The following is a 54,507-nucleotide window of genomic DNA, read 5'->3' on the forward strand; positions in this document are numbered from 1 at the left end:
GCGGCACTATTCCGAGTCAAGGAATATGCCGAGACAGCCGTGTCGCTGTACTCGCGCAGCAAGCGACAGGGCGGGAAGAACACTCGGCATATTTTCTCTGGCCACGCTTCGTGGTGTGACTGGAGATGATCGTGACTCAGACATTCGAGGCTCAGCGGCCAGCGGCGGCAGAGGGCGCGTTCCTGGCGTTCGTGCCCGTGTTTTCCGAGCAAATGCGGTCCCGTGGGTACGCGCCTGCGTCTTTGAGCAGCGCAACACGACTGGCGCAAGATTTCTCGACTTGGCTCGACCAGCGCGAGGTCTGTGTTCGCGGTGTCGAGGCCAGTGTCATCGACGACTATCTCGGTGATCGATGGCTGCTTCGAAGGCGCAGACGTGGCGACGCCTTCACGCTGCGCGAGTTCATCAGACTTGTCTCGGTCAACGGCACCGCCGATGCTCAGAAGTCCACCGCGACAGCGCCGAGACTCCACACCCGCCAGAAGTTCGAGCACTACCTGCAGTGCGAGCGTGGGCTGGCCACCGCATCCATCCGTCTGTACGGTGACGCAGTCGGACGGTTTCTCGAACACGTCTTTGGCGATGGCGAAGTCCTCCTCGCCGAGATCACCGCAGCACAGGTTATCCGCTTCGTACAGTTCGATGCGCAGCGCCTGCAGCACTCGAAGCGGGCCAAGGTCATGACGTCGGCGTTGCGTTCGTTTCTGCAGTACGGCCGCTACCTTGGCGACATCCGCACCGACTTGCATGCCAGCGTGCCGACGGTGGCGAACTGGTCGATGTCGGGCATCCCAAGAGCGATATCGGCTTCCCAGGTGCACACCCTGCTTGTCCAGTGCGAGCGGCGAACCGCCACCGGTCGCCGGGACTACGCCGTGCTGCTGCTGCTCGCACGGCTGGGGCTTCGTGCGGGAGAGGTGGTCGATCTCACGCTGGATGACCTCGACTGGCATGACGGCTCCATCCGCATCCGTGGCCCGGCCCAGCGCTGTGACCGGCTGCCGATGCCGGCCGATGTCGGTGCTGCCTTGGCGGACTACCTGCGCGACGGGCGCCCCGCGTGCTGCGTGCGCAATGTCTTCATCCGATCGCGCGCACCGCGACAGGGACTGCGTGGCCCCAGCGCAGTCAGCTGCATCGTGTTCCGCGCCCTGCGACGCGCGGGTATCGATTCGCCATGCAAGGGGGCGCACCTGTTGCGCCACTCGCTGGCCACTCAGATGCTCGGCAACGGAGCGTCGCTGAACGAGATCGGCGAGATCCTTCGTCATCGCAATCCGCAGACCACAACGATATATGCCAAGGTCGACCTTGCCTCGCTGCATGCCTTGGCCATCGCGTGGCCGGGAGGTGTGCAATGAAGTCGCTGACCGAGGCTATCAAGGACTACCTCGCGCTGCGCCGAAGCTTGGGCTTCAAGCTTCACAGCGCGGGCGCGGCGCTGATGAACTTCGCATCGTTCATGGAGCGGCAGCAGGCCCAGAACATCACCACGCGACTTGCCTTGGAATGGGCGCAGCAGCCGCCAGACTCGCAGCCGGCTCATTGGGCGCAACGTCTGAGTTTTGTTCGCGGCTTCGCACGCCATCACGTCGCGACTGATCCCAGCACGGAAGTCCCGCCGGCAGGCCTGTTGCCGTATCGACCGGCGCGTGCCCGTCCGTACCTGTATTCGCATGACGAGGTTCGGCTGCTGCTCAAGCAGGCGCTGCAACTGCCTGATGGCGTCGCGGGCCTACGGCCCTGGACCTACTACGCGCTCTTGGGTTTGCTGAGCGTGACGGGTCTGCGCGTGGGCGAAGCCTTACGGCTGAGGCTGGACGACGTCGACCTCGCCACCGGTGTGCTCACTGTGCGCGGCACCAAGTTCGGCAAGTCGCGGTTGGTGCCGATCCATGCTTCGACCCGGGATGTCTTGGCCGACTATGCAGCGCGCCGCACCAAGCAACTGGGTGGCCGCGATGCTGCTCACCTCTTCGTCACCCGCACAGGCCACGCGCTTGACGGTGCCGACGTGAGACGTACCTTCTACAGCTTGTCGCGCCAGATCGGGCTGCGCGGACAGGAGGACAGCCACGGGCCGCGGTTGCACGACTTTCGCCATCGATTCGCCGTCGAGACGCTGATGGGCTGGTACCGGTCGGGCGTGGACGCTGAGCGGCGCTTGCCGGTGCTGTCCACCTATCTCGGGCACGTGCATGTCAGTGACACCTATTGGTACCTCAGCGCGCACCCACAGCTCATGGCGCTGGCGATGGCGCGCGTGGAGCGCCGCTGGGAGGATCGGTCATGACCGCGCCCAACTTTGCCGCGCTGCTGCAAGGCTTTTTCACCCAGCGGCTGATGCAGCAGCGCCAGTGCAGTCCCCACACGATTGCTTCTTACAGAGACTGCTTTCGGCAACTGCTGCGCTTTGCGCAGCAGCGACTCGGCGTGGCTCCCCAGCGCTTGAAGTTCGAGCAGATCGACGCACCTCTCGTCGCAGCGTTCTTGGAGGACTTGCAGCAGAGTCGAGGCATCGGCGCCAGCAGCCGCAATCTGCGGCTGACCGCCATTCGTTCGTTCTTCCGCTATGCGTCCTTCGAAATGCCTGACTGCGCAGCCCAGATTCAGCGGGTCCTGGCCATGCCCAGCAAGCGCTGCAGCCGGGCACAGATCGGCTTTCTCATGCGCGAGGAGATCGACGCGCTGCTTAGAGCGCCGGACCGTCGCAGCCTAGCCGGCCGACGTGATCACGCGCTCCTGCTCGTAGCCGTGCAGACCGGATTGCGTCTATCGGAGATCACCGGGCTCTGTCGCCGCGCCGTTTGTCTCGGTACCGGGGCGCACATCCGTGTACTCGGCAAGGGCCGCAAGGAGCGCTCGACGCCGCTGACCAAGACCACTGCCGAAGTGCTGGGCGCCTGGCTGCGTGAGGTCGCCGACGGCGATGACGCAATCGTCTTCCCCAGCGCGCGCGGGAACCGCCTAAGCCCAGACGGCGTGCAGTTCCTGCTGGCCAAGCATGTCGATCGAGCACGCCAGAGCTGCGAGTCCCTGCGAGACAAGCATGTGACGCCGCACGTGCTTCGCCACACGACTGCCATGGAACTGCTGCAGGCAGGCGCCGACCGCAGCGTGATCGCACTTTGGCTTGGCCACGAGTCGATCACGACAACGCAGATCTATCTCGATGCGAACCTCGACATCAAACAGGCCGCTCTCGACAAGGTCAATCCAGTGAAGGGTCGAGTCAATCGCTTCCGGCCTGACGACCAGCTGATGGCCTTCCTCAAGGATCTGTGAGTCCACCGAATATGCCGAGTTCAACCTGCGTGAGAAGCCTGCAATCCCCCCGATGACAGCGCCTTGCTCCCGCTACTCGGCATATTCCTTGACTCGGAATAGTGACGATCAGCAGNCGAGTCGCCGATGAGCACCGAATATGCCGAGTTCAACCTGCGTGAGAAGCCTGCAATCCCCCCGATGACAGCGCCTTGCTCCCGCTACTCGGCATATTCCTTGACTCGGAATAGTGACGCCTATGCCGATATCGGCATAGGCGGCACTGCTTCGCGACGCATCTGCTCCAAAGCGGTAGCGATATTCGCACCGTCCAGGAACTGCTGGGCCATGCCGACGTGGCCACCACCATGATCTACACCCACGTGCTGCGTTTGGGTGGCGGTGCCGTGCGAAGTCCGCTGGACGCATTGCCATCCACCGGGGCGCCATGAAGCGGGCACTGGCGAGCTTGCGCTCGTGGCCGAGACCAGGCGCCTAGGTGTCTTCAGACCCGATCCGGTGCGTTCAACGATCAGACCGCTCGACGATGACCTTGCCGAACTGGAGCACCGGCGCGATGTCGGTGTAGTTGGCGATGTCGCCTCGGATCTCCACCTCACCTTGAAAGGCTCCAAGGAGCCGCTGGACAGGTCTCGCGATGCAGCGTGCCCCGGTTTGAGGGGCACCGTCGTGAACCGGCTCTACCAGCGAAGTCCGCGTCGGGCCGCGGCGTCAAGGTGCTTTCGCGTAGGCCGCCATGAACACCCGCACCGCCTCGCGCAGCAGTGCTCTGTCTTCCCGCGCGTCGGGCATGTCGAGCATCAACAACCCGCGGATGTGGCCGTCGCCAAGGAACATGGACAGGAACAGATCCGCCGCCTGGCGCGGGTGCCGGATGTTCAGCGCGCCCTGCGCATCGGCGCGGCGCAGATAGGCCGCCAGGTCGCCGATCAGCCGGTCGGCCCCCTGCCTGTAAAAGGCCAGGCAGGCCTCGCGCTGCACCGCGGCGGCGCCATAGATCGAACGAAACTTGCCCAGCACTTCCTCCTCGCGCGCGAGCGCCAGGAACTGCTCTCCGACGGCCAGCAAAGCCTTCTGAGGCTGCGTCGGGTCCAGCGCTTCGACGCCAGCGACCCCGCCCATGACGCGGTCGGTGCGATCGCGAATCACCGCCTCGAACAGCCCCTCCTTCGAACCGAAGTGGCTGTAGATGGTCATCTTCGAGACACCGGCCTCGGCGGCGATGGCATCGACGCTGGCCCGCTCCAGACCGTGCGCGTTGAAGTGGCTGTGCGCCGCTTCCACGATGCGCCGCAAGCGCTCGGGGTCGCGCGGCCGGCCGCGACGCGGTGGGGACTCGACTGGCTTCTCGTTTTCGGGCATCGCCGTCTTTGTGTACTTGACAGTCCACTATATGCCAATATACTTATTGGACGCTCAAGTACAGTATATGAAGACCGTCACAACACCCGCCACGTACGGCGATCGCCACCCCGGCGCCCGACCGACCCGCCTCGTCTCGGCCGCCGCGGCGCTGACGATCCTGTCGGCCTGCTCGGCACCGCCCGTGCAACCGTCGACGCCTTCGGTGCCGCTATCCGCGGCATTCGCGCAGGCCGGGTCGGCCGCCGCCGCTGCCCAGGCCTTCGATGGCGCCTGGTGGGCCGGCTACGGCGATCCGGTGCTGACAGCGCTGGTCGAAGCGTCCTTGGCTGCCAACCAGGATGTGGCGATCGCGCTGCAACGCGTTGCCCAGGCCCGCGCCGGCCGCGATGCCGCGGCCTCTCGTCTGTGGCCCACGGTGGGCGTGCAGGCCTTCGCCTCGCACAGCGGCAGTGGGCTGCCTCAAGCCGTGAAGCAAGGCATGCCCGACACGCGTGCGCTGCGCGCCGGTGTCGACGTGGCCTGGGAGATCGATCTCGCCGGCGGTGTGCGTGCGGCACGCGACGCGGCGCAGGCTGATGCAGGCGCAGCAGCGGCGGGTGTCCAGGGCGCGCGGCTGCTGGTGGCCAGCGAGGTGGCGCGGCAGTACTTCGTGCTGCGTAGCGCCGAGGAGCGTCTGCGCATCGTGCAGGCTCTGGCGGCGGCCCAGCGCGAAACGGCGGCGCGCGTCGCCAGCCGCCTGCGCGAAGGCGAGGCCAGTGCCTTTGACCTGGATCGCGCGCGCGCCGAAGCCGGGGCGCTCGACGCGCAAGTGCCGCCGTTGCGGACGCTGGTGGGCACGTCGCAGACGCGGCTGGCCGTGCTGCTGGGCCGCAACCCGTCGGCCCGCGTCGTCGACGAGAACGCAGGCTTTGCCTGGCCTGCCGTGCGCGAGATCGGCGCCGGGCAGCCCAGCGAATTGCTGCGGCGCCGCCCCGACCTGATCGCTGCCGAGTCGCGCGTTGCCGCAGAGACGTTGCGCGGCGCCGAAGCGCGAGCCCAATACTGGCCCAAGCTTTTTCTGAGTGCCTTGTTCGGCCGCGAGGACCTGCGGCTGAATGCACTCGACCTCGCGCCGGTGCATTTTTCGAACGTCGCGCTGGCCTTTGCCATGCCGGTCTTCAACGCCGGCCGCATCGACGCGGGCATCCGCGCGCAGTCGGCACGGGCCGACGAGGCGCTGCTGGTGTGGCAGAAGGCGGTGCTGGTCGCCGTGCAGGAGGTCGAGGACAGCCTGCTCGTGCGCACCCAGGAGGCCGAGCGAGCGGCTGCGTTGAGCAGCACGGTCGATCACCGCCGCCGCTCGCTGCAGCGCGCGCAATCGCTGCAGCGTGAAGGACAGATCGACCTGCTGGTGCTGCTCGACGTGCAGCGATCGGTGCTGTCCAGCGAGCTCACCCTGGCGGACAGCCGCCTGCACCAGGTGCTGGCCGACGTGCAGCTCTACAAGGCCCTGGGTGGCGGTCTCGAGCCGACCCGTGCCGGCAGTGCCATGACTTACTTCGCCGAGAGGGCATCCCAGTGAACAGAATTTTCTTCGCCGTATCCCTCGTGGCCGTGGCCGGCTGCAGCGCCCCGCCCGCACCGGTCGCCGCCGCCAAGCCGGTCTTCGTCACCACCGTGAGCCCCGCCGTGTCGGCGCAGACCCGCAGCTTCACCGCCGTGGTCCGCGCCCGTGTCGAGACGGAGCTGGGTTTTCGCACCGGCGGCAAGGTGGTGGATAGGCTCGTCGAGGTGGGCGACACCGTGAAGGCCGGCCAGGCGCTGGCGCGGCTGGACCCGGCGGACTATCAACTGGCCGTGAGTGCCGCCGCCAATCAGGTCCAGGCCGCGTCGGTGGATGCGCAGCAGGCCGCGTCCGACGAAGCGCGCTTGCGCCGCCTGCTGGCCGACGGCTCCGTGGGCGCTGCCGACCACGAGCGCCAGAAAGCGCGTGCCGACGCGGCCGCCGCCCGGCTCGAACAGGCGCGCCGCCAGCTCGACCTGGCAGGCAATCGCGAGGGCTACGCGACGCTGGTGGCACCCTATGCCGGCGTGGTCACGGCGCTGCGCTTCGAGCGCGGCCAGGTGGTGGCCGAGGGCCAGCCAGTGCTGTCGCTGGCCCGCGACGGCGAACGCGAGATCGTTGCCGAACTGCCCGAGGCCTGGGTCGGCCGGGTGCGCGCGCTCACCGCCACGGCCACGCCCTGGCAGGACGCCAAGTCACCCTTGAGGCTGGTGCTGCGCGAGCTCTCGCCGCTGGCCAGTGCGCAGGGCCGGACTTTCCGCGTGCGCTACGCCGCGGCGCCGGAATCGCGCGCGCAGGTCGGCGCGCTGCCACTGGGCAGCACCATGCAGCTGAACCTGTCCGGGCAAGCGACCGGGCCGGCGACCACCGCCGTGCCGGTCACCGCGCTGGTGAAGGCCAGCGCGTCCGCAGGGGTCTGGGTGCTCAACGCCAAGGGCTCCGGGCTGGTGTTCACACCGGTGCAGGTGGTGGCCATGGAGGACGCCCGAGTGCACGTCACCGGCCTGGCCGGCGGCAGCCGGGTGGTCAGCGTCGGCGCGCAGAAGCTCGATGCCGGCATCACCGTGCGCGCCGTCGAGCGTGCGCCTGAAGCCGGCGCGGCTGTAGTCGCCAGGAGCGGGTCATGAGTCGCTTCAACCCATCGCAATGGGCCGTCACGCACCGGGCCATGGTGCTGTTCCTCATCATCGCCACGCTCATCGTCGGCGCCTTTTCGTTCAGCAAGCTGGGCCGCCTGGAGGACCCCAGCTTCGACGTGCCGACGATGACGGCCATCGTCGTGTGGCCGGGCGCCACCGCGCAGGAGGTGCAGGACGAGGTGCTCAACCGCATCGAGCGCCGGCTGCAGGAGCTGGACCATTTCGACTACGTGCGCAGCTTCGCGCGCCAGGGCTACGGCGGTATCACGCTGTGGATGAAGGGCGGCAGCAGCAAGGCGGAGCTGGAGAACGCCTGGTACCAGGTGCGCAAGAAGATCGGTGACGTGCGCCAGGAGTTCCCAGAAGGCGTGCGCGGGCCGTTCTTCAACGACGAGTACAACGACCGCTACAGCGTGCTCTACGCGGTGAGCGCGCCCGAGCTGGCCATGGCCGAGCTGTTGACGGTCACCGAAGACGTGAAGCGGCGCATCCAGAGTGTGGCCGGCGCCGCCAAGGTCGACGTGCTGGGCAAGCAGGCCGAGCGCGTGTTCGTTGAAATCTCGACGCGGCGGCTGGCCGCGATGGGCATCGCCCCGACGGCCGTGTTCGACGCGCTGGCGCGGCAGAACCTGGTGGCCCCGGCGGGCTCGGCCGATACCACCCACGACCGCGTGCAGGTGCGGGTGGACGGCGGCCTGCGCAACGCGGCCGACGTGGCCAACGTGACGCTGGAGGTGGGCGGCCAACTGCTGCGGCTGGCCGACATCGCGACCGTGCGCACCGGCTACGAAGATCCGCCGAGCATGACCATCCGCCACAACGGCGTGCCGGTGCTGGCCATCGGCGTAACCATGCAGGCCAACGGCAACGTGCTGGACTTCGGGCGCGCGCTCGACGAGCGGCTGGCGCAGCTGCGGCAGGAACTCCCGGCGGGCGTGCAGATCCAGCAGTACGCGGACCAGCCGCGCGTGGTGGCGGAGTCCGTCTGGGAGTTCGAGCGCTCGTTCCTGGAGGCGCTGGCCATCGTGCTGGCCGTGTCCTTCCTGTTCCTGGGCTGGCGCACCGGCATCGTGGTGGCCGCGTCGGTACCGCTGGTGCTCGGGCTGGTGGCGGCCGTCATGTACGCCGCCGGCTGGGCGCTGGACCGCATCTCGCTGGGCGCGTTGATCATCGCGCTGGGCCTGCTGGTCGACGACGCCATCATCGCGGTGGAGATGATGGTGGTGAAGCTGGAAGAAGGCTGGGACCGCATGCGCGCCGCCACCTACGCCTACACGTCCACCGCGTTTCCGATGCTGACCGGCACGCTGGTCACGGCAGCCGGCTTCATGCCGGTGGGCTTCGCGAAGTCGATCGCCGGCCAGTACGCGGGCGGCATCTTCTGGGTCGTCGGCGCGGCGCTGATCCTGTCGTGGGTGGTCGCCGTGGTGTTCACGCCCTACCTTGGCGTGCTGCTGCTGCCGAGGAATCTTGCAACCGGCACACACCACGACCCCTACGACCGGCCCGTGTACCGCCGGCTGCGCGGCATCGTCGACTGGGCCGTGCGGCGCCGGGCCTGGGTGCTGGGCATCACGGTGCTGCTGTTCGCCATCGCTGGTGCCGGCATGCTGGCGGTGCAGCAGCAGTTCTTCCCGACCGCGTCACGGCCCGAACTGCTGGTGGAACTGCGGCTGCGCGAAGGCGCGTCGTTCGCCGCCACCTCCGCCCAAGTCAAGCTGCTTGAGGCGCGCCTGGCGAAGGACCCGGACATCGAGTTCTTCACCGCCTACACCGGCGCCGGCACGCCGCGCTTCTATCTGTCCATCCAGCCGGAGCTGCCGAACCCGGGGTTTGCGCAGATCGTCGTCAGGACGGCGGGTACCGAACAGCGCGAACGCGTGCGCGCCCGTCTCATGGAGCTGTTCGCCAAGGATGAAGTCCTGCCCGACGTCAACGCCCGCGTGACGCGTCTGGAGTTCGGACCGCCGGTGGGCTTTCCGGTGCAGTTCCGCGTGATCGGCCCGGACAAGGCGCAGGTGCGCGAGATCGCCTACCGGGTGCGCGACGCGGTGCGCCAGAACCCGCTGGTGCGCGACACGCAACTGGACTGGAACGAGCAGGTCCGCTCGGTGCAGGTCCACGTCGATCAGGACAAGGCGCGGCTGCTGGGCCTGTCCAGCGCCGACATCCAGGGCCTGGTGCAGACCACGCTGGACGGCGCGCCGGTGACGCAAATCCGCCGCGGCGAGGAACTCGTCGACGTGGTCGTGCGGGCGACGCCCGAGGAGCGCAAGAACATTGGCCAGCTCGGCGACCTGCAACTGTTCACGCGCAGCGGCGTCAACGTGCCCCTGTCCCAGGTGGCGCGCGTCGAGCCGGGTTTCGAGGAGCCGGTGCTGTGGCGGCGCAACCGCGACATGGCGCTGACGGTGCGCAGCGACGTCGTCGACGGCGCGCAGGGCCCCTACGCCACGGCGCAGATCCGGCCGTCGCTGCAGCCCATCATCGACAGCCTGCCTGCGGGTTACCGCATCGAGGAAGGCGGCGCCATCGAGGAGAGCGACAAGGCGAACAAGGCGCTGTTCGCGGTGTTCCCGGCGATGTTCGCGGTGATGCTGACGCTGCTGATGATCCAGCTGCAAAGCTTCTCGCGGCTGTTCATGGTGTTCATGACAGCACCGCTGGCGCTGATCGGCGTGGTGCCGGCACTGCTGCTCTTCAATGCGCCGTTCGGCTTCGTCGCGCTGCTGGGCGTGATTGCGCTGGGCGGGATGATCATGCGCAACTCCATCATCCTCGTCGACCAGATCGACCAGGACATCGCACGCGGCGTGGCGCCCTGGGCCGCCATCGTCGATGCCACGGTGCGGCGCTCGCGCCCCGTCGTGCTGACGGCCGCAGCCGCGGTGCTGGCCATGATCCCGCTGACCCACAGCGTGTTCTGGGGGCCGATGGCCATCTCGATCATGGGCGGCCTGGTCGTGGCCACGGCGCTGACCCTCGTCTTCGTCCCGGCGCTGTACGCCACCTGGTTCCGCGTCCGGCGTGACAGCCCAGCGCGGGCGCCCGACCAGGCACTCATGGGAGCCAGCGCGTGACGGAGCTGCTCCCAGGGCACTGGACCCAGGGCCACTTCGCCGTGGCACGCGTGATGTCAGGCGGCGCGCATCGCCTGCTGAGCCAGCACCTCGTCCAAGCGCCGATGCGCCGCGCTTTCCCAGGCGATGGGCAGCTGGTTCTTGGCCTGGAGGTAGTGATGCGTGAAGACACCCAGGTACGCGTCAAGCGTCTTGCCGGCGACCTCGTCACCCGCCAGGCTCAGGCACTGCGCGGCCACCTCGCTGGTGCAGAAATGGTCGCTGCAACGTGAGCGGCGCAACCTGTATTGCGAGGCCTCGGCGGGCACCAGGCTGAGCACGGGCATGTGGTTCAGGTAGGGGCTTCGGCTGAACATCTTGCGTGCCTCGGACCAGGTGCCGTCCAGCAGGATGAACAACGGGCGCTTGGTCGCGCCGTCCCGGCCTGCTGTGCGCGGCTGAATGGCATGCACCACACGCTCCGGCGTGGCGTACTGGCCCGGGAAGACGACGTAGGGATCCCAGGCCGGCTCGCTCAACAGGGCGAGCAGCGCTGGGTCGGGTTCGGTTCGCGACCAGCCGAAGGCGAAGGTGTCCGCGACGGTATCCGCGATCAGCCAACCGGTGTTGGTGGGCTTCAGCGGCTCGATGTCGGCCATCAGCAGGCACACCGCTGCGCGCGTGTTCACCGACGGGCGCAAGGCGCACATGCAGTGCGTGGAGACCAGCCGGCAGCCTTCGCAGCGCTCGCGCTTGAAACCGCCGCGAGCCGAGAACGGCTTGGTGGCACTCGCCAGGCGCGCGGCGCGCAGAAGGGATACGGCATGAGACATGCGCGGATTGTCGGAGCACTGCTCATCCAAACGGATGCCCCCATCCCATCCGTCTGTCGGCTGTGCAACCAAGGTGGCGCTTCCTAGACTGCCCTGCAACGAGTGGATTGCGAGCTGGCCAAAGCCGTTGACGCGGCGGATGGGCGGCCAGCCCGATCCCAGTTGACAGGGAGATTTCCATGCTGACTTCCTCGATTTCGCGTATCGGGAGGCGCCTTGCCGCGCTGCTGGCGCTGACCGGGGCCGCGCTGTGCTGCCCCGCCCCCGCGCTGGCCCACAACGACGGCGCCTACTGGCACGACTCCGGGCCTGCGGCGCACAACCCCCAGTGGATGCTGACCCTCGGCGCCACGAAGAAGCTCACCGAGCTGTCCCTGCCGGGTACGCATGACAGCGGAACCTTCCACGGTGTGGGCGGCCCCATCGCGCAGACGCAGACCATGACCATCCGGGAGCAGCTGGATTCGGGCATCCGATACCTGGACATCCGGCTCAAGTACTACGACCTCCTTGCGCTTCAAGACTGCAACCAGTACTACCAATCGCCGAACTGCGCGCTGCTGGTGTTTCACGGCGGTGTCGACATGTTCCTACCTTTCAAAAGCGGCGTACTGCAGCCGACCGTCGCCTTCCTGAAAAGCAACCCGTCGGAACTGGTCATCATGAGCGTCGTCATGGAGACGGCCGACTGCAAATGCGACCCAGCGCCTGCGCTCGACGCATTGCTGGACCAACCCGCCGTCATCGATGGCGTGGCCACAGGTCAAAAGTATGCGGACTATCTGCTGCCCGCCACTTGCCCGGGTCCGGCCACATTGACCTTGGGCCCGGTGCCCCCGCTCAATTCGAAACCCGATCCGAACTCGTGTGACGCACGCGGCAAGGTCCTGCTGACCCACCAATACATGGGTCCGTTGTCCACCCGCCACTACTACCGGCCCATCGTTTCGATGGGATACACGGCCGTGCTGTTCGACAAACTCCGCAGCAATCTGGACCTCTATCACCGACTCTGGCTGCCCGTCAAAAGCCATCTGGCAGACGCAGCCAATATCACCGGCACGAACGCCCTCTACTACGTTGGCAGCGGTGGCTCTGACGGCGGGTTTCCCTATTTCTTCGCCAGCGGCCATTCCAGCGCCGAGACGGGTGCCCCGCGCCTGTCGACCGGGCTGGTGGACGGCGCCAGCGCCGACGCCTCCACCTTTCCCGACTTCCCGCGCACCGCCTGCGCCCTCGGCCTGTGCACCATTTCCTACGAGGGCATGAACACGCTGATCGCTGACTACGTGATGCGCCCGGAGTTCCACGTTGCCGGCCGCCGCATCGGCATCATCCGCGCGGACTTCCCAGGGTCGCGCTTCATCACGGCGGTAGCCAGCGTGAACGCAGGCGTCACCTTCAACCGCCCGACCTTCGGCTACACCCTGGTGACCTCGGACAGCCGGCCCTACACCCCCGGTACCTGGACCAACCGGCAGGTCGTCATCACGCCCCAGTGCGACGTCGTCTGCATCGGCAATCGAGCGGTCGTGTCGGAGGACACGCCCAACGGCTTCAGCTACACCCTGACGGGCGGTGGCTACAGCGTCAGCTTCACGACCAGCCCCGTCAGGGTCGACCTGAAGCCGCCGACCATCAAGGCAGCCGCGACGACGCAACCCGGCGCAGCGGGCTGGTACACCGGCGACGTGGTCGTGCGCTTCACTTGCGCCGACACGGGCGGCTCGGGCGTCGCGGTCTGCCCCGACGACCTGGTCCTGAGCAAGCAGGGCACCGTGTCCTCCGGCTCGAAGTACGCCGTCGATGTCGCGGGCAACAAGAGCGACAGCAGCAACATCGTCACGGTCAAGATCGACAAGACACCCCCCGCCGTCGTCTACCGCGGCAACCTGGGCTCGTACGCGCCGGGGCAGAGCGTCGATATCACGTGCGAGGCCATGGACAAGGAGTCCGGCGTGGCGTCGACCAACTGTGCCGACATTCGCGGCCTGGCGTCTTCCTTCGGCCCGGGCAGCCACCGCTACAGCGCCATCGCCACCGACGTCGCCGGCAACACGGGCATGGGTGCGGCCAGCTTCACCGTCGTGGCGTTGCCGGGCGACGTGAACTTCGATGGCGCCATCGACTGCCGCGACCAGGCCGTGGTGAAGACCGCGTTCGGCAAGCGCGCCGGCATGCCCGGATTCGACGCGAGAGCGGACGTGAACGGCGACGGCGTCGTCGACATCCGGGACCTGGCGTTCATCGCGCAAAAGCTCCCGGCGGGCACGACCTGCCCCTGAGCGACCGTCAACGAACTGCATTCCATCCAAGGAGAAAGAAATGACGAAACTGACTTGCCTGTGCGGGATGGTGCTGGCAATGCTGGCAGCGCCCGTGTCGGCGACGACCCTGTCCTTCGCTGCCCCCGCGCCTGCAGTGCAGGTGGGCGACACCTTCACGCTGGACGTACTCGTTGCGGATGCCCCGGACCTGTACGCCTTCCAGTTCGACATCGCCTTCGACCCGGCGATCGTCCAGGCCAACACGGTGCAGGAAGGGGACTTCCTATCCGCCGGCGGCCGGGCGACGTTCTTCCTGCCCGGCACCATCGACAACAGCGCCGGCACGGTGTCATTCACGGCCAACACCCTGGCCGGTCCCGGCCCGGGCGTCAGCGGCGACGGCCTCATCGTGCACCTGTCGTTCCACGCACTGGCAGCAGGGCAAAGCAGCCTGTCGTTCGGGAATGTCGTGCTGCTCGATTCGGCACTGATGGAGGTCGCCACGACGCACATGGCTGGGGCCATCAGCGTTGCCAGCGTGCCGGAGCCGGCGTCCGTTGCCCTGTTCGGCATCGGGCTGGCCGTCCTCACGGCGGGCGCTCGGCGGCGGGGGCGGCACACGTTGCCGAATCCAGACCGAACCTGACCCGAACGCCGCGTTTGACGGCATGATGGCGCGGCATGACCGCGCCATTGCACCTCCTTATCGTCGACGACCACCCTGTCGTTCGGGTCGGCATGGCGCAGCTGCTGCGCACGCAGCGCGAGGGCTGCGAGGTGAGCGAAGCCGACAGCCTGCCCGCCGCGCAAGCACTGCTGGCACGCCGGCCCGACGTGGCCCTCGTCGTGCTCGACGTGCACCTGCCTGGACTCGCGCCGTTGCAGGCCCTCCAGCAGCTGCGCGCCGAGTGGCCGCTGCTGCCGGTGCTGCTGATGTCGGCCGACAGCGACCCGCTGCTGGCCATGCGCGCCCTCGACGAGGGCGCCGCTGGCTGGCTTCCCAAGAGCGCCGACGTGGGTGTACTGTTCGGCGCGCTGGAGCTGGTGCTGGCCGGCGGCTGCTACCTGCCGCCCTTCCTGCTGCAGCGCAGCGCCGAGCTGCCTGAAGAGGCGCTCACGCAGCGTCAGGCCGAGGTGCTGGCGGAACTCGTGAAGGGCCGTAGCAACAAGGAGATCGCACGGGAGCTGGGCATGGGCGAGCCGACGGTCAAGGGTCATCTGGTGACGATCTTTCGCATCCTGCGCGTGCGCAACCGCGCCGAAGCCGCACTGGCCGGGCAGGCGCGGCTGGCGTCAATGCGCTTCTGAAGGCGGTTCCGAGGGCGCGCTGAGCCAGGCGCGCAGCGCCGCCGCCGGCAGTGGCTTGCGCGCCGGCTGCACGCGCAATGCACGCAGGGCCTTCGCGCTCATCGGCAGGGTCTCGCCGCTGATCAGCAGGGCGGGCAGCCTGTCGCCGAAGGCCTCGCGCAAGGCCTCGATGGCACTCAGCCCGTCGCCTTCCGCGAGCCGCCAGTCGCTGATGAGGCGCTGCGGCCGGGCACCGGCCGCGCGCAGGCGCGCCAGCAGCGGCGCCACCGCAGCTTCGGCCCAGACCTCGCAGCCCCAGGTGCGCAGCAACGTCACCGTGGCCTCGCGCACCGCTTCGTCGTCCTCCACCAGCGCCACGCAGCGGCCCTGCAGCGGCTGGCCCTGCGGTACGGTGCGAGGCTCGGTCAGCAGGCGGGGCTCATCCTCGGGCAGGCTCACGGCGAAGCAGCTGCCGTGCCCCAGGCGGCTGCGCAGGTCCACGGGGTGGTCCAGCAGCCGGGCCAGCCGCGCGACGATGGCCAGGCCCAGGCCGTGGCCCCGGCGCCGGTCGCGCCCCGGGTTGGCGAGCTGCACGAACTCCTGAAAGATGCGCTCGTGGTGCTCGGGCGCGATACCCGGGCCGGTGTCCCAGACGGCAATCTGCACACGGCCGCCGCGCCGCCGCGCCGCCAGCAGCACGCCGCCATGCAAGGTGTGCGTGAGCGCGTTGGACAGCAGGTTGCGCAGCAGGCGTTCGAGCTGCTGCGCGTCGCTGCGCACCCACAGCGGGGTCGGGCGCAGCCGCCACTGCAAGCCCTTGGCTTCGGCCAGCACGGCGTATTCGGTGGAGAGGCGCTCGAACAGGGGCTGCAGCGGCAGCGAGCGGCACTGCGGCTGCAGTGCGCCGCTGTCCAGGCGCGACACGTCGAGCAGGTTCTCCACCAGCCCGTCAAGCGCCTGCGCCATGGCCTGCAGCTGCTCCGCCGTCTGCGCTGCACGCCGGCCCTGCAGCTCGTGCGCGGCCTGTGCGGCCAGCAGGCCCAACGCATGCACGGGCTGGCGCAGATCATGGCTGGCGGCGGCCAGGAAGCGCGTCTGCGCTTCGCGCGCCGCCTGGGCCTGGGCCAGCAAGGCCTCGCGCTCGAAGCGCAGCGCGTGGCTCTCGCGCAGCAGCCGGGTGTGGCGCAGCGTCAAGGCCATCGCCAGGGCCACGGCCGACAGCACCAGCAAGGCGTTGTAGGCGCCGCCCCAGCTGCCGAGCGACAGGAAGAGCGCGATCAATGCCACGGCGACGGGCCCGAGCAGCATCACGAAGGCGCGCGGTTGCGGCGCCATCACGTTGATGCTGGCCACGCAGGTGACGCAGGCCAGCATGCCGGCATACATCTGTGTGGCGCCCTGCCGTGCGTCAAATGCCATCACCAGCGCCAGCGCCCAGAGCCCACCGGTGAGCAGTGCGCCCAGCTCGGCGCGGCGCTCCCACGGTGCGGGGTCCGCGGCCTCGGGCAACTGCGCCACCTGGCGCTTCCACAGCATGCGCAGCACGATCAGCGCTGCAAACGCCGCGCCCCAGGTCAGCAGCGCCGGCAGCGCCACCCGGTCGATCTGCGTGCCCACATGCAGCAGCACCAGCAGCGCCGCCGCCACCAGGCTCACGCCGCTCTGGGCGTAGAACAACAGCAGCATCGCGCGGCGCGTACGTTCGTCCTGGGGGTGGGGCAGCATGCCCCGCATCATGCCCAGCGGCGCGCACGTTGCCAGCCCTCCGAACGGATAGGGCCCGGGGCGACGACTGCAATCCCCGGGCGTGTGTTGAGAAAGACGGTCGCTTCAGGCGGGCAGCGATCCCGCACCCGCGCCCATCGCCCGCAGCCCCAGCCGCAGCTTGTCCCGCCCGGGCGGCGCGCCGAACAAGCGGCTGTACTCGCGGCTGAACTGCGAGGGGCTGTCGTAGCCGACGCTGTAGCCGATAGCCGCCACGTCGCCGGCGTCCGCCAGGATGCGTGCCCGCGCCTCCTGCAGCCGGATCAGCTTCTGGTATTGCAACGGGCTCATGGTCGTCGCGCCGCGGAAGTGGCGGTGAAAGGACGACTCGCTCATGGCCACCATGTCGGCCAGCATCGGGATGGAAATGGCTTCGGCGTGATGGCTGCGGATGAAGCGGATGGCCCGCCCGATCTGCGACAGCCGGCTGTCGGCCAGGCCGATCTGCCGCACCATGGCGCCCTGTGCGCCGTGCAGCAGCCGCCACACCAGCTCGCGCTCCACCAGCGGGCCTAACACGGCTGCGTCGCGCGGCGAGTCCTTCAGCCGCAGCAGGCGCACCAGGGTGTCGACGAGGTCTTCCGGGGCATCGCTGACGGCGTAACCGGCAGGCTCCGCCGCAGCCGCCGCAGGCCCCATCTCCAGCAGCAGCGAGGAGATGGTCGCCACGCTCAGCGTCATGCCGGCGCCGAGATAAGGCTTCTCGGGGCTGGCTTCGATGACACAGCCCGCGATGGGCAGCTCCACGCCCACGACAAGGAACTGGCCCTGGCCGTACTCGAACACCTCATCGCCCAGCATGGCGCGCTTGGCACCCTGCGCGACGAGCACGAAGGTCGGCTCCATCACGTGATGGACCACCTCGGTGGGCGCCTCCACCGAGCCCGCGAAAACCTCACCCGCGCGGCGCTCGCCCACGGGGGCGGCGTGGCGCTGGATGAGCTGCCGCAATTCTTCCAATGAACCCATGCCGTCACCGTAACCGCTGCGCCCGGCCCGCTCAAGATGCGGGTGCACGATCCTGGCCGGATTGAGCGAATCGTGCAACAGCTTGGTGGTTTTGGGCTATCGCCCCTGGGGCCGAAGGCGCGCTCGTTCTGCGGCAACCTCACGATGGGCGAATCGTGCAATCACATGACCGGAATCGACTGCTCGAAATGGGCGCCGGCCGATTCAATGCGGGCCTTCGCGCAAGGAGGTCCACATGACGATGCAAGGCAACACCATCCTCGTCGCCGGCGGCACCCGCGGCATCGGCCGCGGCCTGGCCGAATTGCTGTGCCGGCTGGGCAACGAGGTCATCCTCTTCGGCGGCGAGCCTGGCGCCGCGCAGGCCGCCGCGCGCGCCAGTCCCCGCATGCGCGCCATCGACCTGGATCTGACCAACCCCTGGGGCGTCGCCGGCTTCTGCGAACAAGTCGCCGCGACCTGGCCGAGGCTGAACATGCTTGTCAACATCTCGATCGCTTTTCCGATGAGGGATCTGCCGGGCTTGCATGTGCTGCTCGACGCTGACGACAGCGGCGAGAAGCTGGAAGCCCATCAGCTGGGCATGCAGCAGCTGACCGGCGCGCTGTTGCCCCACTTTCGCAAGCGAGCCCACAGCTCGGTTCTGAACGTGGCCGCAGGACCGATGCTGGCGCTGCCGAACGTTCAGCGAGGAAGGCTCGTGGACGGCCTGGTCATCGAGGCCGGCCGGCCTGCCTGCGCCATGTCGGTCAGAAAGCGCTGGGCCAGCGCCTGCATCGACGTGACCGACGTCGCCCTCCCGTCACGCGCGGAGCGCATGAGCCCGGCGCATGCGTCCCGACCCCACGGCGTGCCCCGGGCCGAGTTCATCTCCAGCGTGGCTCACCTGCTCGCCGAAGGCCTGCACGAAGCGGCGGCCCTGTCACGGTTGCGAGCCCTCTGGCCGGCAGCCCAGCCCGCGACGCAAAAGTCCCGGGACGACGAGCTGGTCTCGGAATACCAATGAATCAGCACGGGCACCATTCGACGCCGTATTCGGACACACCATCGGGATAATGGCCGCGGCGCCGCCCGCGACAACCGAGACCTGGGCAGGCCGTCCCTCCCAAAGCGTGAAGCGTCTCTTGAGTCCCCTGATGGTCGGTCGCGACAGCGAGCTGGATGTGCTCGCGGACGCGTTCGCCGACGCCTGCGCGGAAACGGTGCGCACCGTCGTGATCAGCGCGGAGGGTGGTGGCGGCAAGAGCCGGCTGATCCGGGAAGCGACGGAGCGCCTCGGCCGCCAGGCCCTGGTCCTGAGCGGCTGGTGTGTCGAGCAAGGCGAGCCGGGGCTGCCGTTCGCGCCCTTCGTCTCGGCCGTGCGGCGCCTGGTGCAGCTGCGCGGCGTTGCCGAGATCGTCACGCTCGTGGGGCATGCCGGCGCGCGCGAACTGGCGCGGCTGTTGCCTGAGCTGGGGCCGGCACCGTCGGAAGGCGACCCCGGCATGGCGCGCTCGCGGCTGTTCGAATCTTTGCGCCTGCTGCTCGAGCGCCTGGCCGCTCAGGCCCCGGTGGTGCTGGCGCTGGAAGACCTGCATTGGGCCGATCGTGCCACGCGCGATCTGCTCCTCTACCTGGCGCGCAACCTGCACGGCACGCGGTTGCTGCTGATCGCGTCCTACCGTACCGAGGCCCTGGCAGAGGCGCACCCGCTTCGAGGCGGGTTTGCGGAGCTGGCCAGGATCGAAGGCGTGACCACGCTCGCGCTGCCACGCCTGTCGCGCGCCAATGTGGCGCTGCACCTGACCGCGATGCTGGGCCATGAACCGGCGCCTGATGTTGTCAACGGCGTCCACGCTCGCGGCGGCGGCGTGCCGCTGTTCACCGAGGCCCTGGTCACGCCGACGGGCGCCGTGCGGCCGAGGCTGATGGGTTCGCTGCGCGACCTGCTGCTCGGCGCGGTGAACGAGTTGCCGGAGCGGGCTCGCGAAGGCCTTCGCGCGATGGCGGTGGGTGGCTTTCGCGTTGGGCATCGGTTGCTGGTCGCCGTCGTGGGTGCCGACGGCCTGGACGCTGCGCTTCGGGCCGCGATCGCGGCCCATGTGGTGATCGCAGCCGATGCCGATGGCTACGCCTTCCGCCATGCCTTGATCCAGGAGGCGATCCGCGACGAACTGCTGCCCGGCGAACGGCAGCGGCTGCATCGCGCCTACGCCGAGGCCCTCGAGGCCGACCCGTCGCTGGGCGCAGACGCCTGGGTGGCGGCCAGCATCGCCCTGCACTGGCGCGCGGCGGACGACCCCGCCCGGGCGCTCAACGCGGCCTGGCGGGCCGCTCGAGAAGCCACGGCCCGGCTGGCCTATGCCGAGCAGTTGACGATGCTCGAACATGCTCTCGACCTGTGGCCCCGCGTCGAGCCGGCGCAGCGCCCACAAGGCATCGACCGAGCACAGCTGCTGGAGGCTGCAGCCGACGCCGCCTGCTGGGCGGTCGAGACCGAACGGGGGCAGCGCATCGTCGAAGCCGGCCTCGCAGAACTCGATCCCGCGACCGAAGGCGAGCGCATCGCCGCACTGCTGCTCGAGCGCGCCATGATGCGCCAGCAGGGCATGCATGAGGGCGAGCTGGGCGACCTTCGCGAGGCGCTGCGTCTCGCCCCCGGGTCGACGCGCACGCGGGCGGCGGCGCTCGGCCAGATCTGCCGCGCGCTGGCCCAGCATGGTCGCGCCGACGAGATTGGTGCGCTGGCGGACGAGCTGGACGAGTTGGCGATGCGGCTTGGCGAGGCCGAGTGGACGGTCGAGGCTCTGGTGTCCGGTGCACTCGCCCGGCCTGTCGGCGACATGGCCGCGATGACGCGGCTTGAACGCGCCTTGGGTGAAGCGCAGGCCGGCGCATCAGGGCGCGTAGAGATGATCGCCCGCGTCGCGATGGTCGATCTGCTCGATGCACGCGGCGAGCACGCAGCGGCCGTCGAGGCGGCAAGCGCGGCATGGCAGCGGGCCCGCCAGCTCGGCCAGGCCCGCTATATGGGCGCGTCAGTCGCCCAGCTTCTTGCGCGTGCGCTGATGGCCGTTGGGCGTTGGGACGACGCAATCGAACTGATGGCAGAAGCTCGCGAACTTGATCCGTCGCCTCTGGGCAGCACACAGTTGTCGCAGGTGAGTGGCCTCATCGCGGCAGGCCGAGGTGATCTGACCCCGGCAGAGCGCGCGTTGAAGGTCTTGGCCGGCGTCGAAGCGAGCCCGCAGGACGCGCCGCCGCGCAGGTCCAGCTGTCAATGGCGATCGCCCTGCTTCAGGGCGACATGGCCGCCGCCGTCGAGGCCGGCCTTCGCATCGGCTCGCTCAGGGGCTGGTTGCCGCCACGGCTGCTCTGGCCGTTGATTGCGCATGCGTGGCGCGTCTGCGTCGAGTCGGGCGGGGCCGACGCGCTGCGCGATCTGCTCGTGGAGTCATCAGTGCCTCTGGCCCAGCCAGGCCCGGTGGAGCGGGCCTGCGCCCTGACATCACTGGCCGAGCGTGGCCGCCTGGGCGGCGCTTCGGATGTGGTCGCCTGGGGCGCCGCGGTCGTGGCCTGGCAGGCAATTGGCAACCTTCCATGGCTGGTCTATGCACTGATGCGACAGGGCTCCGCCGGGCTTGCCGCCGGTCAACGTGGCGCGGCCACCGCAGCGCTGCGCCGTGCGGCGCAGCTCGCGCGGCAACTGGGCGCCGAACCCTTGAGCGCGCAACTCAACAGCGTGGCCAACCGGGGCAGGGTCGAGATCTGGCCGGACGAGGGCGGCGCACCGTCAGCCTCGCCCCAGGGCCTGACGGCGCGCGAAGTCGAGGTGTTGGCGCTGCTGGTCGAGGGCCGCTCGAACCGGGAGATCGCCGCGGCGCTGTTCATCAGCGTGAAGACGGTGAGCGTGCATGTGTCGAACATCCTGGCCAAGCTCGAGGTGCCGTCGCGAGGAGCCGCTGCGGCGGCCGCGCACCGGCTCGGCCTGGTCAGCGCCGTGTGAGGCCGCCGGCTACAGCGACCTGATGTCGGCGATCAGTTCGGGGAATGCCTTGGCAGAGAAGGAATGGCCGCGATCGGTGAAGGCCCGTGAGGTCGCGCCCGGGAGTTTTTCGGCCCACCGGGCTAGGTGCGAGAAGGGAACCCATTCGTCGTCCGCGCTGTGATACAGCACGATCACGCCCATGCTGGGCACGGTCGCGGCGAAATCGACGGGCAGCGCGAAGTCGTCGCCACCCCATTCGCCATCGGCGCATTTGTAGGGCGTGGCGATGAGGAACAGCCCGGCCAGCGACAGGTCCCGGCGCTCTTGCGCCAGGTACTTCAGCACCGCAGCGCCGCCCAGGGAGTGCGCCACCACGATGCGCGGGTCGCCGCCAGCTTTCAGCTCGGCAGCCATCTCGTCCTTCCAGGTCTTGTAGACCACGTTCTCCAGCCCGGAGAACTTCGGGTACCTGAGCGCATGGCCGGGCGCGAGGGTGTTCTGCACGTAGGTCGCAAGCGCCTGATCCTCGGCGTGCGCGCCTTCGCCCGCGCCTTGCACAAACAAGATGTCGTGGTTCTGCATTCACTTTTCTCCTGGGTTGAGGGGACTCAATCGATGGTTAGCAATGCCTTGCGGCCCCGGTGAAGTGGCCAGCCAGGAGCCGCACAGGATCAGCGCGAAGGCGATGAGGATGCGGCCGTCGAGCGGCTCGCCGAGCAGCGCCACACCGGCGGCGACGGCCACGGCCGGCGACGCGTAAGTGATCACGACGGCGCGCTCCGAGCCGATCTCGCGTATCAGCAGGAAGAAGGCCGCGAAGGCGACGGCCGTGCAGGCGATGCCCAGCGCGACGATCGCGGCAGTGGCCCGGGTACTGGGCCAGGCGGCGGGCCAGCTGCCCAGGGCCGGGACCAGATAGGCCAGCGCCGTGATGGCAAGGCATGCCGTCGTCATCGGGATCGCAGGCGCATCGCCGAGCCAGCGCGCCGCGATCATCGAACCGCCCGCATAGCAGGCGGCGGCGAGCAGCACCTCGAGCACGGACAGCCGATCACCGCCGAGTGCCGGCAGCGCCAACACCGCAACGCCCGCAAGCCCGCACAGCAGGCCGGCGAGGCGGCCTGCACCGAGGCGGTCGTGATCGCGGCGCATTCGATTCAGCGCCACCGTGATGATGGGCGTGGCCGCCACCAGCAAGCCGGCCATCGAACTGCTGATGTGCAGCTCGCCACGCACGATCAAGCCCTGGGGAACGATCATCTCGACGACCGCGAAGGCAAGGATGGGGCGCCAATGCACCCGCAGCGCCGCCATGCCGGCACCACGCAGCGCGAACGGCAGCAGCACCGCCGCCCCCAGCGCCGTGCGGGCAAAGACGATGAAGGGCACCGGCACCTCCGCGACGGCCACCTTGATCAGCAGGTAGGGCATGCCCCAGAGCACGCTGAGCATGATGAAGAGGGCGAGGCCGCGCCGGCTCATGACGCCCTCCTGGCCAGGAAAGTGACCCAGTCGTTGCCGTCGCCGCCGACGCTCTGGGCCTGCCACGCCACCGACAGACCGGCCGCGGCGAGCCGCGCGGTGAAGCGCTCACCGGTCCAGCACACGGTGTGCCAATCGCCATCCGTCTCGCCTTCGCCCTCGCGCATCGCGACCAGGAAGGCCCCGCCGGGCCTCAGGGCTGCGTGGATCTTGCGCAGCACGGCGTCGATCTGCTCGCGGTCGACGTAGATCAGCACGCCCATGGCAAGCACGCCGTCATAGGGGCCGCCGAGGTCGTCGGTGATGACGTTCAACAGGTCGGCCGCGTGGCCGCGCTCGGCCATCAGGTCCAGGAAGGCTTGCGTGGCGTCGCTGCGCCGGACGACCGCGCCGAGCGACTCGACGAAGTCCGCATCGCGCCCCGGACCGGAACCGATCTCCAGCACCGACCCGCCGGGCGGCAAGCACTGCACCAGGCGCAGCAGCGCCTCCCGGATGTGCAGCGGGCGCTCGGCGTCAACGAGCGAGTCGTACTGGCGCGCATACGCTTCGTAGCACTGCACGGTACGCCGCGTGTTCGCCACGGCGCTTGCGGTCGGCTTGGGCATCGCTTCCTCTTCAGTGATCGATGCCCTTCAGTCTGGGTCTAAGGCATGGCAACGCTCATGGTGCGAAATGCCTAGGCGCCGCTGCCGCGAGCACTAGGCAAAAGCCCCTGCCGCCGGAACCGGTCAACCGCCCAGCGCCTTCTCCCGCTCCTGCAACGCGCGCCACATGATCTTGCCCGCGCCGCTCTTGGGCAGGCCGTCCACGAACTCGATCAGCGCCGGCACCTTGTAGGCGGCCATGTTGGCGCGGCACCAGTCGCGCAGCTCGTCGGCCGTCAGCGCCTCATGCCCGGCACGCTTGACGACCACCGCCTTGACGGTCTCGCCGCGGTAGGCATCGGGCGCCGAGATGATGCAGGCTTCGGCGATGCCCGGGTGAGCGTGCATGAGGTTCTCGACCTCGCTCGGCCAGACCTTGAAGCCGCTCGCATTGATCATGCGCTTGAGGCGGTCGGTCATGAAGAAGTAGCCGTCGGCGTCGGCATAGCCGATGTCGCCGGTGCGAAAGAAGCGCTTGCCTTCGAAGTCGATGAAGGCGGCCGCGGTCGCGTCGGGGCGGCGCCAGTAACCGTCGAAGACCATGGGGCCATGCACGATGATTTCGCCGGCCTCACCGGGCGGCAGCTCCTTGAGCGTGTCGGGGTCGACGATGCGCGAGTCGCAGCTGATGTAGGGCACGCCCAGGCATTGCTGCTTGGGCGAATCGTAGGGGTTGCTGTGGCTGGGTGCGGCCGTTTCGGTCAGGCCGTAACCTTCCATGTAGCGCAAGCCCCAGCGTTGCCACAGCCGCTCGGCAATCGCCTGCGGCATGGATGCGCCGCCGCCGCCGATGGTGACCATGCTGCTCAGGTCGAAGCTGTCCACGTACGGGCTGGCCAGCAGGTCGATGACCATGGTGGGGATGTTGGTCCAGCGCGTGACGCGGTGCTCTTTGATGAGGCGGGCAGCGTACTCGCGCTGCCAGCGCGGCATCAGCACCAGGCAGGCGCCGGCTGCCAGCGTGCCGTGCATGATGACGACCATGCCGGTGATGTGGAACATCGGCACGACGCCGAGCACCACGTCCTCGTGGCTGACGTTGGCCCACAGGCCGCCGGCAAAGATGTTGTGCTGCAGGCTGCGGTGCTTGTGCATGCAGCCCTTGGGGTGGCCCGTCGTGCCGCTGGTGTAGGGCAGCAGGGCGAGATCGTCGGCGCCCACCTCCAGCGCCGGCGGAGCGGCCGTGCAGGCGAGCGCGTCGGCCCAGGCCGTAGTGCCTGCGGGCAGGGCTATATCGGTGTTGAGCCAGTCGGCCCAACCGGTGGGGAGACCGGCGCCATCGGAATGGCCATCGGGCAGCACCTCCGCCAGGCGCGTGACGAGCAGGTCTTGCGCAGCCATGCCGGCCGACAGCCATTCGGCGCTGAGGTCGGCGCTGGTGATGGCGAGCACGGCGCCGCTGTCCTCGATCAGGTGCTTGATCTCCGCCGCCTTGTTCATCGGGTTGACCGGCACGACGACGGCGTTCGCGCTCAACACGGCGTAATGCGCGATGACGAGCTGGGGGCAGTTCTGCAGGCCGACCAGCACCCGGTCACCCCGCTTGACACCCCGCTCGGCCAGCCAGGCGGCCAGCCGCGCCACCTGGGCGGCCAGTTCGGCATAGGTGGTCACCTGGCCCAGGAAGACCAGCGCTGGCCGATGCGGGAAGCGGCGTGCACTGACCAGCAGGTTGTCGGGCAGCGCCGTCGCTGGCGGCTCGATGGCACGGGCCACACGGACGGGCCAGAACTTGTGATGTGCTCGGGGGGTCATGCGGGCGTCTCCGTTTTCCTCTGCGCGACGACGAGGTAGACGCCGAGCAGCGTCACACCCATGCCGGCGATGGCTTGTGCGCCGAGTGTCTCGCCGAACAGCAACCACGCCATCACCGAGGTGACAGAGGGCACCAGATACATGGTGCTTGACACGGCCGTCACGCGGCCATGGCGCAGCATGTAGAACATCAGGCTGATGCCGCCGGCCGTCAGCACCAGGATGCTCCAGGCCATCGCGACGAGAACATGGGCATTCCACTCGACGCGCATAGGCTCCAGCCACCAGGCCAGGGGCCAGGTGACGGCCAGAGCCGCCACGAACTGCACGACCTGACCGGTGCGCAGGTCGAAGTTGGGCACGAAGCGCTTCTGGTACAGCGTGCCGCCGGTGATGGCGAGCAGGGCCATCAGGCACAGCAGCAGCGGCGGGCCGTAGCTCGTGCCCAGGTTGAGCTTGTGCCAGATGACGAGGACGACGCCGGCCAGCCCCAAGGCCACGCCCGCCCATTGCCGCGGCGCCACACGCTCGCCAATCAGCGGCGCTGCTGCCGCCACCAGCACCGGCTGCAGGTTGACGATCAGCGCCGCCGTGCCAGCCGGCAGGCCCTGGCGGATGGAGACCCAGACGCCGCCGAGGTAAAGCGCCTGGATGCCCAGGCCGGCGATGGCCAGGTGGGCCATGTCGCGGCGCGACGGCCAGGGCGCGCGCGCGGCAAAAGCCAGGCCCAGCATCAGCGCGACCACGCCGGCATAGCGCCAGCTCAGGAAGGTCAGCGGATCGGCATAGGGCGCGGCCAGCTTGGCGACGATGTAGCCGGTGGCCCAGATGAAGATGAAGAGGGGTGGGGCGAGGCGGTCGAGGGCGGACATGAGGCGGCATCATGCCTAACCCGCCAAGACCTTTGCACACATCAGTCTCATCAGTTCCACCGGCTCCGGGAGCGGGCCGGGCAAAGGCAGGCCGGCGAAGGCCTCGTCCAGGCTCAGATGTGACAGGCCATGGGCCAGGCTCCATCCCGTCAGCGCGATCAGCGGGCCAGCCGACGCGTCGAAGCGGGTGGCTGCGTCCAGCAGCACGCGGAACGACGCCTCCGCCGCGCGATCCAGGCCCGGGTGCTGCTGGCGCGACGCGAGCACGGGGCCGAACATGAGGCGAAAGCGCGCCGGCCGGCGCCGCGCGAAGTCGACATAGGCGGCGGCGATGGCCAAAAGCTGCTCGCGCGCATCGGCCGGGTGGGCGTCGACGCGCGCCTGCATGGCCGCACCCAGCTGCTGGAAGCTGCGCTCGGCCAGCGTGGCCAGCAGCTCCGGCAGGCCGGCGAAGTGGTGATAGGGCGCCGCGTGCGACACGCCGGCGCCACGGGCCACGTCGCGCAGGCTCAGCGCCGCCGCGCCGCGCTGGGCCAGCAGGGCCTCGGCCGCGTCCAGCAGCGCCTCGCGCAGCTCACCGTGGTGATAGACACCGGCCGCCTTGGCGCGCGGACGCGGGGGGCGATCTGCCGCCTGCGGGACCCGTGGCACGCGCGCCGGCTTGGCTTCATCAGTCTGAGCGGTCTTCCGTTTCGGCGCTGCCTTGGTCATGCAGCACATCTTGCCACCGGCAAGATCCGGGGAGATACTACCTTCTATCTTTACATCGTCAAGATCGTGCGACGTGCGCGCGACTTGACGGCCTCTTGAAGGAGGGCGGCCATGTATCACGCCATCGTCAAACGCAAGCTGCTGAACGCCTTTGAGGCGCTGAACGCGGGACGCTATGCAGGCATCCCGGGCCAGTTTGCGGCGCGGCATTGCCACAGCATGGTCGGCGCGCACGCGTTGGGCGGTGAGCGCCGCGACTTGGACGCGACCACGCGCTGGTATGCGCGGCTGCAACGCCTGCTGCCGGGCCTGCACTTCCAGATCGATGGCGTCTGGGTCAGCGGCTGGCCATGGCGCACGCGCGCCGTCGTCGCCTGGCGCGACTGCTTCCAGCTGCCGGGCGGCCGCGAGGGTCACAACCGCGGCATGCATGAATTCGAGCTGCGCTGGGGCCGCGTCAGCGCGTTGACGGTGCACTGCGACACCGCCCGGCTGGCGGGCTATCTGGCAGAGGTCGCCGCAGCGGGTCAGCCCGAGGCCTTGGCTGAACCGATCACGGGCTGACGCGCGTCGGCCTCGATCAGCCCACGCAGGCAGGGCAGGCAAAGGCAGCCGCTGTACTGCTCGGCCAGCTGCACCCGCAGCCTCTCGGTCAGGCGGATGCCGAAGCAGGCGCAATGGCCGGCATTGACGCCGCACTCGAAGCCACCGCCGCAACGCGGGCAGCTGATGTCGAGCATCGGGCCGTTCATGAACGCTTCTCCTTGAGTGCCGTTGCGCAGAGTTCTTCCAGCACGCCGAGGTCCACGTCGGCCAGGCGCTTGACGTAGACACAGCCCTTGCCATGGCGATGCTTGCCCAGGCGCGCGAGCAGGGCCGCGCGCTCGGCGGGAATGCAGCCGGTGTTGAAGTAGAGGCTGATGTCGCCCTTGCCGCCCGCGCCGCTGGCGAAGCCGATCTCGAAGATGTCGCCCTCGCCGCCACTGTCATAGACGTAGTGGTGGCGGCCGAAGCCGACCATGCGGCCCCACATCACCGGCCGGTGGCCGCTGGCGCGCTGCATCAGCGCAGCAAGCGCCCGGCAGTCGGCCGCCCGCACTTCGGGCTGGGCGGCGAAGTGGGCCTCGACATCGGCGTCGGTCGGGACGGTCTTGTTGGCGGCGGTGGCCATGAGGGCTCAGGCAGGACTGGCTGAGCCCGATTGTGCGGCGCTGGCCTGGCCATGGCCCAGCCGCCGCATGAAGGTGCGGCGCACGCGGTCGGAGCGCCGGAAATACGCGATCCAGATCCAGGCGGATAGCCAGGTGCGCACTGCGGCGCCGGCGTCCTTGGCCGTCCATTGCTCGCTCAGCGTCGGGATGATCTGCGAGGCCAACGCGTCGCCAAGGGTGACGATGGCCACGAACAGCATCCAGCCGATGTAGATCCGCGGCATATTGCTGCGCCGCTTCAGCATCAGCACGAGCAGCAGCAGGGCGCCAGCCATGATGGTCAGGTTGGCGACGAGTTCGGCCAGCAGCAATGGCGCCCACAGCGCGTGGTAGGTCGGCGAGGACGACAGGGTCAAGCCGCTCCAGGCCTGCACGGTCAGAGCCGGCAGGGCGGCGAGGAGAGTCTTGCCGGTGGTGAAGAGCGTCGCGGCAAGACCGATCAGCGGCAGCCAGAGCCAGCCGCCCAGCCCGTCGATCGCATGGCCCCAGGGCGGCAGCGCCGCGGGCTGGGGATCCCAGAGGTAGAGGCGGCGCGTCAGCACGCCCAGGCCGCTCAGCGCCAGCAGGCCGACGACCAGCGGCAGCCAGTGCGGGGAGTCGCCACCCAGGGTGGCGGGGGCGGGAACGGCGGCGTCCTGGTGATAGAGGTTGTAGCTGACGCCGGTGCGCGCCTTGTCGAGCTGGGCGACGTAGCGCTGCATGCCCGAGGCATCGACATGGTCGGCCCGGGTTTCGTAGCGGTCGGTCAGCACGATGGTGTTGCGGTCACGCCAGGATTCCTCGCGTCGCAGCGTGAAGGCGGGGTCCTCGACGAGCACGTTGTCGGGCTTGATGTCCCAGGTCTGCGGCAGGCGGAACTCGCTGACGAGCTTGAAGTCCACCGGGTGGCGCAGCGCCAGCGGGCCCTGGCGGTTCAGGCCCTTGGGGCGGCGCAGCCACTCGTGCAGATCGGGCACCTCGAGCTCGCCGGTCCAACGGGCCAGCTTGTCGTTGCGCACCCAGTAGCTGGGCATGCGGTAGTGCTCGACCAGCTCCAGCGTGTTGGCGTCGAGATCGTCACGGGTGGTGAAGGGCTGGTCCACCGTCAGGCCAGGGTAGCTTGCAGCGTAGAAGTCGAGGTATTGCTTTTGCAGGTCCTGGCGGGCGGTGGTGGCCAGGGCGTCGCGCAGCACTTCGGCGGCTTCACCCTGGGTGCGTGTCGTCACGGTCAGGGTGGCGGGCTTGTCGAAGCCGGTGCTGGCATCCAGCACGGCATGCAGTTCGCGCTTGAGGGCGCGCGCCTCGAGGCCGGCCATGGGCACGAGTTCGCGCGTGTCGGCGTCCACGAGCAGGGCGCGGCCGAAATCGGCCTGTACCCATTGTGCGACGCCCTTGCCCGCCTGAGGCGCGCGGGTGGGGTCCAGCCAGACGCGCTGTCCACCCAGATCGGCCTGCACCAGCACATGGTTGAAGGCCCAGGGCGTGGGCAGACGCTCGGCTGTGGCCTGGCGCAGGCTGGTGTGGACGAGGGCGGGGCGTGCCGGGATGCCCAGGCCGCGCAGTAGGGCGAGGCTGAGCAGGGTCTTGTCCTTGCAGTCGCCGAAGCGGCGCTGCAGCACCAGCTCGGGCGCATGGGGGGCGTGCGAGTTGGTGCCCATCTCGATGCCGAGGTAGCGCACCTCGCGCTGCACGAAGCGCAGGGCGGCCAGCAGGCGCTGCTCGGGGTCGGCCGTGGTGGCCGCGATGCGGGCCACCTCGCGGTCGACGGCGGGCAGCGGGCCGGCGGGCAGGCGGTAAAGCGGCAGGGCCCAGCGGGCCACGGCGGACCAGTCCTCGAACTCGCCCCATTCCGCCCACGCATAGGGGTCGTACCAGCCAGGGCTGTTCTCGTCGACCAGCCGCGCCGGCACCTCGCGCAGCCGCCAGCGGTGGTCCAGCTCGCCGCTCGCTTCGGTGACGCTGGCGGCCTGGGCGCCGTTGTGCAGCTTCCAGTGCAGCGGCCGGCCCTGCGGCCAGAGCAGCCGTGCATGGCGGTAGGCGACCGGCACGCCCCAGTCGAAGTCGAAGCTGCCGAAGCGGCGCCCGCCAAAGACGGGGTTGCTGCCCTGCACGCTGTAGACGGTCTCGACGATGTCGCCGACGCGCACGTCGTGCAGCGCGACATGGGCCGTCAGGCGTCCGTCGAAGATCAATGATTCCAGGCTGGCTTCGCGCTGCAGCAGCTTCAGCGCACCCGGCGCCACGCGCGACACGACGCGACCGGCGCGGCGCACCTCGATGCGGTGGACGGTGAGGGTCTGGTAGCTCGGGTCGAAGCGGATCTGCACATTGGCGATGTCCTCGACACCGCGTTCGTTCACCGCGCGGGTGGCCACGTGGTGGTAGTCCGTCAGCGTCGAGCCGGCGACGCGGACCTGCTCGTCCGCCAGCAGATAGTGCCGGCCCTGGCTCAGCCCTTCGGCTGGCGCGGCGGCGTCCAGCGGCACGACCTGGGCGTCCACCCAAGCCGGTGGCGGCGCATAGCTCAAGCCCTTGAGTGGCACCGCATCCGCGGCATGCACGCCCGCGGCCAGCAGCCCCCACAGCAGGCAGGCGCCGGCCAGCCTCTCCCTCCATGTGCGCATCATGGCGCCTCCCTATGTTCTGGCGCGGCGATTATCGGCAGCTTCTCAGGCGAGCTCGGACTGCGGGTCTTCGGGTGGCACCAGCGGCGTGGCACGGGCCAGCGCCATCCAGGTTGCGAAGTCGGGCTTGCAGGCGCGCTTGGGCGCCGGCCGCGCCAGCTCGAGGTGGCTGCCATGACCGATCAGCACGCCGTAGTCGGGCGGGATCTCCTCGGGCGTCGCGATGCCTGCCTTGATGACGAACCAGCACTGGCCGCACAGGGCGCGGTAGGCGGCGGACTTGGTCGGGCGGCGCAGCTCGCCGAGCAGGTCGGCACGGCTGACCTTGATCTCGTGGATGGCCGGCTCGAGGTAGTCCTCCACCGTGCTGTGGCGGATCGAATAGACGTCGGGCATGGCGTTGACCCAGAGCGTCTTGCCCTCTTCGCCGGGCAGGCCTGCGCGCAGCGTCAGGCCGCGCCAGGCAATGCGGCCGGCGCGCTGCATCTCGGTGGCAACCCGTTCGACCAGGGTCTCATGGGCGTCGCGGGCGGTGCGGTTGCGGCTCAGTGAATCGGCGATCAGCCCGACGCCGGCGTCGGTCACACGCAGCCGCTCGCGGCCGCCCGGCTCCTGCAGGCGCTCGACCCAGCCCGCCGCGAGCAGCTCGACCTCGACGAGGTCCTGGCTGGGCCAGCCGGCGCTGCGCCAGAGCTGGCGCAGGCGCTGCAGGTGGAGGCGGGTGGGGGCGGGCATGCGGGCATCATCATCTTCGTCGCGCCGGAACGGAAAAAGCCCCCGGCCGGTGGGCACGGGGGCTTTGCCGAGGCGCTGGATGCTTACGGGCGCTCGCGCTTGGGCAGGGCAGTCATGCCTGGCACGGGCGAGTTGGTCGTCGCAACGGTGGCTGTGGTGGGCACAGCAAAGAAGGTCCAGACACTGCCGGTCGGCAGGGCCAGCGTGGAGTGGGTGTAGATCGGCAGCGCCGAGGTGGGGATGGTCACGTCAACCTGGATGCTGGCCGAAGAACCGGTCGTGTTGGTGGCAGACACGGTGCCGGACGCCACGTTGGAGGCGATGGCACCGAAGCCGACGTTCAGGCCCAGGCCTGAGGTGGGCAGCGCGTTGACGACGCGGATCTTCACATCCCCGGAGCCGGCGGCGCCGGTGGGCAGGCGATTGTCGTCGTCCAGCGTGACCAGCTTGGGAGCGGCCGGGTCACCCCAAACCAGCAACGTGTAGTCGTGGCCGGCGGTCAGCGCGGGCGCGGTGAAGGTCTTGTCGACGCCGTTGACCTGCGCGGTCAGCGTGCTGGCGCCGGACGCAGTCGTCACGTAGTCGCCGATCAGCGGGCTGATGGCTGCGGTGAACAGCGGCTGGTTGTTGATTGACGAGCTGACCGTGCCGGCATTGGCGAGGGCGGCAACGGTGCGCACGCGGGCTTGGGTGTTGGCAAAGTTCTTCACTGCACCCTTCTGAACCGCGGTGATGCCGTTGACCAGCACGCCACCTTCGGAGGCGACCAGGATCAGCGAGTTCACGCTGGCCGAGTCGAGCGTGACAGCGGGTATGTTCAAGCGCAGGTCGGTGCGCCTGCCGTAGCCGGTGACGCAGACGCGGAAAGTGCCGGAGTTGACCTGGATGTAGCCGCTGCCCGAGCCGCCCTGCAGGTTGGTCGTCAGCGCGGTGTCCGCAGCCAGCGAGCAATCGGCGGCCGTCGTCAGGTAGACGTCAAGGGCGCCGGCATCGGGGGCGAGGTTCAGGACCAGCAGCTTGGCCTTGTTGGCCTCGGGTGCATCCTGGTTTTCTTGCAGCAACGTGGTGCGAATGGCGCCAGCGAAGCCGTAGGTGATGTAGGTGTAATTGCTGCCGGCAGCCGATGGCACCGCCGTGGCCGAGATGCTGGTGCCCACGTCGCTGGTGAGTACCCGAACCGCGGTGGCACTGGTGTTCACGGTGGCGTAGTCGCCAACGGAGGCGTAGGCCACCTTCGAGTTGATGGTCTTGTCGTCGACCGACAGATCCAGCGACGCATAGGAGCGGGTGGCATTGAGCAGGCGAACCTTTGTGTCGCTGCCGCCGCCGCCGCCGCTGCCGCAAGCAGTCAGGAAGGCAGTGGCCGACAGGCTCAGCGTCAGGACCAGCCGGGTGGCCCAGGGGGTGAATCGCATCGAGAACTCTCCGAAAAAACCAAACCGCCGGGCACTCATCGACAGGAGTGCGGCCAAGAACGCGGATCGCGATTAGAACTCAAGCCGAGGATGTCACGATTTCCACGATCTAGCGGCGGGTGAAGAACTGTTGCTGAGGGCAGGGTCTGCCCCAGTGCGGAGGTGAGGAGAGCACTCCAATTCTTGGGGGGTGGCGCTGGTTAGCATCCGCCGCCATGAACTACCCCCATCTCCTCGCGCCCCTGGACCTCGGCTTCACGACGCTGAAGAACCGCGTGCTGATGGGCAGCATGCACACCGGCCTGGAGGATGGGCGCAAGCATTTCGAGCGCATGGCGGTGTTCTTCGCCGAACGGGCCCGTGGCGAGGTGGGCCTGATCGTCACCGGCGGCTTCGCGCCCAATATCGAAGGCTGGGCCAAGCCCTTCGCAGGCACGCTGGCTACCTCGGGCGCGGCGCGGCGCCACAAGATCATCACGGACGCCGTGCATGCCGAGGGCGGCAAGATCGCGCTGCAGATCCTGCACACCGGCCGCTATGGCTATTCGCCTCTGTGCGTGGCGCCGTCGCGCATCCAGAGCCCGATCAGCCCGTTCACGCCGCGTGAGCTCAGCGCGCGTGGCATCGAACGCCAGATCCGTGCCTTCATCCGCTGCGCGAAGCTGGCCCGCGAGGCCGGCTACGACGGTGTCGAGGTGATGGGCTCCGAGGGTTACTTCATCAACCAGTTCCTGGTGGAACACACCAACCAGCGCACGGATGAATGGGGCGGCTCCTACGAGAACCGCATGCGGCTGCCGCTGGAGATCCTCTCTCGCATGCGCGAGGCCGTCGGGCCGGACTTCATCATCATCTATCGCCTGTCGATGCTGGACCTCGTGCCCAACGGCAGCAACTGGGAAGAGGTCGTGGAGCTGGGCCGGCGCGTGGCCAAGGGCGGCGCCACCCTCATCAACACCGGCATCGGCTGGCACGAAGCGCGCATCCCGACCATCGCCACCAGCGTGCCGCGCGCCGGCTTCGCCTGGGTGACCGCAAAGCTTCGGGCCAAGCTGCGCGAGGAAGGCATCACGACGCCGCTGATCACCAGCAACCGCATCAACACGCCCGAGGTGGCCGAAGGCGTGCTGGCTGACGGCAGCGCCGACATGGTGTCCATGGCCCGGCCCTTCCTGGCCGACGCCGAGTTCGTCAAGAAGGCGCGGCAGGGCAGGGCGGATGAGATCAACACCTGCATCGCCTGCAACCAGGCCTGCCTGGATCACACCTTCGCCCAGAAGATCTCGACCTGCCTCGTCAATCCGCGCGCGGCCTACGAGCAGGAGATCGTGATCCGGCCAGTGACGGGTGCCAAGAAGCGCATCGCCGTCGTCGGCGCCGGCCCGGCCGGCCTGGCCGCGGCGACGACGCTGGCCGAGCGCGGCCATGCGGTGACGCTGTTCGATGCGGCCCACGAGATCGGCGGCCAGTTCAATATGGCCAGGCGCATTCCGGGCAAGGAGGAGTTCAGCGAGACGCTGCGCTATTTCCGCCGCCGCATCGAGGTCACCGGCGTCGAACTGAAGCTGAACTGTCGGGTCTCGGCCCAAGACCTGAACGGCTTTGACGAGGCGCTGCTGGCCACGGGCGTGGTCGCGCGCAACCCACGGATCAAGGGCCAGGACGAGGGCCAGGCGCGCGGCCAGGTGCTGAGCTATATCGATGTGTTGCGGCACGAGAAGCCCGTGGGTGCGCGCGTGGCCATCGTCGGCGCGGGCGGCATCGGCTTCGACGTGGCCGAATACCTTCTGGAAGCCGGCCATTCGCTGACGCTGGACCCGGCCGCCTGGCGCCGCCACTGGGGCGTGGGCGACCCGGAACAGGTGCGCGCCGGCCTGCTGCGGCCCGCGCCCGAAGCGCCGACGCGCCAGATCACGCTGCTGCAGCGCAAGGCCGGCAAGCCCGGCGCGGGCCTGGGCAAGACGACCGGCTGGATCCACCGTGCGGCGCTGAAGATGAAGAACGTCGACATGCTGGCCAGCGTCAACTACGAGCAGATCACGCCCGAGGGCCTGTGGGTCAGCTATGGCGAGAAGCGGGCCGACAACCAATTGATCGAGGCCGACACCATCGTGCTGTGCGCCGGCCAGGAGCCGCTGCGCGAGCTGGAGGCGCCCTTGAAGGCTGCGGGCATCAACGTCCACCTGATCGGTGGCGCGCTGGAGGCGGGCGAACTGGACGCCAAGCGCGCCATCCTGCAGGGCACCAAGCTGGCCTGCACGCTTTAGTTTTGGGAGAGTTGCCAGAGCTGGTACAGCGTGTCGTTGTCCTGCTCGACGACTTCCAGGCCGGTGGCCAGGTCGAAGCTGGAGTCATACCAGCCGCAGATTTCCGGCTTGCCGCCTGCCACCCCGGTGCGTGACCGGGCGGGCATGGCCACGGGCAGCTTGGAGTTGGACCAGGGCGACTGCGACGAGCTGAAGAATTGCATGGTGAGGGCTCCGTGATCTGAAGGCTCGGCGTGGTGTTCAACGCCATGCCGTCAGCATCGGCGCCCAGCCCTTTTGGGGACATCACCCGGAGGGTGGAGCGAGGGGGGACAAGCCGCCGCCGCATCCCCCTTCTCTCCCACTTCCTCCCTCCAAAGAGGGAGCAAAACTGGGGTCGGAGTCGATTTGTGGCCCAGTCCTTGTCCCCTCACGGTCACGGCAGCGTCGCCAGGACTACGCTGGTGTCCCTCTCTTCGTCGATGCCTGCCCCATGTCCAACGCCCCCGCCTACGCCCACGTCGCCATCAGCCCCGTCGACATCGCCGCCAGCCTGGCGGAACTCTGGTCGCCGCGTGTCATCGGCGCCTTCGACGACAACTACGTCAAGGTCGCCAAGGTGCAGGGCACCTTCGGCTGGCACCGGCATCCGGACGAGGACGAGCTCTTCCACATCCTGCGCGGCCGGCTGCGCATCGACTTGCGCGATGGCGCCGTGACGCTGGAAGCCGGGCAGATGTTCGTCGTGCCGCGCGGCGTGGAGCACTGTCCCGTCGCCGAGGAGGAGTGCCTGCTGATGCTGGTGGAGCGCAAGACGACGCTGCACAGCGGCGACACGCCGAACGAGAAAACCCGCTCCATCGAGGAACAACTCGGCAGCTAGCCAGCGCCCCGGCTGAGCTCGCGGCGCGCGTCGGCGCCAATCCAGCGCGCCGATTTCTCCTCACGCCGGCAAAGCCGCTCCGCCACAGTGAGCGCAGGCTCACGTAGCGCCTTGCTGCGTTTGCCGATCTGCCGCAATGCCCAGTTGACGGCCTTCTTGACGAAGTTGCGTTCGTCGTCAGCCGCGGCTTCGATGAGCGGCAGACGGGCGATGAAGTCGGCATCCGGCCGCTGCTTCTGATGCACAGCGGCCACCGCCAGCAGCGTGAAGCCGGAGCGTTTCTCGAACTCCAGCTCGCGCGCCGCCCAGCGCGGGATCGCCTCCCAGGCCAGCGGGCTCTTCACGAAGGCGTTCAGGCAAGCCTGGTCGCAGACGTCCCAGGCCCGCATGCCGGTGACCCAATGGTCCATCTGCTGCCGGGTGAACTTCGCCGGCTCGGCCACCATGCTGGCGAGGATTTGCGCGTCGGGGATACCGGTGTCCCACAGCGCCAGGGCCAGCCCGTGGTCGCGCTTGAACTCGCGGGCCAACGCCCGCAGCGTGGGCACGGCCAGGCCCAGGCGACCCTCGCCGGTCAAGCCGAAGCCGGCCATGGCTTCGAGTGCTTCGGGCCGGGCCGCGGCGTGCAGGCGTTGCAGGGCAAGGTCGAGTCGGGAGGTGCTCATGACGATGGCGCTTGACTTAGAGCGCACTCTAGGTCGTCCAATGCTCTCATGACAGCCCGAGACGATCCTCCCTTGCTGCTGATCGGCGCTCTGGCCGCGCGCTGCGGCAAGTCCGTCCACGCGATCCGCTGGTACGAAGCGCAAGGCCTGGTTCCGGGCGTGGCGCGCGATGCCGGCGGGCGAAGGCGCTACCGCGAGCAGCATGTCGCCTGGCTCGAACTGATGGACAGGCTGCGTACCACGGGCATGTCCATCGCCGAGATGCGCCGCTATACCGAACTCGTCACGCAGGGCCGCAAGAGCCTGGCGGCTCGCCGGGAGATGCTGGCCGCCCACCGCGCCGAGGTGCTGGCCACCATCACCCGCTGGCAGGAGGCGCTGTCTGCGCTGGACCAGAAGCTGGATTTCTACGACGACTGGATCGCCACCGGCCAGCGCCCGGCCCGGGACCCGATCTCAGACCCGCTCAAACCGAGGAGCGCCCGATGAACACCCCCGCCACCAACAAGGCTCTGCTGCAATCCATCTACGTCGCCCTGGCGGACGGCGACGGTGGCCCCTTCGTCGCCGCGATGGACGAGGACTTCAAATGGACCATTGCCGGCGTGTCGCCGTGGTCTCGCTGCTGGGCCGGCCGCGACGTGGTGCGCGGGCAGCTGCTGCAGCCGCTGTTCCAGCGCTTTGCGACGCGCTACCGCAGCCGCGCCCAGCGCTTCATCGCCGACGGCGACCATGTCGTCGTGCAATGCCAGGGCGAGGTGCAGACCCATGCGGGCGAGGCCTACGACAACCATTACTGCATGGTCTTCCGCCTGCAGGACGGCCGGCTCAAGGAGGTCACGGAGTACATGGACACCGACCTCGCCTGCCGCGTGCTGGGCACGCCCGAGGCGGCGCGCTGAAGTCAGGGCGCCGTGCGGCGCCTGCGCAGCCAGCCGGCCAGCGCGCCACCACCGGCGAGTGCCAGCCAGCCGGACGCCGGCTCGGGCACGGCAGTGACCGACACGTTGTCGATCAGCCCGCCGTACTGGTCGGACACGCCCAGCGCGTCAAAGCGCAGCAACGCGCTGCCGCTTTGCCCTAAGTCCACGGTGGCCGAGAAATGCTGCCACTGCGTCGTCGAGCCGCCGGCCACGTTGTCCAGCAGCGTGCCCGACAGCGAACCGAGGCTGTAGCCCAGCGTGTTCGAGCCCGCCGCCACATTGGTCCGCGGCGAGTACCAGAAGCTCAGCTCGACCCAGCCCGTCGCGGTGATCGTCTGGCTCATCGCGCTGTTGCCGAAGGTGTCCAGCTCGACGTGATAGAGGCCGTCCTGGGAGACGTTGCCCTCGAAGTTGTTCTGCACCTCGATGTCCGGCGCGCCGACCCAGCCGGTCAGCGTCGGCACGATCAGCCAGTTGCCCGGGTTGGCCGCATCGGCCTCGAAGCTACCGTTGACGACCAGGTTGGGTCCGGCGGCAAAGGCGGGCGCCAGGGCCAGGACAAGGACGGCGGCGGCGATGGTTTTCATGGGCTTCCCCTGAAATGACCCGCGGGAGTCTAGGCAGGAGGGGCCGTCGGCACCCTCCCTATGAACGCATTCGCCAAGGGCTCATGCGGCCGACTCATAAGCCCATTGGGAGAACGCGCGTGGCCTGTCGCAAAGCCTAGGACAATTGCGCCACCCCTTTCTCGTCGCCTGCCATGAAGCTGCCACCCCTCTTCTCGACGCTCGCGCTGGCCCTGACCCTGAGCTGCGCTCCTGCCCACGCCGCCACCGGCCCGGGTGTCTCCTGGCAGGCCGCTGCGGCCGATGCCGACATCGACCGCTACTTCGTCCAGGCCAAGGCCGAGAAGAAGCCAGTGCTGCTGTACTGGGGCGCGAAGTGGTGCCCGCCCTGCAACCAGCTCAAGGCGACTCTCTTCAACCGCGCGGACTTCATCGAGCAGAGCAAGGCCTTCGTGGCCGTGGGCATCGACGGCGACGCGCCTGGTGCGCAAAAGCTCGGCACACGCTTCAAGGTGCGCGGCTACCCCACGCTGATCCTGTTCAACCCGGCTGGCAACGAGATCACCCGCCTGCCGGGCGAGGCCGACGCGGCGCAGGTCATGAAGGTGCTGCAGCTCGGCCTGTCCAGCGGCCGCCCGGTCAAGGCGGTGCTGGCCGATGCCCTCAATTCCAAATCCACGGGCAAGAAGCTCGGCGCCAACGAGTGGCGGCTGCTTGGCTTTTACGGCTGGGAGACCGACGAGCAGCAACTGCTGCCGGTGGAGCAGCGCCCGGCAACGCTGGCCCAGCTGGCCAAGGCCAGCGAGGGCGTCGACGCCGAAACGACGACGCGGCTGTGGCTGAAGTCCATCGGCGCGATGGCCGAGGGCAAGGTGGCCGATCCGGCCCAGTTGCCCAGGCTGCGCGCCGTACTGGCAGACGCGGCGCAGTCGCGCGCGCAGATGGATGTGCTGACCAACGAGGCGCCCGACCTCGTCAAGGCGCTCGCTGCGCAACCTGGCGAGGCGCGCAACACGCTCGTCACCGAGTTCGATGCGGCGCTGAAACGCCTCAACGAAGATGCCACGCTGTCCCGCGCCGACCGGCTGAACGCACTGCAGGCCCGCATCGATCTGGCGCGGCTGGACGCGGCCAAGGATGAGCCGAACCCGAAGGGCATCCCCGCCGCGCTGCTGGCCGAAGCCCGCGAGCAGGCCAGCCGCGCCAACCGCGAGATCACCGACGGCTACGAGCGCCAGGCCGTCGTCACAGAAGCCGCCCACCTGCTCGGCCGCGCCGGCCTGTGGAAGGAGAGCGACGATCTGCTGAAGTCGGCCCTGGCGCGCAGCCACTCGCCCTACTACCTGATGAGCCAGCTCGGCGGCAACGCGAAGAAACAGGGCCGCAAAGCCGACGCGCTGCGTTGGTACGAGGAGGCCTTCAACAAGAGCGAGGGGCCTGCCACGCGGCTGCAGTGGGGCACGACCTACCTCGGCGCGCTGGTCGAGCTGTCGCCCGAGGACACGCCGCGCATCGAGAAGGCGGCAGCCCAGCTCTTCAGCGAGGCAGACAAGGACCCCGGCGCCTTCTACGAGCGCAGCGAGCGTTCATTGAAAAAGGTGGCGACCCTGCTGGGCGCGTGGAACCAGAGCCCGGTGCAAGCCGCCGCCGTGGGCAGGCTCAAGGCCCAGCTCGACGGCGTCTGCGGCAAGCTGGATGCCGCCGATGCCAAGGCCCGGTCGGCCTGCCAGGGGCTGATGAAGCCGGCCAGCAAGGCCTGACCGCTAGGAATCAGAGAGCAGCGGGTCGCGCCGCAGGTCGGCGTCCACGTCCATCAGCACGCTGGCCAGTTCCAGCGTGCGCCACAGCCCTTCGGGCATGGCCAGGATGGCCTCGGGGGTGCGCGCCTGGCTGACCCAGGCACCGATCTCGGCATGCTGCTCGGCAGTCAGCAGGCAACGGTCACGCATCTCGTCGAGTGTCTGCACGCTCAGCCTTTCATTGCGGCACGGTCGCCATCGTGGGATAGGAATCTAAGCCAGGCCCGCGACTTCAGGCATCATTTTTTTCGCGTCTTGGCCGGCGGAGGCGGCGTCTTGGCCACATCGCCGATGACCGTCTTGAGCGGGCAGACCCGGAAAGCCGGGCACTTGGCGCAGCCGACAACGGCAGCGATCGGGCAGAGGGTCATGGCTGGCGTTCCGGCGGGCTGAGGGATTGCGGCCCAGCATACGCCGCCGCGGCCCGTCAGGCCGTGATGCCCGTGCGAAAGGCGGCGATGAAGTCCGCCGCGGCGCGTGGCACCCAGGCCGGCCTGCCGGTCGTCGCCAGCGTAGACAGGGCCTGAAGCCACCCACGCGCGCTTTCCCGCCGCTCGCGCGGCTGCCTCAGCCACTCATCCCGGCTCACCGCGGCAGGCCGCCGCCCGGGCCGGATACTGCTTGCCACTGCAACGACAAGAAGAGATTGGCATGCGTGATTGGCGAGGACGCCTGCTGGCCCTGCTGACAATGGCCGGCCTGTGCACGGTGGCGGCCGCAGGGCCGCTCAAGCCCTGCCGCATCGACGGCATCCCCAACGAGCTGCAATGCGGCAGCCTGCAGCGCCCGCTGGACCCGGCCCGGCCGGACGGCGTGAAGATCGACATCCACTACGTCGTGGTGCCCGCGCTGGCGCGCAACAAGCAGCCCGACGCCGTGCTGCTGCTGGCCGGCGGGCCTGGCCAGAGTGCGATCAAGGTGGCTGCGCGCGTGCTGCCGCGCCTGTCCAGGCTGAACAACCGCCGCGACCTTGTCTTCATCGACCAGCGCGGCACCGGCCGCTCGGCGCCGCTGGACTGCCCCGACGACAGCAAGCTCTCCGTCGCCGAGCAGCTCGAGCCCAGTGCGCAGATGCGCCGCATCGACGAATGCCGCGCCGAGCTGGAAAAACTGCCTTACGGCAAGGACGGCGGCCTGCGCTTCTTCACGACGACCATCGCGATGCAGGACATGGACGCCGTGCGCGAGCAGCTGGGGGTGCCGCAGTGGAATCTCGTCGGTGCCAGTTACGGCACGCGCGCCGCGGTGGAGTACCTGCGCCTGTTCCCCACCAAGGTCCGCCGCACCGTCATCGACGGCGTCGCGCCGCCGGACATGATCCTGCCGGCCAGTTTCTCCACCGACGGCCAGGCGGCGCTGGACAAGCTCTTCCAGGCCCACGCCAAGACCCACCCCGAGCTGCGCGCCGACTGGCAGAAGCTGCTGGCCTCGCTGCCGCGCCAGGTCAATGTGCAGCAACCGCTGACCGGCGTGCCCGAGCGCTTCACCGTGGACCGCGAGTTGGTGATGCGCTCCGTGCGCGGGCCGCTCTACCAGCCCGCCCTGGCGGCAGCCCTGCCCGCCGCCATCCACGCGGCGGCCAGCGACGGCAACTTCGCCAGCCTCTTCGGCCTGACGACGGCCTTTGGCTCCAGCCCCTCCATGCGCCTGGCCATGGGCATGCATTTCTCGGTCATGTGTGCGGAGGACGTGCCCCGCATAGCCGAGGCGAAGGACACGCCGGGCGCGGACTTCCGCACCATCGACGCCGAGATGTACGCCCGCGTCTGCAAGACCTGGCCACGCGGCGACGTGGCGGCGGACTTCTACAGGATGCCGCCTGCACCCAGCCCGGTCCTTGTGCTGAGCGGCGGCGCCGACCCCGCCACGCCGCCACGCCATGGCGAGCATGTCGCCAAGGCCTTGGGCGCCGGCCATCCGGAGCGCGTGCAGCACGTGGTCGTTGCCGAGGCGGGCCACGGCGTCATGGCCGTGGGCTGCATGCGTGACCTGATGTTCCGCTTCATCGACGCCAAGCAGGACGAGGCCGCCCTGCCCCAGGACGCCGCCTGCGCGACGCGCATTCCGCGACCCGTCGCCTTCCAGCCGGTTCAGGGAGGGGCCGCTCAATGATCGACATCCAGGATGTTCACAAGCAGTTCACGGCCCAGAGCGGCGGCAGCCTCTTCAAGCGCCGGAACTCCAAAGACAGCAAGCGCGTCGTGCACGCGGTACAGGGCGTCAGCGTCAAGGCCGCCAACGGCCGCATCACCGGCCTGCTGGGCGCCAATGGCGCCGGCAAGACGACGACGCTGCGCATGCTGGCCGGCCTGTTCCCGCCGGACGCCGGTCACATCAGCGTGGACGGCATTGCCGTGCAGGACGCGCCGCTGAAGGCCTTGTCGCGCATGGGCATCCTCGGCGATGCCCATGGCCTGTACCCGCGCCTGTCGGCGCGCGAGAACATCGTCTACTTCGGCCGCCTGCAGGGCATGAGTCCCGATGCCGCCAACGCGCGTGCCGAGGAACTCGCCAAGCTGCTCGACATGGGCAGCATCCTGGACCGCCGCGCCGACGGCTTCAGTCAAGGCGAGCGCATGAAGACAGCCCTGGCCCGTGCCCTCGTGCACGACCCCGCCAACATCGTGCTCGACGAGCCCACCAACGGCCTGGACGTGCTGGCCACCCGCGCCTTGCGCGAGGCGCTGCGCTGGCTGCGCAGCCCCGAAGGCGGCGCCAAGTGCATCGTCTTCTCGACCCACATCATGCAGGAGGTGGAACACCTCTGCGACGAGGTCGTCGTCGTGTCCAAGGGGCGCAGCGTGGCCCATGGCAGCGTGCCGCAGCTGCTGGAACTGGCCGGCGAATCGCGTTTCGAGGACGCCTTCGTCAAGCTCGCATTTCCGGAAGAGGTGGCGGCATGAAACAAGCACTGATCGTTTTTGTCAAAGAGCTCAGCGACGCGCTTCGCGACCGGCGCACGCTGCTGCGTCTGCTGATCCCAGCGGTTCTGATGGGGCCGCTGCTGCTGATGGCGCTTTCAGGCCTGATCGCGTCGCTCGAGGAGCGCGCCGACAAGCGCGAGGTGCTGGCCGTTGGCATCGACACCGCGCCAACGCTGAAGAACTTCATCGAGCGCCAGACCTACACGCTCAAGGCCGCGCCCGAGGACTACGAGGCCCGGCTGCGCGCCACCACGCTGCTGGAGCCGGTGCTCGTCGTGCCCAAGGACTTCGAAGCCAAACTGCTGGCCGGCGAGGCGCCGACGGTGGAGGTGGTGAGCGACAGCGCCAACCAGCGGGCCAATGCCGGCGTTGGTGCCATCAAGAGCCTGCTCTGGGGCTTCAACCGCGAACGCTCAACGCTCAACCTCGCGATGCGCGGCGTATCCACCGAGCTGCTCGAACCCGTCGACATCCAGGACCGCGACCTTGCCAGCGCCCAGGCGCGTGCCGCGCGGCTGACCGGCATCATCCCGATGTTCATCATCATGGCCGTGCTCTACGGCGCGCTGACCGCGGCGCTGGACAGCACGGCGGGTGAGCGCGAGCGCGGCTCGCTGGAGCCGCTCTTGATGAACCCGGCGCCACACGGTGCCATCGTGACCGGCAAATGGGGCGCCGTGGCGCTGCTGGGCATGGCGGTGGCGCTGCTGTCCTCGTTGAGCTTCGTGCCGGCGCAGTGGCTGCTCAAGAGCGATGTGCTGCAGGCCCAGTTCAGCTTTGGCGGGCCCGAGGTGCTGGCCTTCTGGCTGCTGCAGATCCCGCTGGCCGCCGGCCTGTCGGCTCTGTTGATGGCCTTGGCCATCCGCTCCAAGACCTTCAAGGAAGCCCAGGCCGGCAGCACCCTGGTCATCACCGCCGTCACCTTGATGCCCATGGTCAGCCTGCTCAACCCGGGTGGCGAGGCGGCCTGGTACTACTGGGTGCCAGGCCTTGCGCAGAACACGCTGATGATGGCCGTGCTCAAGGGCGAGGCGCTGCGCTGGAGCCAGGTCATGCCGGGCGTCGTCGTTGGTTTTGCGCTGGCGGCCGTAGCCCTGCTTTACGTGGCCCGCTCGATGCGGGCGGCGGTGGCGCGCTAAGCTGCGCGCCGCATGAAACCCATCGTCACCCTCGCCGCCATGGCGCTGCTGCTGTCCGGCTGCACCAGCTTCAAAAGCTTCACCGCCTTCGAAGCCGCCACGCCGCCGGACTACAGCGGGCCCACGGTCAACGTCGCCGATCAGGTCACGGCAATAAGCCCACAGCGGCTGCACGTCTTCGAGATGACCGAGGTCGACGGGCGGCGACTTTCCAGCAGCAGCATGGCCAGCGCGCGGGCCGGACAGGGCAACGCCATGACGCTGGCGCCGGTGGCGCTGACCAACGAACTGCCGCCGCAGTCCGCGCGGGTGCGACTGCAGGCCGCAACCCAGTACGCCTCACCGCTGGTCGCGATGTCGAACCCGAGCTGCCGCACCGTGGGTGACGTGAGCTTCACGCCGCAGGACGGTAAGCGCTACACCGTTGCCGGCCACATCGCCGCCGACCGCTGCGAAGTCTGGATCGAGGAGATGGCGACCGGGCAGGTCGTCACAGAGAAGCTCACTGGCCCGGGCACCGAACGCTAACCCAGCCGTCGAGCGGCCGCCTTGAGCAAGGCCCGCGAATACCAGCGGTGAAAGCCCAGCAGGGCGTGGAAGACCCGGCCGAAGCGCGGCTCGCCGCCAGGCTCGCGGCGGCGCGGCACGACGGCTGAGCCGAACCACAGCGTGGTACCCGCCGCACCCGCCTCGGCCTTGAACCAGGAGCGCGTGGCGCCGCTGTCCTCGTGCATCAGCAGCTCGTCGGGCCTGCGCGCCTCGATGGTCCAGACCGCCAGGCGCTCGCCCTCGCCCTGTGCCACCGCGCGCGCCATCGCGTCGCTGGAGGGGCGGCCGAACAGTGCGATCAGCGCGCGCTCGACCTTGAAGAGGCGCGTCGTGTAGAAAGCCTCGACGAACTCGGCGAGGGTCACGGTGCGCGGGAACTTCAGCATGTAGGCATCGGCAAAGGCGCCACGCTCGGCGGCGAGGCGAGCCAGCAGGCTGTCGGCGGGAACAGGCGTGTCCAGGGGCATGTCCAAGGGCGTCATGGGCGCGAGCGTAAACGCCCTAGGCCGCAGCCGGTCACTTCAGGCCATCGAGCAGCGATTTGCGCAGCGTCGCCTCGTCGGCAATGCCCTGGTGGCGGCGCATCAGTTGGCCGTCCTGGAACGTGAAGAAGGTCGGCAGGCCGCTGACGCCGTACTGGACGGCGAACTCGTTGCCGCTGACCGACGTCCAGGGCTGGAAGGCCACGCGAACAAAGCTCACGCCCTTGGGCGACTCGTGCTGGGCCAGCGCGTTAAAGGTCGGGTTGGCCCTCACGCAATAGCCGCAACCCGGCTCATGGGAGCTCAGCTGCAACACCACCCAACCCTTCGTGTTGCGCACGAAGGCGCCGAGTTCGGCCGGCGCCACCTCCTTGACGAAGGGGTTGGGCGCCGGTGCCGATGCGGGAGGTTGCGGGCTCGGGGCCACGCGGCCAGGTGGCGGCGGCAGCGGCGCGTCGGCGGCTGGCGCGCGCTGGGCGTCGATGTAAGCCAGCAGCGGGCCGCGGTCCAACTGGGGTGCGCTGACGGTCTTGATGACGGAGGCATAGCCGGCGTGCGCCGCACCCACGCGGATGGCCACGACGGCGTCGGCGCGGTGGCCGATCAGGTACATGCCGCGGTCGCCGAAGTAGTTCCACGTCAGCTTCTTGGCCAGGTCCAGTTCGTGGAACCAGTAGACGCCTGCGTCCTCGGCGCCATCGGGCGACCTGCAGGGTATGTCGCAGATGGTGACCAGCTCGAAGCCCTGGTCGCGCAGCAGGCCGGCGTAGTGGCGGGCAATCAACAACGGGCTGTCGTCGGCCTCGTGCCTGTACTGCACCAGGCTCACCGCGCCCTCGTAAGGCAGGCGCACGCGGCTGGTGCGGTTGCCGCCCTTGGCACGCTCGGGCGGGCTGATGGGCAGGGCGCCCGCTTCCAGCGGGTTGTCATAACGGCCCAATGCCTTGGCGCGCGGATAGGGCCGCAGCTCGTCGACCGCCGCCTGGGCGCTGGCGACGCTCAACAGCAAGGCGATGGCGCCCAACAGGCGGCGCGAAGCCCGCACCGTGGCACGGTGATGTGGTTCGGATCTCATGTCTCTCCCTGACTTCAAACCCACGTCAAGCGCGGGCGCGGCAGTCTAGGAGGCCGACGGAGGCGCAAGCCCGCGCAAGTCGTTACGACCTGTTTGCTAGGGGGCCGGCGGCGCGGTTTCGCGCTCCATCCAGCCCAGCCAGCGCATCGCCTGCTCGCGGCTGTCGCCGCACATCTCCTCGTGCGGCAGCAGCGATCCGCACACTGCGGGGCGCTCGGGCCGGCCAAAGATGCGGCAGCGGTCCTCTTCATCGAGCTGCACGCAGCGCACGCCGGCCGGCTTGCCATTCGGGTGGCCGGGGATGGGCGAGCTGATCGACGGGGCGATGCAGCAGGCGGCGCAGTGAGGGCGGCAGTCCATGGCCGCGATTGTCCGGCCGGCTTCAGAAAACCCTAAGCCGGCGCCAGCAGCATGGCGCCAACCCAAGGAGGCCAACATGGACACACCCCTGAACGACACGCCATCCGCCAACCCGCCCGCGACTGTCACGCAGCCATTGTGGGACGCGCCGGTACGCCTGCTGCACGCCCTGATGGCGCTGAGCACGGCCGGCGCCTGGCTGACCGCCGAGGCCGACGGCTGGCGGGCCGTGCACATCAGCTTCGGCCTGACGCTGGCGGGCGCCATGGTGCTACGCCTGCTGTGGGGCTTCGTCGGCACGCCGCCCGCACGCTTCACGAGCTTCGTGCGCGGGCCGGCGGCCGTAGCCGCCCATTTGCGCGAGCTGCTGGCGGGCCGGGCGCGGCCCCACGCCGGCCACAACCCGGCTGGCGGCTGGGCCGTGCTGGCGTTGCTTGGCACCGGCTTGCTCGCCGCCGGTAGCGGCTGGCTGGCCTGGCAGGGCGGCGAAGACTGGGAAGAAGTGCACGAGGCCCTGGCCAACGGGCTGCTGGTGCTCGCCGGCGTGCACGTGGCGGCGGTGCTGCTGACGAGCTGGCAGGCGCGCGACCGCCTGGTGCCGGCGATGCTGACCGGGCGCAAGGCGGTGCCGGCCGGCACGCCGCCGACGCGGGTCATGCACCGCAGCTTGGCTGTGGCCGTGCTGGTCGCCCTGCTGGGCTTCTGGGCCTGGAGCCTGGGACCGACCTCGCCGTGGCAGGACGCCGACACGGCGGCCCATGGCGAAGGGCGGCATCATCACGAACGAGACCACGACGACTGACCCTAGACCAGATGCGCATCCTGCTCGCCGAAGACGACCCCCTGCTGGGCGACGGCCTGCGTGCCGGCCTGCGCCAGCAGGGCTTCCAGGTGGACTGGGTGCGCGACGGCGAGGCCGCCGAGCGCGAGCTGCGCGCCGCGCCCTATGCCGCAGCCGTGCTGGACCTGGGCCTGCCCCGCCTGGATGGCTTCGAGGTGCTGGCCCGCATCCGCGCCGCGGGCTGCATGGTGCCGGTCCTCGTGCTGACAGCCCGCGACGCCGTGCCCGACCGCATCCGCGGGCTGGATGGCGGCGCCGACGACTATGTCGTCAAGCCGGTGGACCTGTTCGAGCTGGGCGCGCGGCTGCGCGCTATGGCGCGGCGCGCCCATGGCCAGCCGCAGGAGCAGCTGGCCTGGCAGGACGTGCTGCTGGACCCAGCCGCCCGCCGCGTGACGCAGGCCGGCGCCGAGGTTGCGCTGTCGGTGCGCGAGTTCGACCTGCTGGCCCTGCTGCTGCGCCAGGCCGGCCGCGTGCTGAGCCGCGAGCAGCTGGAGGGCCAGCTCTATGCCTGGGGCCAGGAGGTGGAAAGCAACGCCATCGAAGTCCACGTGCACCATCTGCGGCGCAAGCTGGGCGCCGGGCTGATCGAGACGGTGCGCGGCGTCGGCTACCGGGTGCCGCGGCCATGAAGGCGCTGGCCTCGCTGCAGGCGCGGCTGCTGGCCGGCGTGCTGGCCGTGGCCCTGGGCATCGGTGGGCTGACGGCCGCGCTGGCATTGCGCCAGGCCGAGCACGAGCTCGACGAATTGCTGGACGCCCACCTGACCCAGGCCGCGGCCCTGCTCGTCGTGCAGCACAGCCGCAAGCTGGCCCATGACGACGACATGGTGCTCGACGCACCCAGCCTGCACCGCTATGCGCCGCGCGCCGTCTTCCAGGTCTTTCACGAAGGCCGGCTGGCGTTGCGCTCGTCGCAGGCGCCTATCGAGCCGATGGCGCCGCTGGCGGACGGCTTTCATGCCGTGACGCGCGGCGACGTGGGCTGGCGCGTCTTCGTCACGCACGGCGCCAGCGCAGACGTGACTGTGCTGGTTGGCGAAAGCGAGTCGGCGCGACAGGAAATCCTGTGGGCCATGCTCGGGCCGCTGCTGGGCCTGGGCGCCGCCGCACTGGTCTTGATGCTGTTGCTGGCCGTGGCCGTGCTGCGCTGGGGGCTGGCACCGCTGCGCCGCCTGCGCACCGAGCTGGCCACGCGCCAGCCCGACCAGCTCGCCTCCCTGGCGCTGGCGGACATGCCTGCGGAACTGGCCCCGCTGCTGGGCACGCTGAATGCGCTGTTCGCGCGCATCGAGGCGCTGCTGCAAGGTGAGCGCCGGCTCACTGCCGATGCCGCGCACGAGCTGCGCACACCCATCGCTGCCATCCGCGTCCAGGCCCAGGTCGCGCAGGGCGCCCGCGACGGGGCCGAGCGCGCCCAGGCGCTGGCTGCCACACTGGCCGGCTGCGACCGCGCCGCGCGCCTTGTCGACCAGTTGCTGATGCTGGCCCGATTGGAAGCCGCCGCCGCGCCGCCGCGGGCGCCGCTGGACCTGGCCGCGCTGGCCCGCCAAGCCGTAGCGGACGCCGCTGAGAGCCCGCAGCAGCGCGGCCATGCGCTGGCCCTCGATGCGCGCGGACCGGTCCCGGCCCGCGGCGACCCGCTGCTGACGCAGGTGCTGCTGCGCAATCTGCTCGACAACGCGCTGCGCTACAGCCCGCCCGGCAGCCCGGTCACGCTGAGCGTGGACGCCACGACAGGAGGCTGGCAGCTGTGCGTCGAAGACGGCGGCCCTGGCCTGGACGAGGGCGGGCTGGCGCGACTGGGCCAACGCTTCCAGCGCGGCGCCGAGGCCACGTCATCGGGCAGCGGCCTGGGTTGGTCCATCGTGCTGCGTATCGCGGCACTGCAGGGCTGGGGCGTGTCGGCCGACCGCTCGCCCACCCTCGGCGGCCTGCGCGTGAGGCTCGCGCCCGAGAAATCCGACGAGTGACTTATCCACAGCCACTCCTTAAAATTCGGGGTTTGCCCGAGCACTCGCACGGGCTGCTGTTCTTTCCAGGACCGAGATGCTCTACCCCAAGGAATTCGATGTCATCGTCGTCGGTGGCGGCCATGCCGGCACCGAGGCGGCGCTCGCTGCCGCGCGCATGGGTGCGCAGACGCTGCTGCTGACCCACAACATCGAGACGCTGGGCCAGATGAGCTGCAACCCCAGCATCGGCGGCATCGGCAAGGGCCATCTCGTCAAGGAGGTCGACGCGCTGGGCGGCGCGATGGCGCTGGCCACCGACGAAGGCGGCATCCAGTTCCGCATCCTCAATGGCAGCAAGGGCCCGGCCGTGCGCGCCACCCGAGCCCAGGCCGACCGCATCCTCTACAAGGCCGCCATCCGCCGCCGGCTGGAGAACCAGCCCAACCTGATGCTGTTCCAGCAGGCGGTGGACGACCTAGTGGTGGAAGGCGACCGCGTCGTGGGCGCCGTCACGCAAGCCGGCATCCGTTTCCGCGCGCGCGCCGTCGTGCTGACGGCCGGCACCTTCCTGGACGGCCGCATCCATGTCGGCCTGGAGAATTACAGCGCCGGCCGCGCGGGCGATCCGCCGGCCGTGTCGCTATCGGCTCGGCTCAAGGAGCTGAAGCTGCCCCAAGGGCGCCTGAAGACCGGCACGCCGCCGCGCATCGACGGCCGCACCATCGACTTCAGCAAGTGCGAGGCGCAGCCCGGCGACCTGGACCCAATGCCCGTGTTCAGCTTCATGGGCAAGGCAGCCATGCACCCGCAGCAAGTGCCCTGCTGGATCACGCACACCAACCTGCGCACGCACGAGATCATCCGCAGCGGCTTTGACCGCAGCCCGATGTTCACCGGCGTCATCGAGGGCGTGGGCCCGCGCTACTGCCCCAGCATCGAGGACAAGGTGAATCGCTTCGCCGACAAGGACTCGCACCAGATCTTCCTGGAGCCCGAAGGCCTGACGACGCACGAGTTCTACCCGAACGGCATCTCCACCTCCCTGCCCTTCGACATCCAGCTCGCCGCCGTACGCAGCATCCCGGGCCTGGAGAACGCCGACATCCTGCGCCCCGGCTACGCTATCGAGTACGACTACTTCGACCCGCGCGGGCTGAAGGCCTCGTTCGAGACCAAGGTCATCCAGGGCCTGTTCTTCGCCGGCCAGATCAACGGCACCACCGGCTACGAGGAAGCGGCGGCGCAAGGCCTGTTCGCCGGCTTGAACGCCGCACTGCAGGTTCGCGGCGACGATGCCTGGACGCCCGCGCGCGACCAAGCCTACCTGGGCGTGCTGGTGGACGACCTCATCACCAAGGGCGTGACCGAGCCCTACCGCATGTTCACCAGCCGCGCCGAGTTCCGGCTGCAGCTGCGAGAAGACAACGCCGACGCGCGCCTGACAGAGACCGGCCGCCAGCTCGGCCTGGTGGACGACGAGCGCTGGGCCGCCTTCAACCGCAAGCGCGACGCTGTTTCACGTGAAACGGAGAAGCTGAAGAGCACCTGGGTCCATCCCGGCATCCTGCCCGCGGCTGACGCCGAACGCCTGGTCGGCAAGGCGCTGGAGCGTGAGTACAGCCTGGCCGACTTATTGCGGCGGCCAGGCGTCGGTTTCGACACGGTCGCCGAAGTCGCATCGATTGCACGACCTGAGGCCGGTGTTTCACGTGAAACGTTGGTCGCCGAGCTGGGTCTGGAACTGGCCGACCTCGTCGCTGAGCAAATCGAGATCAGCACCAAGTACGCCGGCTACATCAACAAGCAGGTTGACGACGTTGCCCGCGCCGCCCACTTCGAACACCTGAAGCTGCCCGAAGACCTGGACTACGGCCTTGTCCACGCCCTCTCCTTCGAGGCCCGCCAGAAGCTCAACACCCACCGCCCCGAGACGCTGGGCCAAGCTTCGCGCATCTCCGGCATCACGCCGGCCGCGGTCTCGCTGCTGTTGGTGCACCTAAAGAAGGGCAAGTTCAAGGGCTTCACAGAAGCGGAAGCGGCATGAGGGACGCGCTCCAAGCGGCGGCACGCGAACTCGGCCTCGAACTCAGCGACACCCAACTCGCACAGCTGCTGGCCTACTTGGCTCTACTGCAGAAGTGGAACAAGGTCTACAACCTGACGGCCGTCCGTGACCCGGCGCAGATGCTCAGCCATCACCTGGTGGACAGCCTGTCCGTCATCGCGCCGCTGCAGCGTCACGGCGCGCCGGCACGGTTGATGGATGTCGGCGCCGGCGGCGGGCTGCCGGGCGTGGTCATCGCGATCTGCTTCCCGGGCTCCGACGTGAGCTGCGTGGACGCCGTCGCCAAGAAGGCCACCTTCATCCAGCAGGTTGCGGCCGAACTGAAGCTGCCCAACCTGCACGGTGTGCACAGCCGCGTCGAGCAGCTGAAGACCGAACCGTTCGGCGTGATCACGTCGCGCGCCTTTGCATCACTGGTCGACTTCACGAGTCTGACCCGTGAGCACCTCGCAGAAGGCGCCGTCTGGATGGCCATGAAGGGCCAGCACCCCGCCGACGAGATCGCCGCCCTGCCCGCCGACGTGGATGTGTTTCACGTGGAACAACTGGCCGTCCCGGGTCTGGATGCCCAGCGCTGCATCATCTGGATGCGGCCGAAGTAGAAATGCAACCACAGAGGCACTGAGGCACAGAGAAGCGGTGCCAACGCCTTGAATTTGCATTCCTCTGTGGCTCCGTGTCTCTGTGGTTGCATTTGCCCCCGCTACCATCCTCCATGGCCAAAATTTTCTGCATCGCCAACCAGAAGGGCGGCGTCGGCAAGACCACCACCACCGTCAACCTCGCCGCCGGCCTCGCGCAGATCGGGCAGCGCGTTCTCGTTGTTGACCTGGACCCCCAGGGCAATGCGACCATGGGTTCAGGCATCGACAAGCGCAAGCTGGAGCTGACCGTCTACGACGTGCTGCTGGAATCCGCCTCCCTGGCCGAGGCCAAGGTCCGCGCCGAAAAGGCCGGCTATGACGTGCTCGGCGCCAACCGCGAACTCGCCGGCGCAGAGGTGGACCTGGTCGCGCTGGAGCGCCGCGAGGCCCGCATGAAAGCCGCCTTGCTCGACGCCGGCAAGGACTACGACTTCATCCTCATCGACTGCCCCCCGTCGCTGTCGATGCTGACCCTGAACGGCCTGTGCAGCGCTCACGGCGTCATCGTGCCGATGCAGTGCGAGTACTTCGCGCTGGAAGGCCTGACCGACCTGGTCAACACCATCAAGCAGATCCATGCCAACCTGAACCCCGACCTGCAGATCATCGGCCTGCTGCGTGTCATGTTCGACCCGCGCATCACGCTGCAGCAGCAGGTCAGCGACCAGCTCAAGACTCATTTCGGCAACAAGGTCTTCGACACCGTCATCCCGCGCAATGTGCGGCTGGCCGAGGCGCCGAGCTACGGACTGCCGGGCGTCGTGTTCGACCCCAGTTCCAAGGGCGCGCAGGCATTTGTCGAGTTCGCCAAGGAGATGGTGAAGCGCATCGAGACAATGCGGTGAGCGTGGCCGCACTGCGCCCCATGCGTGCCGACGACGCTGACGCCGTCGCCGCCCTGCACGCCACCAGTTGGCGCAGCGCCTACCGCGGCATCGTGCCCGACGACTTTCTCGATCACGACGTCTTCGCCGAGCGCCAGGCCGTCTGGCGGGAGCGGCTGCAGCTTTCGCCGGCAGTCGCTGCCTTCGGCATCGTGGCCGAGGAAGACTCGGGCCGGATGATTGGCTTTGCCTACGTGCTGCCCGGCCATGACCCGGTCTGCGGCACGCTGGTCGACAACCTGCATGTCCACCCCGAGCTCAAGGGCGGCGGCATCGGCCGCCTGCTGTTGCGGGCCGTCATCGCCGAGCTGGGGCCGGCGCGCACCCAGCCCCTGTACCTGTGGGTGCTGGACCAGAACGAACCCGCCAAGCGCTTCTATTCCCGAATGGGCGCCGAATTCATCGACCCCGGCATGACGCCGCCCTTTGGTGGCGTCTGCCTGCCCGAATGGCGCTGCATCTGGCGCGACCCTTCAGTGCTGCTCACGTCATGATTGATGCCCTCGCCCTGCGCGCCGAACACGCCGGCCTGGACGCCAGCGCGCCACCACAGCAGGCCGACATCGACGGCTGGCTGATCCGCCTGTCGCCTGGCAAAGCCAAGCGCTCACGCTGCATCAATGCGCTGCGCCAGGGCAGCTTGCCGCTGGACGAACTGCTGGCACGCTGCCAGCGCGCCTACGACGCCGCCGGGCTGCCGCTGGCCGTGCGCGTGACGCCCTGGAGCCAGCCGGCGGACCTCGATGCCTTGCTCGCCGCCAAGGGCTGGGGGGTGTTCGACGCGGCCGATGTGATGGTGCTGGACGCCCTCGCACCGGCGCCCTCACCCATCTCCCTCCAGGCTCTTGATGCAGGCGCCTATGCCAGCATCGTCGGCACACTGCGCGGCTCGTCAGCGACGGCCATTGCGGCCCACGCCGAGCGCATTGCTAACGCCCCGGTCACCTACCAGGGCTTCGCACTGAACGACGCCGGCGGCGCGCTGCTGGCCTGCGGGCAAATGGTGGTCGATGGCGACATCGTCGGCCTCTACGACATCTTCTCCGCCGTGCCGCGCCAGGGCCATGGCGAGCGCCTGTGCCAGGCCTTGCTGGCCCTCGCCCACACGCAGGGCGCCCGCCAGGCCTATCTGCAGGTGGGTAGCGACAACGCCGTCGCCCAGCGCCTGTATGCGCGCATGGGCTTCGTCTTCGCCTACCGGTACCACTACCGCAGCCCGGAGAAGCAACTCGTCTGACGGCGAGTCACTTCTTTCAGCTCCCACGTTTGCAGGTCGCTGTGGCGAGGGTCTCGCGCGTTGGCTGCGTCAACATCGCGCCTCCAACCCGCCGCCACTCATGACGTCCCTCCGCGCCGCCCTCGCCCTGCTTGCCGCCCTGACCCTCGCCACTGCGCGGGCCGACGCCCCCAAGGCCGACGTCGCCAAAAGCGCCGACCACCCTGTCCTCAAGCGCTTTGCCGGCAGCGTGCTCGTCGGCTACGCCCAGCAGGACTGGGAGCAGCGCAGCTTTCCCGACGCCAGCGGCGTGTCCAAGACCGAGAACGACAAGTTCAATCGCCCGGTCAGCCTCGAAGGCAAGGTGACCCGCCTCTTCTACT

The 54,507-nt window shown here is 69.0% G+C and carries 53 protein-coding genes and 1 pseudogene (1 of these 54 only partly in view); 32 read left to right on the forward strand and 22 right to left on the reverse strand.

Annotation, left to right across the window (positions count from 1 at the left end):
* The first annotated feature begins 131 nt into the window (after positions 1–131).
* The 4 genes and pseudogenes from ASC95_RS08925 to ASC95_RS29860 all read left to right on the forward strand — a co-directional run.
* On the forward strand, positions 132–1,361 hold the full coding sequence (locus tag ASC95_RS08925) for a site-specific integrase (RefSeq protein WP_162250743.1): 1,230 nt from the start codon (positions 132–134) through the stop codon (positions 1,359–1,361).
* The gene (locus ASC95_RS08930) at positions 1,358–2,293 is read left to right on the forward strand and encodes a tyrosine-type recombinase/integrase (RefSeq protein WP_057297399.1); all 936 of its coding nucleotides are present in this window, start codon (positions 1,358–1,360) and stop codon (positions 2,291–2,293) included. Before ASC95_RS08925 ends, ASC95_RS08930 begins: the two co-directional genes overlap by 4 nt.
* Positions 2,290–3,285 carry a site-specific integrase gene (locus ASC95_RS08935; RefSeq protein ID WP_057297400.1) on the forward strand — a complete coding sequence of 332 codons (996 nt, stop codon included), beginning with the start codon at positions 2,290–2,292 and terminating at the stop codon, positions 3,283–3,285. Before ASC95_RS08930 ends, ASC95_RS08935 begins: the two co-directional genes overlap by 4 nt.
* A 257-nt stretch (positions 3,286–3,542) precedes the next feature.
* Positions 3,543–3,716, forward strand: a pseudogene (locus tag ASC95_RS29860) (tyrosine-type recombinase/integrase); the annotation flags it as partial.
* Between the two features lie 280 nt (positions 3,717–3,996).
* Here ASC95_RS29860 and ASC95_RS08940 read toward each other — a convergent pair.
* Positions 3,997–4,647, reverse strand: coding sequence for a TetR/AcrR family transcriptional regulator (locus ASC95_RS08940; protein ID WP_057297401.1), 651 nt, complete (start codon positions 4,645–4,647; stop codon positions 3,997–3,999).
* A 67-nt stretch (positions 4,648–4,714) separates the two neighbouring features.
* Between ASC95_RS08940 and ASC95_RS08945 the strand changes: the two genes are divergently transcribed.
* From ASC95_RS08945 to ASC95_RS08955, 3 genes are read left to right on the forward strand one after another with little or no spacing between them, the layout of a single operon-like run.
* A complete protein-coding gene (locus tag ASC95_RS08945; protein ID WP_057297402.1) occupies positions 4,715–6,211 on the forward strand; it encodes an efflux transporter outer membrane subunit in 1,497 nt (498 codons plus the stop codon).
* Positions 6,208–7,320 (forward strand): efflux RND transporter periplasmic adaptor subunit, encoded by a 1,113-nt coding sequence (locus tag ASC95_RS08950; RefSeq protein WP_162250744.1) that lies wholly within the window; start codon positions 6,208–6,210, stop codon positions 7,318–7,320. Before ASC95_RS08945 ends, ASC95_RS08950 begins: the two co-directional genes overlap by 4 nt.
* On the forward strand, positions 7,317–10,412 hold the full coding sequence (locus ASC95_RS08955; protein ID WP_057297404.1) for an efflux RND transporter permease subunit: 3,096 nt from the start codon (positions 7,317–7,319) through the stop codon (positions 10,410–10,412). Before ASC95_RS08950 ends, ASC95_RS08955 begins: the two co-directional genes overlap by 4 nt.
* A 56-nt stretch (positions 10,413–10,468) precedes the next feature.
* Here the strand turns inward: ASC95_RS08955 and ASC95_RS08960 are convergent, their stop codons facing one another.
* Complete coding sequence (locus ASC95_RS08960) at positions 10,469–11,224, reverse strand: tRNA-uridine aminocarboxypropyltransferase (protein WP_057297405.1); 756 nt, start codon at positions 11,222–11,224, stop codon at positions 10,469–10,471.
* Positions 11,225–11,403: 179 nt separating this feature from the next.
* On the opposite strand from ASC95_RS08960, the gene ASC95_RS08965 reads away from it, so the two are divergent.
* Genes ASC95_RS08965 through ASC95_RS08975 form a run of 3 tightly spaced genes read left to right on the forward strand, consistent with a single transcriptional unit; the run spans position 11,404 to position 14,799 of the window.
* Positions 11,404–13,509 carry a dockerin type I domain-containing protein gene (locus ASC95_RS08965; protein ID WP_057297406.1) on the forward strand — a complete coding sequence of 702 codons (2,106 nt, stop codon included), beginning with the start codon at positions 11,404–11,406 and terminating at the stop codon, positions 13,507–13,509.
* Positions 13,510–13,549: 40 nt separating this feature from the next.
* Complete coding sequence (locus ASC95_RS08970; protein WP_082567646.1) at positions 13,550–14,137, forward strand: cohesin domain-containing protein; 588 nt, start codon at positions 13,550–13,552, stop codon at positions 14,135–14,137.
* 35 nt (positions 14,138–14,172) lie between these two features.
* Positions 14,173–14,799 carry a response regulator transcription factor gene (locus ASC95_RS08975; RefSeq protein ID WP_082567647.1) on the forward strand — a complete coding sequence of 209 codons (627 nt, stop codon included), beginning with the start codon at positions 14,173–14,175 and terminating at the stop codon, positions 14,797–14,799.
* On the opposite strand, the gene ASC95_RS08980 is transcribed toward ASC95_RS08975, so the two are convergent.
* Together ASC95_RS08980 and ASC95_RS08985 are read right to left on the reverse strand one after the other, a co-directional pair.
* Positions 14,785–16,503 carry a hybrid sensor histidine kinase/response regulator gene (locus ASC95_RS08980; RefSeq protein WP_162250745.1) on the reverse strand — a complete coding sequence of 573 codons (1,719 nt, stop codon included), beginning with the start codon at positions 16,501–16,503 and terminating at the stop codon, positions 14,785–14,787. The two genes, ASC95_RS08975 and ASC95_RS08980, sit on opposite strands and share 15 nt — an antisense overlap.
* A gap of 105 nt (positions 16,504–16,608) precedes the next feature.
* A complete protein-coding gene (locus tag ASC95_RS08985) occupies positions 16,609–17,511 on the reverse strand; it encodes an AraC family transcriptional regulator (protein WP_057298296.1) in 903 nt (300 codons plus the stop codon).
* A 235-nt stretch (positions 17,512–17,746) separates the two neighbouring features.
* Between ASC95_RS08985 and ASC95_RS08990 the strand changes: the two genes are divergently transcribed.
* The 3 genes from ASC95_RS08990 to ASC95_RS32340 are packed head-to-tail and all read left to right on the forward strand — an operon-like array spanning position 17,747 to position 21,496.
* A complete protein-coding gene (locus ASC95_RS08990; protein WP_057297410.1) occupies positions 17,747–18,517 on the forward strand; it encodes an SDR family NAD(P)-dependent oxidoreductase in 771 nt (256 codons plus the stop codon).
* A gap of 49 nt (positions 18,518–18,566) precedes the next feature.
* Entirely contained in the window at positions 18,567–20,876 is a 2,310-nt protein-coding gene (locus ASC95_RS08995; RefSeq protein ID WP_162250746.1) for an AAA family ATPase, read from the forward strand.
* A complete protein-coding gene (locus ASC95_RS32340) occupies positions 20,771–21,496 on the forward strand; it encodes a LuxR C-terminal-related transcriptional regulator (RefSeq protein ID WP_082567649.1) in 726 nt (241 codons plus the stop codon). Before ASC95_RS08995 ends, ASC95_RS32340 begins: the two co-directional genes overlap by 106 nt.
* A 9-nt stretch (positions 21,497–21,505) precedes the next feature.
* Here ASC95_RS32340 and ASC95_RS09005 read toward each other — a convergent pair whose 3' ends face one another.
* From ASC95_RS09005 to ASC95_RS09030, 6 genes are all read right to left on the reverse strand, one after another.
* Positions 21,506–22,060, reverse strand: coding sequence for an alpha/beta hydrolase (locus ASC95_RS09005; RefSeq protein WP_057297413.1), 555 nt, complete (start codon positions 22,058–22,060; stop codon positions 21,506–21,508).
* Entirely contained in the window at positions 22,061–22,960 is a 900-nt protein-coding gene (locus tag ASC95_RS09010) for a DMT family transporter (RefSeq protein ID WP_082567650.1), read from the reverse strand.
* Positions 22,957–23,568, reverse strand: a complete 612-nt coding sequence (locus tag ASC95_RS09015; RefSeq protein ID WP_057297414.1) for a class I SAM-dependent methyltransferase — start codon at positions 23,566–23,568, stop codon at positions 22,957–22,959. The genes ASC95_RS09010 and ASC95_RS09015 overlap by 4 nt, the downstream gene beginning before the upstream one ends.
* Positions 23,569–23,691: 123 nt before the next feature.
* Positions 23,692–25,362, reverse strand: coding sequence for a long-chain-fatty-acid--CoA ligase (locus ASC95_RS09020; protein WP_057297415.1), 1,671 nt, complete (start codon positions 25,360–25,362; stop codon positions 23,692–23,694).
* A complete protein-coding gene (locus tag ASC95_RS09025) occupies positions 25,359–26,234 on the reverse strand; it encodes a DMT family transporter (RefSeq protein WP_057297416.1) in 876 nt (291 codons plus the stop codon). The genes ASC95_RS09020 and ASC95_RS09025 overlap by 4 nt, the downstream gene beginning before the upstream one ends.
* Before the next feature lie 15 nt (positions 26,235–26,249).
* Positions 26,250–26,885, reverse strand: coding sequence for a TetR/AcrR family transcriptional regulator (locus ASC95_RS09030; protein ID WP_235537850.1), 636 nt, complete (start codon positions 26,883–26,885; stop codon positions 26,250–26,252).
* 171 nt (positions 26,886–27,056) lie between these two features.
* Here ASC95_RS09030 and ASC95_RS09035 point away from each other — a divergent pair, with 171 nt between their 5' ends.
* A complete protein-coding gene (locus ASC95_RS09035; protein WP_057297417.1) occupies positions 27,057–27,509 on the forward strand; it encodes a nuclear transport factor 2 family protein in 453 nt (150 codons plus the stop codon).
* On the opposite strand, the gene ASC95_RS09040 is transcribed toward ASC95_RS09035, so the two are convergent.
* The 5 genes from ASC95_RS09040 to ASC95_RS09060 form a co-directional block, all read right to left on the reverse strand.
* Entirely contained in the window at positions 27,473–27,697 is a 225-nt protein-coding gene (locus ASC95_RS09040; protein WP_057297418.1) for a cysteine-rich CWC family protein, read from the reverse strand. The genes ASC95_RS09035 and ASC95_RS09040 overlap by 37 nt on opposite strands.
* A complete protein-coding gene (locus tag ASC95_RS09045; protein ID WP_057297419.1) occupies positions 27,694–28,116 on the reverse strand; it encodes a DUF1801 domain-containing protein in 423 nt (140 codons plus the stop codon). Before ASC95_RS09045 ends, ASC95_RS09040 begins: the two co-directional genes overlap by 4 nt.
* Positions 28,117–28,122: 6 nt before the next feature.
* Positions 28,123–30,762 carry a DUF3857 domain-containing protein gene (locus ASC95_RS09050; protein WP_057297420.1) on the reverse strand — a complete coding sequence of 880 codons (2,640 nt, stop codon included), beginning with the start codon at positions 30,760–30,762 and terminating at the stop codon, positions 28,123–28,125.
* A 42-nt stretch (positions 30,763–30,804) separates the two neighbouring features.
* Entirely contained in the window at positions 30,805–31,494 is a 690-nt protein-coding gene (locus ASC95_RS09055) for a hypothetical protein (RefSeq protein ID WP_057297421.1), read from the reverse strand.
* An 83-nt stretch (positions 31,495–31,577) separates the two neighbouring features.
* Entirely contained in the window at positions 31,578–32,909 is a 1,332-nt protein-coding gene (locus ASC95_RS09060) for a DUF4397 domain-containing protein (RefSeq protein WP_162250747.1), read from the reverse strand.
* A 215-nt stretch (positions 32,910–33,124) separates the two neighbouring features.
* Between ASC95_RS09060 and ASC95_RS09065 the strand changes: the two genes are divergently transcribed.
* Entirely contained in the window at positions 33,125–35,176 is a 2,052-nt protein-coding gene (locus tag ASC95_RS09065; RefSeq protein ID WP_057297423.1) for an NADPH-dependent 2,4-dienoyl-CoA reductase, read from the forward strand.
* On the opposite strand, the gene ASC95_RS09070 is transcribed toward ASC95_RS09065, so the two are convergent.
* On the reverse strand, positions 35,173–35,379 hold the full coding sequence (locus tag ASC95_RS09070; RefSeq protein ID WP_057297424.1) for a hypothetical protein: 207 nt from the start codon (positions 35,377–35,379) through the stop codon (positions 35,173–35,175). The genes ASC95_RS09065 and ASC95_RS09070 overlap by 4 nt on opposite strands.
* Before the next feature lie 269 nt (positions 35,380–35,648).
* On the opposite strand from ASC95_RS09070, the gene ASC95_RS09075 reads away from it, so the two are divergent.
* Entirely contained in the window at positions 35,649–36,038 is a 390-nt protein-coding gene (locus ASC95_RS09075) for a cupin domain-containing protein (RefSeq protein WP_057297425.1), read from the forward strand.
* Here the strand turns inward: ASC95_RS09075 and ASC95_RS09080 are convergent.
* A complete protein-coding gene (locus ASC95_RS09080; RefSeq protein WP_057297426.1) occupies positions 36,035–36,703 on the reverse strand; it encodes a DNA alkylation repair protein in 669 nt (222 codons plus the stop codon). The genes ASC95_RS09075 and ASC95_RS09080 overlap by 4 nt on opposite strands.
* A gap of 48 nt (positions 36,704–36,751) precedes the next feature.
* On the opposite strand from ASC95_RS09080, the gene ASC95_RS09085 reads away from it, so the two are divergent.
* Together ASC95_RS09085 and ASC95_RS09090 are read left to right on the forward strand one after the other, a co-directional pair.
* Positions 36,752–37,192 carry a MerR family transcriptional regulator gene (locus ASC95_RS09085; RefSeq protein WP_057297427.1) on the forward strand — a complete coding sequence of 147 codons (441 nt, stop codon included), beginning with the start codon at positions 36,752–36,754 and terminating at the stop codon, positions 37,190–37,192.
* A complete protein-coding gene (locus ASC95_RS09090; protein ID WP_057297428.1) occupies positions 37,189–37,605 on the forward strand; it encodes a nuclear transport factor 2 family protein in 417 nt (138 codons plus the stop codon). The genes ASC95_RS09085 and ASC95_RS09090 overlap by 4 nt, the downstream gene beginning before the upstream one ends.
* A 2-nt stretch (positions 37,606–37,607) precedes the next feature.
* Here ASC95_RS09090 and ASC95_RS09095 read toward each other — a convergent pair whose 3' ends face one another.
* A complete protein-coding gene (locus ASC95_RS09095; protein ID WP_057297429.1) occupies positions 37,608–38,213 on the reverse strand; it encodes a PEP-CTERM sorting domain-containing protein in 606 nt (201 codons plus the stop codon).
* A gap of 173 nt (positions 38,214–38,386) precedes the next feature.
* Between ASC95_RS09095 and ASC95_RS09100 the strand changes: the two genes are divergently transcribed.
* Positions 38,387–39,952 (forward strand): thioredoxin fold domain-containing protein, encoded by a 1,566-nt coding sequence (locus ASC95_RS09100; protein WP_057297430.1) that lies wholly within the window; start codon positions 38,387–38,389, stop codon positions 39,950–39,952.
* Between the two features lie 3 nt (positions 39,953–39,955).
* Here the strand turns inward: ASC95_RS09100 and ASC95_RS09105 are convergent, their stop codons facing one another.
* A complete protein-coding gene (locus ASC95_RS09105; RefSeq protein ID WP_369820601.1) occupies positions 39,956–40,141 on the reverse strand; it encodes a hypothetical protein in 186 nt (61 codons plus the stop codon).
* 501 nt (positions 40,142–40,642) lie between these two features.
* Between ASC95_RS09105 and ASC95_RS09110 the strand changes: the two genes are divergently transcribed.
* The 4 genes from ASC95_RS09110 to ASC95_RS09125 are packed head-to-tail and all read left to right on the forward strand — an operon-like array spanning position 40,643 to position 44,582.
* Positions 40,643–42,103, forward strand: coding sequence for an alpha/beta fold hydrolase (locus ASC95_RS09110; RefSeq protein ID WP_056190908.1), 1,461 nt, complete (start codon positions 40,643–40,645; stop codon positions 42,101–42,103).
* Positions 42,100–42,894 carry an ATP-binding cassette domain-containing protein gene (locus ASC95_RS09115; protein ID WP_082532300.1) on the forward strand — a complete coding sequence of 265 codons (795 nt, stop codon included), beginning with the start codon at positions 42,100–42,102 and terminating at the stop codon, positions 42,892–42,894. Before ASC95_RS09110 ends, ASC95_RS09115 begins: the two co-directional genes overlap by 4 nt.
* The gene (locus tag ASC95_RS09120) at positions 42,891–44,054 is read left to right on the forward strand and encodes an ABC transporter permease (RefSeq protein ID WP_057297431.1); all 1,164 of its coding nucleotides are present in this window, start codon (positions 42,891–42,893) and stop codon (positions 44,052–44,054) included. The genes ASC95_RS09115 and ASC95_RS09120 overlap by 4 nt, the downstream gene beginning before the upstream one ends.
* 12 nt (positions 44,055–44,066) lie before the next feature.
* A complete protein-coding gene (locus ASC95_RS09125; protein WP_056190912.1) occupies positions 44,067–44,582 on the forward strand; it encodes a hypothetical protein in 516 nt (171 codons plus the stop codon).
* On the opposite strand, the gene ASC95_RS09130 is transcribed toward ASC95_RS09125, so the two are convergent.
* From ASC95_RS09130 to ASC95_RS09140, 3 genes are all read right to left on the reverse strand, one after another.
* Positions 44,579–45,085, reverse strand: coding sequence for a hypothetical protein (locus ASC95_RS09130; RefSeq protein WP_200960113.1), 507 nt, complete (start codon positions 45,083–45,085; stop codon positions 44,579–44,581). The genes ASC95_RS09125 and ASC95_RS09130 overlap by 4 nt on opposite strands.
* A 34-nt stretch (positions 45,086–45,119) precedes the next feature.
* The gene (locus ASC95_RS09135; RefSeq protein ID WP_056190916.1) at positions 45,120–46,160 is read right to left on the reverse strand and encodes a co-chaperone YbbN; all 1,041 of its coding nucleotides are present in this window, start codon (positions 46,158–46,160) and stop codon (positions 45,120–45,122) included.
* A gap of 96 nt (positions 46,161–46,256) precedes the next feature.
* Positions 46,257–46,520 carry a YkgJ family cysteine cluster protein gene (locus tag ASC95_RS09140; protein WP_057297433.1) on the reverse strand — a complete coding sequence of 88 codons (264 nt, stop codon included), beginning with the start codon at positions 46,518–46,520 and terminating at the stop codon, positions 46,257–46,259.
* A gap of 76 nt (positions 46,521–46,596) precedes the next feature.
* Between ASC95_RS09140 and ASC95_RS09145 the strand changes: the two genes are divergently transcribed.
* The 9 genes from ASC95_RS09145 to ASC95_RS09185 all read left to right on the forward strand — a co-directional run.
* Entirely contained in the window at positions 46,597–47,322 is a 726-nt protein-coding gene (locus ASC95_RS09145; protein ID WP_057297434.1) for a cytochrome b/b6 domain-containing protein, read from the forward strand.
* An 11-nt stretch (positions 47,323–47,333) separates the two neighbouring features.
* The gene (locus ASC95_RS09150; protein WP_056190921.1) at positions 47,334–47,993 is read left to right on the forward strand and encodes a response regulator; all 660 of its coding nucleotides are present in this window, start codon (positions 47,334–47,336) and stop codon (positions 47,991–47,993) included.
* Complete coding sequence (locus tag ASC95_RS09155) at positions 47,990–49,333, forward strand: ATP-binding protein (protein ID WP_057297435.1); 1,344 nt, start codon at positions 47,990–47,992, stop codon at positions 49,331–49,333. Before ASC95_RS09150 ends, ASC95_RS09155 begins: the two co-directional genes overlap by 4 nt.
* Before the next feature lie 76 nt (positions 49,334–49,409).
* Positions 49,410–51,359 (forward strand): tRNA uridine-5-carboxymethylaminomethyl(34) synthesis enzyme MnmG, encoded by a 1,950-nt coding sequence (mnmG, locus tag ASC95_RS09160; RefSeq protein ID WP_057297436.1) that lies wholly within the window; start codon positions 49,410–49,412, stop codon positions 51,357–51,359.
* Positions 51,356–51,982, forward strand: coding sequence for a 16S rRNA (guanine(527)-N(7))-methyltransferase RsmG (gene rsmG / locus ASC95_RS09165; RefSeq protein ID WP_057297437.1), 627 nt, complete (start codon positions 51,356–51,358; stop codon positions 51,980–51,982). The genes mnmG and rsmG overlap by 4 nt, the downstream gene beginning before the upstream one ends.
* Positions 51,983–52,095: 113 nt before the next feature.
* On the forward strand, positions 52,096–52,869 hold the full coding sequence (locus tag ASC95_RS09170) for a ParA family protein (RefSeq protein WP_057297438.1): 774 nt from the start codon (positions 52,096–52,098) through the stop codon (positions 52,867–52,869).
* Between the two features lie 2 nt (positions 52,870–52,871).
* Positions 52,872–53,402: a GNAT family N-acetyltransferase gene (locus tag ASC95_RS09175; RefSeq protein WP_157256037.1), complete on the forward strand. Its 531-nt coding sequence runs from the start codon at positions 52,872–52,874 to the stop codon at positions 53,400–53,402.
* Positions 53,399–54,145, forward strand: coding sequence for an N-acetyltransferase (locus tag ASC95_RS30480; RefSeq protein WP_057297440.1), 747 nt, complete (start codon positions 53,399–53,401; stop codon positions 54,143–54,145). Before ASC95_RS09175 ends, ASC95_RS30480 begins: the two co-directional genes overlap by 4 nt.
* A 100-nt stretch (positions 54,146–54,245) precedes the next feature.
* Positions 54,246–54,507: the start of an OmpA family protein gene (locus tag ASC95_RS09185; RefSeq protein ID WP_057297441.1), read on the forward strand. It continues 770 nt past the right edge of the window; the window shows 262 of its 1,032 coding nt (coding positions 1–262); the start codon lies at positions 54,246–54,248; its stop codon lies off the right edge, out of view.

The sequence above is a fragment of the Pelomonas sp. Root1217 genome, assembly GCF_001425705.1.
GTDB lineage: Bacteria > Pseudomonadota > Gammaproteobacteria > Burkholderiales > Burkholderiaceae_C > Pelomonas.

Excerpts from the sequence above, each read along its gene's own strand:
- ASC95_RS08930 (WP_057297399.1), top strand. The coding sequence starts at position 1,358 with ATGAAGTCGCTGACCGAGGCTATCAAGGACTACCTCGCGCTGCGCCGA.
- ASC95_RS08935 (WP_057297400.1), top strand. The coding sequence starts at position 2,290 with ATGACCGCGCCCAACTTTGCCGCGCTGCTGCAAGGCTTTTTCACCCAG.
- ASC95_RS08940 (WP_057297401.1), bottom strand. The coding sequence starts at position 4,647 with ATGCCCGAAAACGAGAAGCCAGTCGAGTCCCCACCGCGTCGCGGCCGG.
- ASC95_RS08945 (WP_057297402.1), top strand. The coding sequence starts at position 4,715 with ATGAAGACCGTCACAACACCCGCCACGTACGGCGATCGCCACCCCGGC.
- ASC95_RS08955 (WP_057297404.1), top strand. The coding sequence starts at position 7,317 with ATGAGTCGCTTCAACCCATCGCAATGGGCCGTCACGCACCGGGCCATG.
- ASC95_RS08960 (WP_057297405.1), bottom strand. The coding sequence starts at position 11,224 with ATGTCTCATGCCGTATCCCTTCTGCGCGCCGCGCGCCTGGCGAGTGCC.
- ASC95_RS08965 (WP_057297406.1), top strand. The coding sequence starts at position 11,404 with ATGCTGACTTCCTCGATTTCGCGTATCGGGAGGCGCCTTGCCGCGCTG.
- ASC95_RS08970 (WP_082567646.1), top strand. The coding sequence starts at position 13,550 with ATGACGAAACTGACTTGCCTGTGCGGGATGGTGCTGGCAATGCTGGCA.
- ASC95_RS08975 (WP_082567647.1), top strand. The coding sequence starts at position 14,173 with ATGACCGCGCCATTGCACCTCCTTATCGTCGACGACCACCCTGTCGTT.
- ASC95_RS08980 (WP_162250745.1), bottom strand. The coding sequence starts at position 16,503 with ATGCTGCCCCACCCCCAGGACGAACGTACGCGCCGCGCGATGCTGCTG.
- ASC95_RS08985 (WP_057298296.1), bottom strand. The coding sequence starts at position 17,511 with ATGGGTTCATTGGAAGAATTGCGGCAGCTCATCCAGCGCCACGCCGCC.
- ASC95_RS08990 (WP_057297410.1), top strand. The coding sequence starts at position 17,747 with ATGACGATGCAAGGCAACACCATCCTCGTCGCCGGCGGCACCCGCGGC.
- ASC95_RS08995 (WP_162250746.1), top strand. The coding sequence starts at position 18,567 with ATGGCCGCGGCGCCGCCCGCGACAACCGAGACCTGGGCAGGCCGTCCC.
- ASC95_RS32340 (WP_082567649.1), top strand. The coding sequence starts at position 20,771 with ATGGCGATCGCCCTGCTTCAGGGCGACATGGCCGCCGCCGTCGAGGCC.
- ASC95_RS09005 (WP_057297413.1), bottom strand. The coding sequence starts at position 22,060 with ATGCAGAACCACGACATCTTGTTTGTGCAAGGCGCGGGCGAAGGCGCG.
- ASC95_RS09010 (WP_082567650.1), bottom strand. The coding sequence starts at position 22,960 with ATGAGCCGGCGCGGCCTCGCCCTCTTCATCATGCTCAGCGTGCTCTGG.
- ASC95_RS09015 (WP_057297414.1), bottom strand. The coding sequence starts at position 23,568 with ATGCCCAAGCCGACCGCAAGCGCCGTGGCGAACACGCGGCGTACCGTG.
- ASC95_RS09020 (WP_057297415.1), bottom strand. The coding sequence starts at position 25,362 with ATGACCCCCCGAGCACATCACAAGTTCTGGCCCGTCCGTGTGGCCCGT.
- ASC95_RS09025 (WP_057297416.1), bottom strand. The coding sequence starts at position 26,234 with ATGTCCGCCCTCGACCGCCTCGCCCCACCCCTCTTCATCTTCATCTGG.
- ASC95_RS09035 (WP_057297417.1), top strand. The coding sequence starts at position 27,057 with ATGTATCACGCCATCGTCAAACGCAAGCTGCTGAACGCCTTTGAGGCG.
- ASC95_RS09040 (WP_057297418.1), bottom strand. The coding sequence starts at position 27,697 with ATGAACGGCCCGATGCTCGACATCAGCTGCCCGCGTTGCGGCGGTGGC.
- ASC95_RS09045 (WP_057297419.1), bottom strand. The coding sequence starts at position 28,116 with ATGGCCACCGCCGCCAACAAGACCGTCCCGACCGACGCCGATGTCGAG.
- ASC95_RS09050 (WP_057297420.1), bottom strand. The coding sequence starts at position 30,762 with ATGATGCGCACATGGAGGGAGAGGCTGGCCGGCGCCTGCCTGCTGTGG.
- ASC95_RS09055 (WP_057297421.1), bottom strand. The coding sequence starts at position 31,494 with ATGCCCGCCCCCACCCGCCTCCACCTGCAGCGCCTGCGCCAGCTCTGG.
- ASC95_RS09060 (WP_162250747.1), bottom strand. The coding sequence starts at position 32,909 with ATGCGATTCACCCCCTGGGCCACCCGGCTGGTCCTGACGCTGAGCCTG.
- ASC95_RS09065 (WP_057297423.1), top strand. The coding sequence starts at position 33,125 with ATGAACTACCCCCATCTCCTCGCGCCCCTGGACCTCGGCTTCACGACG.
- ASC95_RS09070 (WP_057297424.1), bottom strand. The coding sequence starts at position 35,379 with ATGCAATTCTTCAGCTCGTCGCAGTCGCCCTGGTCCAACTCCAAGCTG.
- ASC95_RS09075 (WP_057297425.1), top strand. The coding sequence starts at position 35,649 with ATGTCCAACGCCCCCGCCTACGCCCACGTCGCCATCAGCCCCGTCGAC.
- ASC95_RS09080 (WP_057297426.1), bottom strand. The coding sequence starts at position 36,703 with ATGAGCACCTCCCGACTCGACCTTGCCCTGCAACGCCTGCACGCCGCG.
- ASC95_RS09085 (WP_057297427.1), top strand. The coding sequence starts at position 36,752 with ATGACAGCCCGAGACGATCCTCCCTTGCTGCTGATCGGCGCTCTGGCC.
- ASC95_RS09090 (WP_057297428.1), top strand. The coding sequence starts at position 37,189 with ATGAACACCCCCGCCACCAACAAGGCTCTGCTGCAATCCATCTACGTC.
- ASC95_RS09095 (WP_057297429.1), bottom strand. The coding sequence starts at position 38,213 with ATGAAAACCATCGCCGCCGCCGTCCTTGTCCTGGCCCTGGCGCCCGCC.
- ASC95_RS09100 (WP_057297430.1), top strand. The coding sequence starts at position 38,387 with ATGAAGCTGCCACCCCTCTTCTCGACGCTCGCGCTGGCCCTGACCCTG.
- ASC95_RS09105 (WP_369820601.1), bottom strand. The coding sequence starts at position 40,141 with ATGCGTGACCGTTGCCTGCTGACTGCCGAGCAGCATGCCGAGATCGGT.
- ASC95_RS09110 (WP_056190908.1), top strand. The coding sequence starts at position 40,643 with ATGCGTGATTGGCGAGGACGCCTGCTGGCCCTGCTGACAATGGCCGGC.
- ASC95_RS09115 (WP_082532300.1), top strand. The coding sequence starts at position 42,100 with ATGATCGACATCCAGGATGTTCACAAGCAGTTCACGGCCCAGAGCGGC.
- ASC95_RS09120 (WP_057297431.1), top strand. The coding sequence starts at position 42,891 with ATGAAACAAGCACTGATCGTTTTTGTCAAAGAGCTCAGCGACGCGCTT.
- ASC95_RS09125 (WP_056190912.1), top strand. The coding sequence starts at position 44,067 with ATGAAACCCATCGTCACCCTCGCCGCCATGGCGCTGCTGCTGTCCGGC.
- ASC95_RS09130 (WP_200960113.1), bottom strand. The coding sequence starts at position 45,085 with ATGACGCCCTTGGACATGCCCCTGGACACGCCTGTTCCCGCCGACAGC.
- ASC95_RS09135 (WP_056190916.1), bottom strand. The coding sequence starts at position 46,160 with ATGAGATCCGAACCACATCACCGTGCCACGGTGCGGGCTTCGCGCCGC.
- ASC95_RS09140 (WP_057297433.1), bottom strand. The coding sequence starts at position 46,520 with ATGGACTGCCGCCCTCACTGCGCCGCCTGCTGCATCGCCCCGTCGATC.
- ASC95_RS09145 (WP_057297434.1), top strand. The coding sequence starts at position 46,597 with ATGGACACACCCCTGAACGACACGCCATCCGCCAACCCGCCCGCGACT.
- ASC95_RS09150 (WP_056190921.1), top strand. The coding sequence starts at position 47,334 with ATGCGCATCCTGCTCGCCGAAGACGACCCCCTGCTGGGCGACGGCCTG.
- ASC95_RS09155 (WP_057297435.1), top strand. The coding sequence starts at position 47,990 with ATGAAGGCGCTGGCCTCGCTGCAGGCGCGGCTGCTGGCCGGCGTGCTG.
- mnmG (WP_057297436.1), top strand. The coding sequence starts at position 49,410 with ATGCTCTACCCCAAGGAATTCGATGTCATCGTCGTCGGTGGCGGCCAT.
- rsmG (WP_057297437.1), top strand. The coding sequence starts at position 51,356 with ATGAGGGACGCGCTCCAAGCGGCGGCACGCGAACTCGGCCTCGAACTC.
- ASC95_RS09170 (WP_057297438.1), top strand. The coding sequence starts at position 52,096 with ATGGCCAAAATTTTCTGCATCGCCAACCAGAAGGGCGGCGTCGGCAAG.
- ASC95_RS30480 (WP_057297440.1), top strand. The coding sequence starts at position 53,399 with ATGATTGATGCCCTCGCCCTGCGCGCCGAACACGCCGGCCTGGACGCC.